Genomic DNA, 52,473 nt, shown 5'->3' with positions numbered 1-52,473 from the left:
AAACCGAAGGTCCAGTCCGAATTCAGAGACGAGCGCGCCTGCCGCTAGAAGCAACCGCCGCCCCCGTCGATGTCCCGGCTTATACAAACCGACCCTCATATCGTCAATAACAAAATTCTATGACAATGAAGAAAGATGATAAGTGATTGATTTTTATAGTGTATTACGGGAACCCCACAAGAGACGCTCGTTTTGGCGGTGCGAGGCGCAAATTCAGGGGTTATCCCGCACTTGCTGCCCTCTCCTATCAGCCTGTCTTCTCAGGCAGTTGGTCGACGCCTCCCTGAAGTGCCGCGTGCAGCCTATACCTCCGATATCGGTTGCTCCAATGTTGACAGCTGGCAACACAGTCATCGTAACGCAGTAAGACCCCTGCCCTATCCACGTCCGACGAACGGCATCGCGGTCGCCATCACCGTCATGGTCAGCACATTGGCGTTAAGCGGCAAGCCAGCCATATAGACGACGGCGTCCGCGACCAGGGTAGCGTCAATCGTCGGTTCGGCGGCGATGTCGCCATTGGCCTGCAACACGCCCTTGGCGATCGTGGTGGTCATTTCTGTCGAAGCATTGCCGATGTCGATCTGACCGCAGGCGATGTCGAATGCCCGGCCATCGAGCGCTGTCGATTTGGTCAGCCCTGAAATGGCATGTTTGGTGGCGGTATACGGCGCGGAATGCGGCCTCGGCGTGGTCGCGGAGATCGACCCGTTGTTGATGATCCGCCCTCCCCTCGGGGTCTGGGCCTTCATCAGCCGAAAAGCCTGCTGGGTGCAGAGAAAGGCGCCGGTCAGGTTTGCTGCGACCACGGCGCTCCAGGTTTCAAAACTCAGTTCTTCCATCGGCACAGCCGGGGCGCCGATACCGGCATTGTTGACGAGGAGATCGACGCGGCCATGTCTGGCTTCGATCGCCGTAAACAAACTGGCGACCGAACTGGGATCGCCGACATCGGCGATGACAGTCGTGACATCCTGTCCGGTCGCTGCGGTGAGTTCAGCGGCCGCCCTCTCCAGCACATCTCCCCGGCGACCAGATATCACCACGCTCCAGCCGGCTGCCGCCAATCCGCGGGCGATCGCCTTGCCGACGCCAGTGCCGCCGCCGGTGACCAGCGCCACTCCCTGTTGTTTGCTCTCTCTCTCGGTCATGGCGCGCGCCCTTCCCTTTCCTCATCAAGATAAATGCGAATGATGTCGTCGAAATTGGTCTCAGCCCGGAAGCCTAATTTCAAGGCGCGCTCCGTCGAGAAGCCTGTCGGCCATCCCGCCACGATCCGCGCGATGGTCGGATCCGGCTGTCGGTGGATCAGCCTGACAGCTTTGTCTCCCGCGATGCGGCGCAGAGCCTCAATTTCTTCCGCTACTGTGGCCGACAGACCCGGCATGGTGAGGTTTCGTCTCGCGCCCACCATCTCCAGATCCAGGCGAGCCGCATGGATGAAGAAACCGACCGCGGAGTGTGGGCTCGCGAACCAATGGCGGACATCATCTTCAACCGGCAGGACAGCCTCCTCCCCGTTGAGAGGTTCACGGAGAATTCCCGAAAAGAAGCCGGACGCCGCCTTGTTCGGCAGGCCAGGTCGAATGCAGATCGTTGGCAGACGCAAGCCGACGCCATCGAAAATGCCGCGACGGGAATAGTCAGACAGCAGCAGTTCCGCGATCGCCTTTTGCGTTCCGTAGCTCGTCAGCGGGCTCGTCAGGAAGTCATCGCCGATCGCATCAGGAAAGGGCGCGCCGAACACCGCTGTCGATGAGGCGAAGATGAGGCGTGGCCGATAGGGTTCCCCCTGCCCTTCCCGCCTGATCGCCTCGAACAGATTTCGGGTTCCATCCAGATTGACCGCATAGCCCTTTTCGAAATCCGCCTCGGCTTCACCGGACACCACTGCGGCAAGGTGAAAGATCACATCAGGGCGCGAGAGGACGAGCTGTTCGGACACGCCCGTTTCGGCGAGATTGGCCGTGACCATGGTCGACGACACAGCCGGCAGCGCCGTCGGCGCAATCACATCCACCAAAGTGAAATGAGAAATCTCGCCTCCCAGGATCTCGGGATCAGCGACGAGCCTTTCAAGAAGTTTGCGGCCGATCATGCCGGCGGCGCCGATAATCATCACATGCATGCTATTCCTCCCGGGGATGGCGCCTCCACACGCCAAACCCTTTCTCGGAGCTAACACGGCTGTACGAGCAAGGCAAATCTGATGCGCGCGACATTTTCACCCCGCCCGACAGTCCATTGCTTCGGTTCAAACCGTCAACTCAGTTGCCAGCTGTCAACTCCCTTGAAGCATCAATCCTGCGGCGCTTGAACCCGCGCCACCGCACGCCCCACCATACCGGAGCGAACTCGGCTGACCGATCAAGGCATGCTCGCATCTACAGATGTCGTCATACTGTCCGCTTGCCGCATTCTTGAAGGCGTCAAATAAGTTGCCAGCTGTCAACGCTCTTGAGGCGGCGACACCAAAGGGCGACTGAACCTTCGGGCGCCCGCCACGCAGCCAATCACCGCCACGGTGACCGCGAGCATAGCTGGACTAACGGCTTCGCCAAGCAGCAGACCTGCAAGCGCCAATCCAAAGAAGGGCTGCAACAATTGCAACTGCCCGACCGAAGCGACGCCGCCCAAAGCAAGCCCGCGATACCAGAAAATGAAGCCGATCAGCATGCTGAACAGCGACACATAGGCGAGGCCAAACAAGGCCTGACCGCTGACCGATGTCTTCTCACTCGGAAACAACAGGAACGCCGCCGCAAACATGATTGGCAGAGAAAGAACCAGCGCCCAGGAAATCACCTGCCAACCACCAAGCCGGCGCGACAATTGCGCCCCCTCGGCATAACCCAGTCCGCAGACCAAGATCGCGCCGACCATCAGCGCATCGCCGCTGGCAAGCCGCGCATCGCTCTGAATCAACGCGAAGCCGGCGACGCAAGAACTGCCGAGCAGCGAGAATATCCAGAAAGCGGGGCGGGGCCGATCGCCGCCGCGCAACACGCCGAAGACCGCCGTCGCCAGAGGCAATAGCCCGATATAGACGATCGAGTGGGCCGAGGTGATGCTGCGCAGCGCAAGCGCCGTCAACAGCGGAAAGCCGACGATCACCCCACCGGAGATGACGGCCAGCGACATCAGATCGCCCCGTGCTGGACGCTTCTCACGAAAGATGAGCAGCAAACCCAGAGCGAGCACGCCCGCAATCGCCGCTCGCGCCGCCGTGAGAAACAGCGGGTCGAAATCCGCGACCGCCAAGCGGGTGGCGGGCAGCGACCCGCTGAAGATGATCACCCCGATCAGACCGTTCACAAGTCCCGATGTTTCACGCGTCATAAGCCTCTCCTGTTTTCGCGACTTATGGCTGGACCTCGATGGCGAAGCCAGAAACAGTCTGATACAGTTCTGCCAAACTGTGATGGCGCAAGGATCAGTACAGATGGATGAGGCTTCCCCCAAAGCGATACCGCGCGCGGCAATGGCCGCCGACCTTATTCGCCAGCGCATCGCCAATCGCAGCCTCGCAGCCGGCGCAAAGCTGCCGTCGATCCGCAAACTCGCGGGCATGCTCGGCTTTTCGACATCCACGATCGTCGAGGCCTATGACCGGCTTTTGGCGGAGGGCGCGATCACCTCGCGCCCCGGCGCGGGCTTCTTCGTCGCTCGTCACGTGGCGCCGTTTGAACTGGCCGCGGCTGAGCCGCGACTGGACCGCGCCATAGACCCATTCTGGGTGTCGCGGCAATCTCTCGAAAGCGGCGACGACGAACCGAAGCCCGGCTGCGGCTGGCTTCCATCCACCTGGTTGCCGGAAGAGGGGATGCGCAAGGCCTTGCGGCAGGCGTCGCGTGCGCCGGCTGCCGGCTTCATGGCTTACAGCTCGCCGCTCGGATTGCCGGCGCTCAGGACGCTGTTGTCGCGCCGGATGGCGGAGAAGGGGGTGGAGGCTGGCCCCGACCAGATCATGCTGACGGAATCCGGCATCCAGGCGATCGATCTGCTTTGTCGCCTGCTGCTGTCTCCCGGCGATACGGTGATGGTGGACGATCCCTGCTACTTCAATTTTCAGGCTCTGTTGAGAGCGCATCGCGCCCGCATCGTCAGCGTGCCCTACACGCCGCATGGGCCGGATCTCGAGCTATTCGCCAAGATCACTACTGAGAACCGCCCGCGAATCTATCTCACCAATTCCGCGCTCCATAATCCCACCGGCGCAGTCCTCTCTTCGGTGACGGCGCACCGGGTGTTGAAACAGGCGGAACTGCATGACCTCGTCATCATTGAGGACGATATTTTCGCGGATTTCGAGGAACGGCCAGCTCCGAGGCTCGCGGCGTTCGACGGGCTGGAGCGGGTCATCCAGATCGGCAGTTTCTCGAAAACGCTCTCGGCCTCGGCGCGGTGCGGCTATATCGCCGCCAAGCGGGATTGGATCGACGCGCTGATCGATATCAAGATCGCCACCTCCTTCGGGGGAGGGCGCCTGTCGGCCGATCTCACTTATGCCGTCCTCAGCGACGGCGGCTACCGAAAACACCTCGAGACGTTGCGCGCGCGCCTATCGCAGGCGCGGCTGTCAACCACGAAGAGTCTGCGCAAGCTCGGGATCGAACCATGGATCGAACCGGACGCGGGCATGTTTTTATGGTGTCGACTGCCGGACGAGCTGGACGCGGCGGATGTGGCGCGCGCCGGGCTCACACACAATCTTGTTCTCGCCCCCGGCAACGCCTTCAGTCATGCGCAAACGGCAACGGGTTTCATGCGCTTCAACGTCGCGCAGATGAGCGATGATCTGGTGTTCGAGCGGCTCAAGCAGGCGATGTCACAGGCCGCGCGTCAGGGCGCAGGCGGCTGAGCTGGAGCGATGAAGGCGTAATAAGCCCAGACGACCACGAAAAATGCCGCCACACCCGCGCCGATCAACGCCTTTTTCTGCCATTCCGGGCGAGGGCCCTTCGGCGCATCCGGTTTTTTCCGCGGTTGGAACTTGATCACATTGGTCACGGACAGCCTCGTCTCGTCTAACCGCCCGCGAAGGCAGCCTCACAGCCTATGGTTTGGCGCGTCGCGCCGCCAAACTCTCTTCCTGTGTTTCCTAAACAAGGCCTGCCCGGCATGCAAGCGGGGGCTCGTTCATATGACCGGGCCCCATGCTGAGAACGCTATTTCTTCAGCGAGGCGACATAGGCTCTCCAGCCGCCGAGATCGGTGACTTCCCGCGCCCCTTGAACAGCGAAGGGTTCGCAGAGAAAACCCGAAACCTGGCTGCCGTCATCCAACGTGACCTTACCGATGCCGAGCGGGGAGGGGATATTCGCCACGAAGCGACCAAAGGCGTCATAGGGGATCGACCAGACCTCGACATCGAGCCCGGCGCCGGAAAAGCCGGGCTCACGGATGAGACCGGGCTTCGGTGGCGTGGTGTTGGGCAGGACATAGAGGCGATAATCGCCTGCGGTCTTGCAGGCCTTGATCAGCCGCCCCCCAGGACCGGTCAATTCATGATTGAGCGGCATGCCCGTGAGATGCGCGCCGACCACGACGATCTGGGCCCAGGTCGAGGGCGAGGACGGGACCTTGCTCGCCTCGGGCAGCGCTGCCTGACGGTCCTTGCCCATGCCGGCTCCGAGCGCGCGATGCATGGCGTCGGCGAAGGGCGCGAGCGCGTCGTCGGAGAAGCCGGGACCGAACAAAGTGACGCCCGCCGGCAGGTGACCCTTCGTGTCGAAGCCGGCCGGAACGGCGATCGCGGCATAGCCGAACAGATTGGCGAAATTGGTGTAGCGGCCGAAATGGCTGTTCTTGACGATCGGATCGGCCTGCAAGTCTTCCACTGTGTAGGTGGTCGGCGAGGTTGGCAGCATGAGAATGTCGAGCTTCTCCCATTCCGCCTTGGTTTTCTGGCCGAGGGCGCCGAGCTTGTAGAGGCCTTCGAAAGCGTCGACCGCGCTATAGGCTTTCGCGCCTTCGATGATCTTGCGAACGGTCGGATCGACATCATCGGCGTTTGAGCCGAGGAAATCCTTGACCGCCGCCAGCCGCTCAGCCACCCAGGGACCGTTGTAAAGCAGTTCCGCCGCCTGCCGGAACGGCGCGTAGTCGAAGGGCACGATCGTCGCGCCGAGGCTTTTCGCCCTCTCGATAGCGGTGTCGTACAAGGCTTCAACCTCGGAATTGCCGAAGAATTCGCGTTCAGCGCCGTCGAGAACGCCGATCCGAAGCCCGGAAGAGGGCAGGGCGGTCGGTTCAGCCTTTCGCGAGAACGGATCCTGCGCGTCATATCCGTCCATGACCTTGCGAACGGACGTCGCGTCGCCGACGGTCGCAGCAAAGACGGTGACGACATCGACGCTGCGGCAGGCCGGCACCACGCCGACATTCGGCACGAGGCCGGGCGTTGGCTTGACCCCCACCAGATTGTTGAAGGCGGCGGGAACGCGGCCCGAACCCGCCGTGTCGGTGCCGAGCGAAAAGCTCGCCAATCCCGAGGCGACGGCAACGGCCGAGCCCGAGGACGAGCCGCCGGAAACGTAAGCGCTGTCGAACACCGATCGTGGCGCGCCATAGGGCGAGCGCGTGCCGTTGAGGCCCGTGGCGAACTGGTCGAGATTGGTTTTGCCGATCACCAGAGCGCCAGCTGCCTTAAGACGCGCCACGACGGTGGCGTCCTCTTCAGGCTGGTAAGCAAAAGCGGGGCAGGCGGCCGTGGTCGGAAAACCTGAAACGTCGATATTGTCCTTCACCGCAAACGGAATGCCCCAGAGCGGCAGGCTGTTCGGCTCCGGCGCCCGCGCCAGAAGCGCTTTTGCCGCGGCGCGCAGGTCCTCCGGCGAAACTGGGGTGATGAAAACAGCGGGATCTTCGGACGCTTGCATGCGCGAAATCACCTCTTCGACCAGGTCGAGAAGCGGCAGGCCGTTTGCATAAACAGCTTTGAGCGATGCGATGTCGAGAATTTGTGGGAGCATCATTTGTCCTCCAGAACCACCAGCACATCGCCGGCCTTGACGTTTCGCCCAGGCCCGGCCCGCAATTCGCGCACGACGCCGGCGGCATGAGCAGTGATGTTGATTTCCATTTTCATCGATTCGATGATGGCGAGGGTATCGCCTGGCGCCACGCGCTGTCCCTCGTCGACCAGCACTTTCCAGACATTGCCGGGCACGGCGCTTTCAACGCCGAAACATCCCTCGGGAATATCGCCAGCCAGTCCGCCTGCGGCCCCTTCGTCGGAGACGAAGCTGTCCAGTCCCTCGTCCTTCCAACGCTGACGTTCGGCTTCGAAGGCGGATTGCTGCCGGGCCTTGAAGGCGCCGATGCTGGCGGAATTCTCCGTGAGCATTTTCTCGTAGGCGGCGTAGGAGAATTCGCCCTCTTCGATCCGGATCGGATAGCCGCCATGCGGGAAGGCGGCGCGCGCTTCCGTCAGTTCGTCATGACTTACCGGGAAGAAGCGGATTTGATCGAAGAAATCGAGCAGCCAGGGCTTGTCTTTGTGGAAGACAGGCGTCTGTCGCCAGGTGTTCCAGACCTGAATCGTCCGACCGAACAGTTGATAGCCGCCCGGTCCCTCCATGCCATAGATGCACATATAGGCGCCGCCGATGCCCACGGCATTCTCCGGCGTCCAGGTGCGAGCCGGATTGTATTTGGTGGTAACCAGCCGGTGCCTGGGATCGACGGGTGTTGCGACCGGGGCGCCGAGATAGACATCGCCGAGACCGAGCACCAGATAAGAGGCGTCGAAAATCGTGTCCTTCACCGCCTGCTCGTCCGCCAAGCCATTGATTCGCCTGATGAACTCGATGTTCGATGGGCACCAGGGCGCGTTCGGCCGCACGAGTTCCTGATATTTCCGCATGGCCAGTTCGGCATCCGGATCGTTCCAGGACAAAGGCAGATACACCGTGCGGCTCGGAACCTTGACCTCGGTCACTGGCGGCAGGCTTTGTTCGATCTCCGCCAATAGTCCCAAGAGACGCGACCGCGACAGAGTCAGACTGTCGTAGTGGATCTGCAGCGACCGAATTCCCGGCGTCAGATCGATCAGTCCGGGCAGTTTCGCCGCCTTTACCGCCTCCATCAACAGATGGACACGTAATCGCAAGGCGATATCAAGCTGCATGGGGCCGTATTCGACCAGCAGATTGTCGTCGCCTTGGCGGCGATAGACGACTGGAACGGGGCCAGTATCGTGTGTGGCGAGGATTGGGGAGCCGGCGAGGGCGCGCCAAGCGGCGCCCCCCTCTGGTCTGCCGACCATATCCCCCTCAAGGGGGGAGATTGGATGGCGGCGCCGGCTTCCCCCACTCTCAACCGCAGTATTCTCAAGGCCAGTTGCCGGGCGATGGTCGCGCTTTTCTGCAATCTCCCCCCTTGAGGGGGAGATATCCGGCAGGACAGAGGGGGGGATCGCAGATGCTGATCCCTCGTCCCCCTCCCGCGCCACCGGATGAAAGCGGATCGTATCGCCGGGTTTGAACTGGCCCATCTTCCATTGCTCGTCGCGCGCGATCACCGCCGAGCAGACGAAGCCGCCGAGGCTTGGACCATCGGGACCGAGAATGATCGGCATGTCGCCGGTGAAGTCGATCGCGCCGATCGCATAAGCGTTGTCGTGCAGGTTGGAGGGATGCAGCCCCGCTTCGCCGCCATCGGCGCGCGCCCATTTCGGCGCAGGGCCGATCAGGCGGACGCCGGTGCGGGCGGAATTGAAATGCACCTCGTAATCCGTCGAAAACAACGTCTCGATGTCCTCATCGAGAAAGAAATCCGGCGCGCCATGCGGTCCATAGAGCACGCCTACGCTCCAGTTGCGGGCGAGATCCGCAGGCTCGGCCGCGGGCCTGGCGCCGGATTGGGTAGCCCGCGCCAGCCGCAGCACATGGCCGGCGCGAAGCGTGCCGGTGGCGTTGCCGCCGAATTGACCCAACCCGAAGGTCGCACGGGATCCGAGAACGACAGGCGCATCAAAACCGCCGGCGACCGCCAGATAGGCGCGTTGTCCCGCTCCCTTGATCGCGCCGACAGCCAGCGTCTGGCCCGCGCGCGCCATGATCGCGCTGTTGTGTGCAACAGGCTCTCCGTCGAGAGTCATCGGCATGTCCGCGCCGGCAAGGGCGAAGACGACATCGGCGCAGAATTTCAGCACAGGACCCGACACCGTCAGTTCCAGCGCCGCCGTCTCATCACCATTGCCGACGAGGCGGTTCGCGTGGCGGAAAGAGCGTTCATCCATCGGCCCGCTCGGGGGAACGCCGACATGCCAGAGACCGAGACGACCGGGAAGCTCCTGCAGGCTGGATTGTGCGCCCGGCGCCACCACTTCGATGACATCGGGCGTGAACTCAAAATCCTTAAGCGCGGTGGTCGCGACGTCGCCAGACTTAAACAGATCCGAGGCAGTGATCGCCTTGAGATACTCAAGATTGGTCTCGATGCCGGAGATGGCCGACTGCGAAAGCGCTTCTTCGAGGGCGCGGATCGCCAACTCCCGCGTTTCCGCGGATACGATCACCTTGGCGAGCATGGGATCGTAGAAAGGCGTCACCTCGGTGCCGGTTTCCACCCATCCATCGACCCTGACGCCTTCGGGAAACACCACCTCCGTCAGTAATCCGGCGCTCGGACGAAAGCCCGCATGCGGCATTTCCGCATAGACCCGCGCCTCGATCGCGGCGCCTTTCGGCGTAAGCGTCTCTTTACCCGTCAGCACATCTTCTCCGGCGGCCTGGCGGATCATCCATTCGACCAGATCGATGCCGAACACGGCTTCGGTGACAGGATGTTCGACCTGCAGCCGAGTATTCACTTCGAGAAAATAGAACTCTTCGCGGGCGGGATCGTAAATGAACTCGACAGTTCCCGCCGAGGTGTATTTGGCCGATTTGCCGAGCGCGACCGCCGCGGCATGCAGGCGCTCACGCACGGCAGCGCTCAGCCCAGGCGCGGGCGTCTCCTCGATCACCTTCTGATTCCGGCGCTGCAGCGAGCAATCTCGTTCGCCGAGCGCGATGACGCGTCCCGCGCCATCGCCGAAGATCTGCACCTCGACATGCCGGGCTTTGGAGACAAAACGTTCGAGATAGACGCGGGCGTCGCCGAAACTCGCTTTCGCGGTGCGTTGCACGCTGTCGAAAGAGGCTTTCAGGCTTTCCGCGTCATGGCAGAGCTGCATGCCGATGCCGCCGCCGCCGGCGGTGGATTTCAGCATCACCGGATAGCCGATCTTGAGAGCAGCTGTCAGCGCATCCTCGCCGGTTTCGATGAGCCCGGTGCCCGGCAGCAGCGGCACGCCGCTGTCCCGCGCCAGTTCGCGGGCTGTATGCTTCAGTCCAAAGGCGGCGATATTGTCCGGCGTCGGACCGATAAAGGCGATGCTTTCCGCCTTCAAACGTTCGGCAAAGCCGATATTCTCGGACAAGAAGCCGTAGCCCGGATGCACGGCCTCCGCGCCGGTCTGCTTGCAGGCCGCAACGACTGCATCGACATTCAGATAGCTCTCGGAGGCGGGAGCAGGGCCCAACCGCACGGCTTCATCCGCCATCAGCACCGCTTTCGAGAAGCGGTCCGCGTCGGAATAGACGGCGACGGAGGCGATGCCCAGGCGCTTCAGCGTCCGGATGATGCGGACGGCGATTTCGCCGCGATTGGCGATCAGGACTTTCTTGAACATCAGCCGGCCTCGCCATCCCAGACCAGCACGCGGATCGGCGTGGGATCAAACCCGTTGCAGGGATTGTTGATCTGCGGGCAATTGGAGATCACCAGCAGCACATCCATCTCGGCCTGCATCTCGACATAATCGCCGGGCGAGGAAATGCCGTCGACGATGGTCATCTCGCCGCTTGGGGAAATCGGCACATTCATGAAGAAATTGATGTTGGGCGGCACATCGCGCTTGCCCATGCCGTATTTCGCCACTTCGAGCACGAAATTGTCGCGGCAAGCATGCAGATATTTGGCGCCGTGACCGAAACGCACCGTGTTGCTCTCGCAGGAGCAGGCACCGGCCGAGGTGTCGTGACGCCCGCAGCTGTCTGCCGTCATGGTCAGCATCACCTTACCTTCGTTTGAGATGATCTTGGTGCCGGTGGTCACATAGGCCGCACCCTGTTCCCGCATCGTATCCTGGTTCGAATAGCGCTCGGAATAGTCTTCCGCATTGTAAAACAGCGTGTCGATCGCTTGCTGGCCGAAGCTGTCTTCAATACGCAGAACCTGACCCTTGCGAACAATGGTGGAAAACGGCGCTTCAGCGGGGATGTAATGATCCTGCACGGCGGTTTCGGGCATGCGGTCAGGGGAGGTGACGATAAACTTGCTCATATCAGGACCTCCTCAGATCACAGCCAATGCGTTGTTTTCGAAGCCGCGCACGGCTTCTGCGGTGGCGGTGCGGCAGAGATCGTCCGCAGCCGGTTCGGATGCCGCTATGCGCGTGATCGTCACCGGATTGGGCGCATAGACAGGGCTCGGATCGAGCGGATGCGGGCAATTGGAAAAGCCGACCAGCATGTCCATTTCGGCGCGAAGATCGATATAATCGCCGTCTTCCACCAGTTCCGGCTTCCAGACGAAGCGACCATCGTCATCGACTCGAACCGGCGCAAACAGCGCGAGTGCTGCGGGAATGTCGCGGCGGTCGAGACCGAGCTTCGTGGTCAGCTTGACGAGATTGTCACGCGTGTTGCGGATATCGGCGCCGTTTGCGCCGGCATATTTCCGCGCATTGGACGACGCGGTCGATCCGCCCATCAGGCAATCATGCGCTGCGCAGGAATCCTCGGTGATCGAAAACATCACCGTGCCCATATCCGAGAGAATGACGCGGCCTTTGCCGAGCCCCGTGGTCCATTGAACCTTCACGGTATCCGGCAGGTTCAGCCTCTCGCTCGGCTCGTCGGCCTTCCAGGCGACAAGCGTCACGGTCGAAAAGCCGTGATCGAGGCTCACGCGCAGGATCTCGTTTTTGCGGACCCGGGTCGCCCAATACCAGCCACCGGGAACGGTTTCCCGGTGCAGAACCTGATCGGCGGCAAGCTCAGGGGCCGGTTTGGCGCTCTTTCCGGGCAGGGCCTTGGGAGCAAATTCAAGCCCCTTGCGCTGATGCTCTTCATAGCGGGCGCGATTGGCGGCGATTTCTTCGGGCGAACGTCGGATATGCACCGTTCTTCTCCTTCAAATGTATCCGGGTCGTCCCGGCTAGAGACCTTTGGGCGCCGGGCCGTCCCGGTCTGGTCGGATGAGAGAGGCCTGGCCGGCGCGGCGCGGCGGCCAGATGGGAATGTCGCGGGTGATCGTCGCGCCGTAGCGCAGTTTTTCCTCCGGACGGTCGCGCGAACGCTCAAACGCGACGACGCGACTGGCGAGCGTGAAGGCTTCGCGCATGTCATGCGTGACCATGACCACCGTCATCGGGTTCTCGTGCCAGAGACGCTTCATCAGTACATGGATATCGGCGCGAATGCCGGGATCGAGCGCCCCGAATGGTTCGTCGAGGAGAAGCACTTTCGGCTTCATCAGCAGCGCCTGCGCCAGCGCCAATCGCTGCTGCATGCCGCCAGACAGCTGCGCCGGATATTTGTCCTCCGAGCGAGACAGTCCAACTTGCGCCAGCATTTCCCGCGCATCTTCAAGCGCCGCCTTGCGTTCGGCGCCAAACAGACGGGCAAGACGAGGGGAGCGGGTCAATTCCCGGCCAAGCAGCACATTGCCGAGCACGGTCAGATGCGGAAACACCGAATAACGCTGAAACACCACGCCGCGATCGGGTCCGGGTTCAGGCGGCAGGGGCGCGCCATCGATCAGGATTTGACCGCGCGTCGGCCGCTCCTGACCGAGCAGCATGCGCAGAAAGGTAGTCTTGCCGCAGCCGGAGGGACCGACGAGAGCCACGAAAGCGCGGTCTTCGATATCGATCGACACGCTTTCGAGCACGATCTGGTCGCCATATTCCTTCCAGACATTGTCGATTTTCAGCGCGCTCATGCCTGCTTCTCCAGTTCTGACCAGGGAAAGAGGCGGATGCGCAGCCGATCCAGCAGCCAGTCGGCGGCGACTGCGAGCAGCGTGATCCAGACGACATAGGGAAAGATCACGTCCATCGCGAGGTAGCGACGAACGAGGAAGATCCGGTAGCCGAGACCGGAATCGGCGGAAATCGCTTCGGCAGCGATCAGAAACAGCCAGGCCGGGCCGAGTTGCAGCCGAAGCGTGGTGATCAGGCGCGGCAAGATCTGCGGCAGCACCACACGCAGCCCGATCTGCCAGGACGAGCCGCCCAGCGTTTCAGCCTTGATGATCTGCTCGCGCGGCAGGTTGACAGCTGTCAAAGCGAGGTCGCGGATCATGATCGGCGCAACGCCGATGACGATCAGCGCGATCTTCGACGTCTCGCCAAGGCCCGCGATGATGAACAAAATCGGCAGCAAAGCCAAGGGCGGAGCCATCGACACCGTGGCCACGAAAGGCGACAGTGCCGAACGCATATAGGGCAGCATGCCGATCAACATGCCCAGGATAAGAGCGATCAGCGTGGCGATCCCGAGGCCCGAAACCAGTCGGATCAGGCTTGCCATTGTGTCGACCCAAAGCAGATAATCCCCGGTGCGGACATCCGCCGTAAACGCGAAACGATCGATCGCGGTGGCGAAACCTGTAAGTCCTGGCAGCAGCTTGTCATTGGGGTTTTCGGCGAGACGGGCCGCCGAACCGATCGCATAGGCGATGAGGACCAGCACGAAAGGCGCAAGCATCAGGGCCAGTCGCGCGCCTTTGCTGGGATGAGTGTTGATCCACCGCATCATGGGCTCCGATCGAACAGGGAAATACGGCGGGCTCGACGGCCCGCCGATGACGGGTGATCAGAGAGTTCCCTTTTCCGCCGCATCCATGAAGGTGTTGGTGAAGCGGAACTTGATGTTGCCCTTGTCGCCGAGCACGGAGCCGTCGGGCATTTCAATGCCGATGACGTCGGCGGACGGCGCGCCGCTGCCGAGCAGACCCTTTTCGAACAGGAAGTTCCGCACCAGATTCATCGTCTTCGGCAGATCGGGCGAAGCGGTGAACGCCACGGCGTCTGCGGGCTTGTCGAACAGTTTGGTCGCCGCCATCTGCGCCTCGAAGCCCTTGAGATCCGTGCCCGACGCCTTACCCATTTCCTCGCGCGCGGCTTTGCCTTCGGCGCTATCGGCAGTCATGACCGTCATCGTGTCATACCAGATGCCGACCAACGCCTTGCCGAAATCGGGATTGTCCTTCAGCACATCGGAATTGGCGACCATGAGATCCATGATCTCGCCGGGGATTTTGGAGCTGTCGAACACCGATTTGGCGGTCGGATCTTCGAGAATTGAAGCGACCAGTGGGTTCCAGGTCACGACAGCGGTCACATCCGCCGTCTTATAGGCCGCAACCATGTCGGCGTCCGACGTGTTGACGACCTTCACATCGCGTTCGGAGGAGCCGATGCTTTCGAGACCGCGCGCCAGAAGATAATGCGACACCGAGAATTCCACCAGATTGACATTCTGGCCCTTGATGTCCTCGAGCTTGTCCTTCCCCTTCAGAATGATCGCGTCATTGCCGTTGGAAAAGTCGCCGACGATCACGGCGGTCGTGTCGACGCCGCCGGCGGCGGGGATCGACAGGCCGTCCATATTGGTCAGCGTCACCGCATCAAAAGCGCCGGCGGTGTATTGATTCATTGATTCGACATAGTCGTTGAACTGGGTGACTTCGATCTTGATGCCGTATTTGTCCGCCCATTTCTGGACGATTCCATGATCCTTGGCGTAGCCCCAGGGCATCCAGCCGACATAGATCGACCAGGCGACCTTGAAGTCCTTCTTCGGCTCGGCCATCGCGCCGCTCAAACCGCCCCAGGTGATGAGAGCAGTCGCTGCGGCGGTTGCGAGTATTTTGCTGATTGTCTTCACGTGCATTCCCCTTCTTGTCTTGAAAGGGATCGGCATAGACCAACGCCGCCAATCCCTTGGCTAACGAGGTCTCCCGGGCTTTTGTCCCGCCGTGCACCCGGCGGGATGTCTCCCCCGCCGGTGGCTGCTCTCGGACCAGTCGCGCATTCTGCGCCGGAACCCTAGCGGCCAACTCATGTCTAACGATGCAAGCAGCGGGCCAGTTCAAAAGGCCCGCCAAAAGTCTGTCTTTATCGCCGCGCTTGGTCTTGTCCCGCGCCCACTTGCCTATGTCTTAGGCATTGAAGGCGCAAATGGCAGGCGTTTGCCTTGCTCAGCCCTGCGCCGTCTTCGCCTCACGCCCGAAGGTGGCGGCGGCTTCATCGGCATAACCCGGCATCTGGATCTCCCCGCGCGCAAGCCGCTCCTTGAGATAGGCGAAGGCCTTGATGGTCTGGGCATAGAGATGTTCGCCCGCCAGCAAAGCCGGACGCGGCGTCTCGCCCGCACGCACGAAACGGGGCAGGGGCTTCACCTCGGCGTGATAATCCAGGTTGAAAAACAGCGGAAACGAATAGCGCTCTTCTTTGACCTTGCGGACGCGATGCGAGGTGGCGACGAATTCGCCATTGGTCATCAGTTCCAGCATGTCGCCGATATTGACGGTATAGGCTCCGTCCAGAGGAGGCGAATCGATCCATTGGCCGGCTCCGTTCATCACCTCCAGGCCCGGCGCGGTCGATCGCAGCAAGGTGAAGCATTCGAAATCGGTATGGGCGCCGAAGCCCATGCGATCTTCGGCCTCCTCATTGAACGGATAGTGGATGAGACGCAGCTGGCTCGGCGGCTTGACGAGAAACCCGTCGAACACATCAGCCGGTTCGCCAAGCGCCATGGCGAAGCCGCGCATCAGCACCCGCCCAAAGGCGAATGTCGCATCGTAATAGTCCTTCACCGCCTCTGAAAAACCGGGGAAATCGGGCCATTGATTGGGTCCGAGCATGGGGTTCCCGGCGAGATAGTCCGGATCATCGGGCAGGTCGATGGAGAGATCGAAGGCTTCCTTCTTGTCTTTCGGGCCGGAGCCGAATCCCTCCTCGCCTTCCGGCACATAGCCACGATGATTGCGCGACTTGCCGATATAGGAGGCCATCTTGGTCTCCATCGGCTGCGCGAAAAAGCCTTTGGCGGCGGCGAGAACCCCGTCATAGAGATGCTGGGGAACATTGTGGCCGGTGACATAGAGAAAGCCCACATCGCGAGCCGCCGCGCCGAGCTCTTCGGCCACCTTGGCCTGACGCGCGGGATCGTCGCTAAAGAGACCGGATACGTCGACAACGGGAACGGCGTCGAATTCTGTCGGACTGCGCATGCGTGTTTCCTTTCTAGACGGAAGTTCCGGCGTTTGCCGATGAAAAGAGGGCGAAATCTGCGGGCGAAGCTTCTTCGGCGACGATCCGCCAACGAGACTCCGAGGCTGCCGCTCCGAATGCGAGCCTGTCCCGGACACGCTGCGGCGCAAGGTCTTGCCCTTCGCGGAAAGGCAGGCTGGATGCGGTGATGATCCAGGCCTCGCCCCGGATCTCGCCGATCGAGATGTCGCAATCGAGCAGCGGCCGGATGCTTTCAGCGCTCGCCGTCGTCAAAAGTTCTGCGAGCGTGTTATCCGAAGGAAGAGCCGAAGACCGATCGATCGCCACAGCGAACACATCGCCTGTTCGCACGAGAAAGCCGGCGCGTCCTCGCTCATCTTCGAATCTGACCGCGGCGGCAGGCGCCGGATCTTTTCCGTCCCGCGCCCAATATTCGACATAGGGGGCGTCGCGGCCGATCTCGATGGCGTGATCGCCATGGCCATGCAGCGCGCCGACATCGGGAGGAGGGGAGGCGGATTGAAAATCGAAGATGCGACGCCAGTGGTGATGCGTCCCGTCGAAATCGAACTGACCGGCAAAGCCTTCCTGACAGGCAAGCCAGGCCAGATGCTCCGACGTGCAGGCGTCCAGGCTATCCACACCGTCGAAATCCGGCCGTCCCGCCGGCTGCCGGAGATCGACGAAGAAAGACGGCCCCTGCACCCATGTGACAGCGGTGCGATCGTCCCGGCTGCCATCCGGCCAGGCGATCCAGCGCCGCCGCCACACGCCCGCCCATTCATCGATCGCCGCCATTGTCCGCTCCGAATTTGACCATCGTCATGATGGCCAGAGCGTGACCTTCCGCCTAGGCGGAATTCACTGATGGGGGCATAGACGCAGCCTATGCCACGGCAGGGGTCAGCGCACTCTGGATCAGACCGAGCAGGGCTTGCGCATCGGCGCTGACCTTGCCGCGGCGCACCGCCACATGAACGTCGTAGGACAACAGGCAATCACGCGGCAAAAGCGGCCAGAGCTTGCCTTCGACCTCCGATCGCTCGGCCACAGCAGTAGGCAAAAAACCGACCCCGATGCCGAGCTCCAGCAAACGTCGGGTCTCATATAGTGTCTCGGCGATCGCCAACACCGGCGATCCCAATCCATGCGCGCGCCGATAGGCCAGCAATTCCTCCGGCTCGTCGTCGCCGGTCAGCACAAAACCCTCGCCTGCATAGTCGTATGGTTCTCGGGGCGGCGTTCCGAACAGTGGATGGCCCGACCCGCAATAGAGTTGCTGGATTTCGCGCGTCAGCGGCGTATAGGCAAGGCTTGGAGAAGCCGCGCCGTCGCAGGTGACGCCGATATCCGCCTCGCCCTTTTCGAGCGCCGCCACGACAGCCCGCCAAGGCGCCACTTCGAGCCGGACCGCAGCGCCGGGACGGTTACGATGAAAGGCGGCGGTGGCCTGGTCGAGTTCGGGCGACACCAGATCCGAGATCATCAGCAACCGTACAGGAGGGCGATCGCGTCCCGCCGCCAGCGCAACATCATGCGGCATTCGCCGCACCTGGGAGAGCATGGTTTCACAGAGTTGATACAGCGCCCGTCCGGCCTCCGTCGGCTGAACGCCTTGGGCGCTGCGTTCGCACAAAGCCGTTCCGAACTGCTCTTCCAAACGCTTCAGCGAGGCGCTGACGCTGGGCTGCTGGCGGTTCAACGATCTCGCCGCCGCCGAAACGCCGCCGGTCCTGATGATCTCGTGAAACACGAAGAACAGGTTCCAATCTACAATCCGCGGGAAACGCGCGTCGTCCATCCGGTTCACCTGTCGATGCTTGTTCCTGTCCATCTCGACGCAGAGACGCAAACCGCGCGCCAGATCGCCAAGCCTTACATAACTCTCCGCTTCAGCCCTGAATTTTCCGCAAAGCCGCCGCGATTCGCGGACAATTCCGGCTCAACACCGCCACCTTCCCCGTCTCTTCTCAGGAAAAACAACGAAGGGACAACAGCCATGCACATCGCACTCGTCAACGCTCCGCATCCATCGATCGGCAGCCGAATTCCGGATGATCATCTGCCGCCGCTCGGCCTGCTCTCCATCGGCGGACCGCTGATCGATGCCGGCCATGATGTCAGACTGGTGGATGGCGATCTCAAAAACCTGACGGTCGACGCTCTCGTCGCCGAAACGCTCCGGCATGAGCCGGACGCGGTCCTGTTCGGTCATTCCGGCTCCACCTCCGGACATCCAGTCATCCGGCTCGCCGCGCAGCGGATCGTGGCGCTGAGACCCGAGATCACCATCGTCTATGGCGGCGTCTTCCCGACCTATCACTGGCGGGAAATCCTCACCGAAGAGCCCTATGTCTCGGCCATCGTGCGCGGCGAGGGCGAGGAGACGGCGCCGAAGCTGATCGCAGCGTTGGCCGAGGGCGCCGATCTCTCTGCGATTCCCGGCATCGCCTTTCGCGCAGGCGATCGTATCGTCTCCACGCGTCCCTCGGCGGCCATCGCCGATCTCGACGCCCACCGAATCGGCTGGGAATTGATCGACCATGCCGATTACAGCTATTGGGGCGGCAAACGCGCCGTGGTGGTGCAGTTTTCCCGCGGTTGCCCGCATTTGTGCAATTATTGCGGCCAGCGTGGCTTTTGGACCCGCTGGCGGCATCGCGACCCCGTCCTCTTCGCCAAGGAGATCGCCCGCCTGCATCGCGAGGAGGGCGTCGAAGTGTTCAACTTCGCCGACGAAAACCCGACCTCGTCGCGCAAGGCCTGGCAGTCCTTTCTTGAGGCGCTGATCGCGGAGAATGTGAAGGTGCTGCTGGTCGGATCCACCCGCGCCGACGATATCGTCCGCGACGCCGATATCCTGCATCTCTACAAGAAGGCCGGGGTCATCCGCTGGCTGCTCGGCATGGAGAACATCGACGAATCGACGCTTGATCTCATCAAGAAGGGTGGCTCCACGGCGAAGGACCGAAGGGCGATCGAACTGCTCCGGGCGCATGGGATCATTTCCATGGCCACCTGGGTTGCAGGCTTCAAGCAGGAACGCAACGCCGATCTCTGGCGGCTGTTCCGGGTGCTCTTGGCTTACGATCCGGACCAGATCCAGGCGCTCTATGTGACGCCGCATCGCTGGACGCCCTATTTCCGCATCGCCGCCGACCGCAAGGTGATCCAGCTCGATCAGCGCCGCTGGGACTACAAGCATCAGGTGCTGGAAGCCGGCCTTCCCTCCTGGCGGCTGACACTGTGGATGAAGACGATCGAAGTGATGATGCAGGCGCGGCCCAAGGCGCTCGCGCGCATCCTGTTTCACCCGGATAAAGATGTCCGCCATGCCATGCGCTGGTACACCAGGATGGGCCGGCGCGTGTGGTTCTTCGAATGGAAGAATTATCTGTTCCGCGACAAGCGCATCAAGGATGGTCCGCGGCTCGACGCCTTCTGGGGCGAGCCGCAGGATGCGGAAGAGGAATCCATGCTCCCGCCGCCGCGACCGGAGCGCGCCGCCCGGGAGCGACGCGCCGCAGCGGGTTGATTATTCTTCCTCGGCGACCGGCGCCTGGTCGCGCTGGCTGATGATCTCGCGCTTGCCGACATGGTTGGCGGCGCCCACCAGACCTTCCTTCTCCATCCGCTCCACCAGCGAGGCGGCGCGGTTATAGCCGATGCCGAGACGGCGCTGGATATAGGAGGTCGAGCATTTCTTGTCGCGCAACACCACCTTGACGGCCTTGTCGTAGAGATCGCCGTCATCGCCGCCCATATCGGTCTTGTCGAACACGGCCTGGTCCTGCTCGGCCTCGCCGTCATCCTCTTCGTCCGTCGTGACGGTGTCGAGATAATCGGGCTTGCCCTGGCATTTCAGGTGCGACACGACCTTCTCGACTTCCTCGTCGGAGACGAAGGGACCGTGCACGCGAACGATGCGGCCGCCGCCGGCCATATGCAGCATGTCGCCCTGACCGAGCAACTGTTCAGCGCCCTGTTCGCCGAGAATGGTGCGGCTGTCGATCTTCGACGTCACCTGGAAGGAGATGCGGGTCGGAAAGTTGGCCTTGATCGTGCCGGTGATCACGTCGACCGAGGGTCGCTGCGTCGCCATGATCAGATGGATGCCGGCGGCGCGAGCCATCTGGGCGAGGCGCTGGATCGCGCCTTCAATCTCCTTGCCGGCGACCATCATCAGGTCGGCCATTTCATCGACGATCACCACGATATAGGGCATGGGCGACAGGTCCATGTCGCGCGTCTCGTGGATCGCCTCGCCAGTGCCTTTCTCGAAGCCTGTTTGCACCGTGTGCGACACGGTCTCGCCGGTGGCGCGAGCCTGGGCGGCGCGGGCGTTGTAGCCGTCGATATTGCGCACGCCGAGGCGCGACATCTTCCTGTAACGCTCCTCCATCTCGCGCACCGCCCATTTCAGCGCCAGAACGGCCTTCTTGGGATCGGTCACGACAGGGGTGAGGAGATGCGGGATGCCGTCATAAACCGACAATTCCAGCATCTTGGGATCGACCATGATCAGGCGGCATTCTTCCGGCTTGAGCCGATAGATGAGCGACAGGATCATCGTGTTGATGGCGACCGATTTGCCAGAACCGGTGGTGCCGGCGACCAAAAGATGCGGCATCTTGGCGAGTTCGGCGATGACTGGCTCGCCGCCTATGGTCTTGCCGAGGCAAAGCGGCAGCTTAAAGCCGGTCTTGGAGAAATCCTGGCTATCGATCAGCTCGGAGAAATAGACCGTTTCACGCGTAGCGTTCGGCAGTTCGATGCCGATGACATTGCGGCCGGGCACCACGGCGACGCGGGCCGAGAGCGCCGACATCGAGCGGGCGATATCATCAGCCAAACCGATGACGCGCGAGGATTTGACCCCAGGAGCGGGTTCGAATTCATAGAGCGTGACCACAGGGCCGGGGCGGACATGGATGATCTCGCCGCGAATGCCGAAATCTTCCAGCACGCTTTCCAGAAGCCCGGCATTGCGCTCGAGCTGCTCCTGCGACATCACGAAACCCTGCTGTTCCGGCGGATCCTGCAGCAATTCGCGCGGCGGGAACTCGTAGGACCCATCGGCGGCGCGGCTGAAGCCGATCGCCTCGATCGAGAAGGGCATGGCGACCGGAATGCCGCCGGAAGGACGCACCGGACTCAGCGCCTTTTGCGGCATAGCCGGGCGCTGCGGGGCTGGCGGCTCGATCATATCCTCGACGATCACGGGAGCGGGGACGATGGCGACAGGAGCCGGAGAAATTGCCTGCGCAGCTACGATCGGCGCTTGGACAGGGCTAGGCGCAACAGCAGACGCAGCCGAACGCGCACCGCGCGCCCAGGGGAAGGCCATCTTGGGAACAGCCTCAGCGGCCGGAGCCTCGACCGGCTTCAGAGCAAGGCCGGAAGCGGCGAGCGGATCGACGGCGGCCTGCAGCGCAGACAAAGCGACGCTCGCCGGCGCGCCATTTGCCGGCCGCATCGACAGAGCCGGCTGCATCGGTGCAACCCGCACTTCCGGCGCGGTAGCCTGCTGGGCGGCTGGCTCGATCCTGAGCGGCTGGCGCTGAACTGGCGCGTGAACAGGTTTGGCGATCGGCCGGAGTTCGGCATAAATCACCGGCGGCGGCGCGAGCGTGTCCTCTTCCTGCTCCAACGCTTCCCAGAATGCGAAATCGGAAAGATGCGACATCGCCGTCAGCGGGCCGGATGCGAAGACTGGGGACGGCGCCGACTGAGCGGGCTCGACAGGCGTAATCTTGAGCGGCGTCGCGGTCGGGCGGATCTCGATCTTGGGCTCGGCGCCATAAGTCGGCGCATCCATACGCCCGGTCAGCAGCATGGCGGTCTGGAATTCAGCGTCTCCGCTCTGTTCGGCGGAGGTCAGTTTGATGGTGGGCGCCACGGGAGCGCGCAGGACCGGCGCCGGTTTTGGAGCGGGAGCGGGTGTGGGAACGACAGGAGCATCAATCGCTTGCGCCGCAGCCTGGGCTTGCCGCTCAGCCGCAGCAGCGCGGGCGGCGCGGATCTGCGGCGCGAGCAGGGGCGGGCGCGACGGCTGCGCGGCAGGCGCAGGCGTCTTGGCCACGACAGGAGGCGCCGGCTGAATCTCAGTCTGAACCGGTTCAGGCAGCACGCGCGGTGCGGCGGGCGCAACTACGCCGCCGGCGGAAGATTCGATCGCCTTGGCGGCTTCGGCGTCGAGCGAACCGGCATCGGCGGTCAGGAACACGCGCTCGGGCGTGCGGGTGAAGCGGACATTGGGGGCCAGGAAGAAATGATTCTCCCAGTCGGTCGCCCCCTCGCTCTGCCGCATCTTGCTGGCCATTTCGCGAAGTTTCTCAAGACTGCCGGCGCCGGAGGTGGAAGATTGCAGGCCGTCCGGCGCGGCTCCCTGCTCAAGATCAGCGATTTGGGCAGGGGTAAGATTGGTTCTCGGCAGACGCATGAACTTCGATCACTCATTGAAGGAATTTGAACACCATCATTGATAAGAAATGAAGGTTAAAATTCCATTTCGGAGGCCGGCCCCAAACGTCCCGGCACGGGACGCCAGGAAATCTGGGACCCCTTGGAAATCCCGGTGGCGGAGGATCACCCAAGAAACGAAAATCACTTTAAATACATGAATTCGTTTAATTATTTCTTGGAACAGCAAATATGCGTCAGATGAAAAAGAATCCTGGAGGCGTTCACCGCAGGTTTTGCCCCAGCGCCCTGTCTCGGAGTGTAATGGTTAACGCACAAACGTGGAAAGGGCGGTCTTTTCAAGGGCGATCAGCCGTGCAATCGGTCCATGTTGCTCGGCGACCCTGGTTTTCAGCACAGCGAGGGGTTGCGGCTCGTCCTTCACGAATTCAATGAACATCATATTGAGGTTGTTGAACAGGACTTCGCCAACCGCCCGGGCCGAAACGGATGGGCGGACGAGACGGCGCGCCTGCAGCGTCTCGATCAACCGCACCATCTGTGCAGAAAGGCGCTGATCGAGTTCGGTATAGGCTTTGGACAGCGGCGTATCGGGCTGCTGGATGGAGATCGCCATCGCCGCGCGCCACATTTCCTTGGAGAGATAGTAGAGCGAATGGTCGTAATACTGGTCGACCAGGCGATGCACCGCCTCTTCCACATCGAGAGGAGGATCGGCGACGATGGCCTCTCCGGCGTCCAGCACCTCCGTCACCTCCATATTGACGGTGGCCATGAGGATATCGCCTTTGTTTTCGTAATAATTATAGAGCGTGCCGACAGAGACGTCGGCCAGCTCGGCGATATGCTCCATACGGGCGTGGTCAAACCCCTGTTCACGAAACAGCTGCGTCGCCGCTTCGAGGATCCGCCGCTCTTTGTCGGCTTTCTTCCTCGCCCTCAGACTGGTCATCCTTCCTCCCCGCGCCGTTTTCTGAACCGGTTCATTTTCTATGTTGACTTAAAAAATGAATTCGTTCAATTTTTTTCTCAAGGCGCCGGAACGAGCGCCAAACTGATCGAAATCATTCGCTCAACCAGAGGGAAAATCATGAGAAGAACATTCACGGGCGCCCGCGCCCGCCGCCTTTTGTTGTCTACCACAGTCGTCGCTCTCGGCCTGTCCACGTCGGCCCGGGCGCAGGAAGAACTCAATGCGCTGGTCTGGTGCGACCATACCGATCCGGCGCTGATCGAGCCGTTCGAAAAGGCCAATGACGTCAAGGTCAATCTCAAGGAATATGAAGGCACCGGCGCGGGCCTTTCTATCGTCGAACAATCACAGCCCGGCGATTGGGACGTGTTCGTGGTCGACGGCGTCGATGTTCCGCGCGTGGCGGGGCAGGGCCTGCTCGCCGAATTGCCGCAGGACAAGCTGCCGCTCGGCGACATCTTCCCCGAAGTCCGCATGGACGAGAACAATGGCAAGGACGGCAAGATCTACGCCGTCACCGAAAAATTCGGCTACAACACCATTTCCTACGACAAGACCAAGGTCGACCCGGCCGACATGGAGGATCTCTCCAAACTCTGGTCGGAGAAATACAAGGGCCGCATCGCGGTCTATGATTACTACCTGCCCCTGATCGGCATCACCGCCATCGAAATGGGCAAGAAGACCGCCGGCCTCACCGAAGCCGATCTGCCAGCGATCAAGGATCGGCTGATCGCGCTCAAGAAAAACGCCCGCCAGGTCTCCGACGTCGTCTCCTCGCAGACCGCGCTGGTGTCGGGCGAAGTCGACATCATCCTCGGCGGCGGCGAATGGGTGACGGCTGGCCTGACGGCGGAAAAGCCCAATCTCGACTGGACCGTTCCCAAGCAGGGCGCAGTGCGCTGGTCGCAGTCAATCGGCGTCTTCAAGGATTCGACCAAGCAGGATCTGGCGCTGAAATTCGTGCAGTATATCCTGAGCCCAGAGGGTCAGGCGCGGCTCGCCACCTCGTCCTGCTATTGGGCGATGCCGGCCAACCAGAAGGCCGGCGCGATTCTCAACGACCAGCAGAAATCCGCGCTGCGCTGGGACAAGCAGGCCGGCTATCTCAAGAACAGCCAGCTCTATCCGGTCGTCGACGCCGATCTCGACGGCAAGATGCAGGATATCTGGACGGAAATGCTGCAGAACTGACGTTTCGGCGTTTTCCTTCATCGTTCGCGCCGGTTCCGGCGCGGACGATCGATCCCTGTGCGAACGCCTCCCAAAGAGTGACATCCCATGTCATCCACCGCATTCGAGCGCGCCGAACGCCGACGAGGCTGGGCCTTCACCCTGCCCGCGCTCGGCTTCACCGCGCTGTTCTTCGTGATCCCCTTCCTGTTCATGGCGGTGATCAGTCTCTGGACCCGACAGGGCCGGGAGATCGGCCCGCCCTGGACAGGCGTCAATTACATGGCCTTCCTCACCAAGGAGCCGATGTACAAGGCGCTGTTCGTGTCGCTGGAAATTACGGCGACAGTGACGATCATCTCGATCCTCATTGCCTATCCGCTCGCCTTCATCATCGCCGAAATCGTGCCGGCGCGCTTTCGCCGCCTCGCGCTCATTCTCGCGGTGCTGCCCTTCTGGACCTCCTATGTGGTCCGCTCCTATTCCTGGCTTCTGGTTCTCTCCAAGGTCGGCGTGGTCAATGAGACGCTGATGACGCTCGGCCTGGTGTCCGAACCGCTGCAACTCTCGGCCAACAGGGCCGGCACGGTGATCGGCTTCGTGCATTTCTTCGTGATGCTGCTGACGCTGACGATCTACGCAAATCTCATCCAGCTTTCGCCGAACTACCGCCGCGCCGCAGCCGATCTCGGCGCCAACGCGTTCCAGACCTTCTGGCATGTGATCCTGCCGCTGACGCTGCCGGGCGTCATGGTCGGCGCCTTCCTGACTTTCGTGCTCTGCATCGGCGATTACATCACGCCGCAGATCCTTGGCGGCAACAATGAGTTGACGCTGCCGCAGATCATCATGATGCAGCTCGGACGCCGGGCGGATTTCCCGCTCGCGGCCGCGCTCTCGATCGTGCTGATGGCTGTCGTGGTCGTCGCCTATCTCGCCGCCGCCCGCTGGCTGAAGATGGAGAGAAACTGATGCGCCGCCTCACGCTTCTGATCTCCGCGCTTTATATGGCCTCCGTCTACATCTTCATCTTCCTGCCCGTGGCGGTGCTGGTGATCTTCTCCTTCCAGGATGGCTCCCTGCCGGTGCCGCCGCTGCACGGTCTGACGCTGCGCTGGTATGGAGAGGCGCTGAGCGATCGCGGCCTGATGGATGCACTGTTCAATTCGCTGATCGTCGCGGTCGTCTCCTCGCTCATCTCCTGTTTTCTCGGCTTTCTCGCCGCTTACGGCCTCGCCCGGCATACGCTGCCCGGATCAGCGCTGATGCGCGGCCTGCTTGCCGCGCCGATGTCGGTGTCGACGCTGATCATTGGTCTCGGGCTCTTGGCGCTGTTCAACCGCTTGGGCGTGCCGCTGTCGCTGTTCACCATCGGCGTCGGCCATGTCGTCATCAACATGCCGCTCTGTTTTGCGATCATCTACGCCTCGATGGGTGGCCATCAGGTCAATATCGAACGCGCCGCCCGCGATCTCGGCGCCAGGGAATGGCAGGTGGTGGCGCTGGTGACGGCGCCGATGCTCGCGCCGTCTATTCTCGCGAGCTTCTTCCTGTCGGTCACCTTCAGCTGGGATGAATTCATCATCGCCTTCCTGCTCTCGCGTTTCGACGTCACGCTTCCCGTCGAAATCTGGAGCATGCTGCGCTCCGGCCTCAATCCCAAGACCAACGCCATCGGCAGCCTCGTCTTCCTCGTGTCGATCGCGCTGTTGTTCCTCGCCGAATTCACGGTGTTCAGAAAAGCAAGGACCCGCCCATGACCGCCGATCTGTCGATCCGCAACGCCACCCGCGTCTTCGGCCAGTTCACTGCGCTGGACCATGTGTCGCTGGAAATCGAGGCGGGCGAATTCATTGTTCTGCTCGGCCCCTCCGGCTGCGGCAAGACCACGCTTCTCTCCATTCTCGGCGGTTTTCTCGAACCGAGCGAAGGCGAAATCCATATCGGCGGCTGCAACATGACGCATGTGTCGCCCGCCAAGCGGCCAACCACCACCGTCTTCCAGGACTACGCGCTTTTTCCGCATATGTCGCTCGTCGCCAATGTCGGTTTCGGACTGCGCATGCGGGGACAAGACCGGATGAGCCGCGATGCCAAGGCGCTTGAATTCCTCGATCTCGTCGGCTTGAAATCCTCCGCCGGCAAGAAGCCGCACGAACTGTCCGGCGGCCAGCGCCAGCGCGTGGCGCTCGCCCGCGCGCTCGCCGTCGATCCCGATGTGATGCTGCTCGACGAGCCGCTCGGCGCGCTCGACCTCAAGCTTCGCCGGCAGATGCAGGACGAATTGAAGGCGATCCAGAAACGCGTCGGCACGACTTTCGTGCATGTGACCCATGACCAGGAAGAAGCCATGGCGATAGCGGACCGGATCGTGGTGATGAACAAGGGCCGGATCGAGGATTTCGGCGCGCCCTCGCGCATCTATCGCAAGCCCCGGTCGCTTTTCGCCGCCGGTTTCATGGGCGAGGCCAATATTCTCAATGGACGCATTTCGGGTCTCGATGGCGTGGAGATGGTCGTCGAAACTGCACTGGGACACCATGTTCTGCCGCGCGACGCTTTCACATCAGGCGCGCCCGAAGCGGGGCAATCGGTATCGCTTGTCATCCGGCCCGAACATTTCCGTGGAGAAGGGCAGGGCCCGCTCGTTGAGTTCGGCGAGGCGTTGGTCGAAGATGCGGCCTTCTTTGGAACGCATCAGCGCTGCCATTTGCGCTCTATGCGTTCCGCCGATACGGTGATCACCGCGCATCTGCCGCAATCGGCGGAGCCAAAACGCGGCGATCGACTGACGCTTTCGGCGCATGCCGACACCATCGCCGTTCTTCCCGCCGCATGAGGTCCATATGAAAAGAGTGAAGCCCGAAGACTGGTACGCCACCCGCAGGCTCGCCGACGGCGTCACGGCGATTTCCGAACCGTTCATCCAGGAATTCTACCGCTGCAACATCTGGCATGTGCGCGGACGAGATCGCGACATGCTGGTCGATAGCGGCATGGGCGTGGTGTCGCTGAGGGAATGGGTGCCGCTGGTGAGTGAACGCGACCTGATCGCAGTGGCCAGCCATACCCATTTCGATCACATCGGCTGCCATCACGAATTCGAATGCAAGGCTGTTCACGCCGCAGAGGCTGATCTGCTCGCGCATCCGACGCGGGAAAACACGCTTGCCGATCCCTATGTGACCGACGAGATATTCGACGCTTTGCCCCCCGAGCCCTATTGCTCGAAATGCTACGGGGTCAAAGCCGCGCCAGCGACGCGCATTCTCGAAGACGGCGACGTCATCGATCTCGGCGATCGCCATTTCGAGGTGATTCATACGCCCGGCCATTCCCCGGGCGGGATCGCGCTTTATGAGAAAGCCACGGAAATGCTGCTCTCGGGCGACATTGTCTATGACGGCCCGTTGATCGAGGACACCTATCACGCCAATCCCGACCACTATGTCGCCTCGATGAAACGGCTCCATGATCTGCCGGTGCGGCTGGTGCATGGCGGACATTTTCCGAGTTTCGACGGCGCGCGGCTCAAGCACCTCATCCGCGAATGGCTTGATGGAAAGGGCCTGAAGCCCTGATCCCACGACGCCGCCGCAGCGTAAAAGCAACAATGCGCAGCCGCGCGGCGGAGAAGAACGTCCATGAACAGGAAAATCGCCGTGATCGGCGCCGGCCTTGCCGGCCTCACCCTTGCCCGCCAACTTCAGGGGCTTGCCGATGTCACGGTCTTTGAAAAGAGCAGGGGGCTCGGCGGTCGCATGGCGGAACGGCGCCGGGGCGATTTCCGCTTCGATCATGGAGCGCAGTATTTCACGGCGCGCGATCCGGCTTTTCAGGATCTAGTCGCAACGCTTGCTGTCACGGGAGGAGTGGCGATCTGGCGGGACGACATTGATGACCGCAGACCCGGAGCGCCCCAGACGACAGAGGCGCGTTTCGTCGGCGCGCCAGGTATGAATGGTTTTGCACGCGCCCTGAGCCAGGATCTTGATATCCGGCTCGACATGGATATCGCGCGTCTCGAACGGGACGATGGCGGCTGGCGGCTGATTGACAACAAGAATGGAACGCCCGGCCGGTTCGACTGGGTAATCTCAACAGCGCCCGCACCACAAACGGCGCGGCTCATGCCGAGCCAATTCGGGCATGACGATGCGCTTTCAAAGGTCCGCATGAGTGGTTGCTTCACCCTGATGATCGGCCTTGAGCACGCTCCCGATTTCAGCGCCTCAGCGATCCGCGCTCATCATCCGGTGGTCGGATGGATCGCGCTCAACAGCGCAAAGCCCGGCCGCGAAGGACCGCCCTGCCTCGTCATTCACAGCCGCAATGATTGGGCCGACGCCCATATCGAGGAAGACCGCGACTGGATCGCGCGAGAACTCATCGCGGGCGTCGCGGACCTGACTGGCCATGATTTTTCCGACGCCCCGCATCGCGATCTGCATCGCTGGCGCTACGCCAATGTCGAAACGCCGCTGGGCGCGCCGTTTCTGATGGATGCTGAACTGGGGCTTGCCGCCGCTGGCGACTGGTGCCTGGGCGGAAGGGTGGAATGCGCCTTCCAGAGCGCGCAGCAACTATCCTGGGCGATTGCCGAAAAGCTGAAGGAGACCTGACCATGTATGGCGAAAAACGGCTCACACAGGCGCTCACCTATAGCGGCGGCATTCCGTTTGCCGGCCTGGCTTTTATGGCCGGTCTCGGAATCGAAAAAGACTGGGCGATCAACGCCTTTCTCGCCTATGGCGCTGTCATCGCAGGCTTCATGGGGGGAACCGTGTGGTCGCAGGCGCAAGCCGGAGGCGCCGACACCCGAACGCTGCTCGTTATGAGCAATATCGCCACGCTCACTGCCTGGGCGGCGCTGATTACGCCAGGCCTTCTCGGCTTCGGGCTGGCGTTGCAGGCTGCAGCCTTCCTGACCATGCTCGGTCTCGATTGGAGGATCCACCGGGCTCAGGCGCAACCCGATTGGTATTTTGCGCTCCGGTGCAACATCAGCGCCATCGTGCTCGCCTTTTATGCCCTGCTCGCGCTGACGGCGTAAACAGAACCGGCCGCCCAAAGGCGGCCGGCTTGAGACTTCGGTCTTGGCGCTCAGCGCGCCTTGCGCTGCCGGTCGGCGGGCTCGATCAGCTTGTTGAAGTAAAGCGCGATCAGCGTACAGAGCGCGCCCGACAGCAGATAATAGCCGACGAATTCCAATCCATAATTGGCGGCGAGGCTGAGCGCGACGAGCGGCGCAAAGCCGGCGCCCACCAGCCAGGCGAGATCCGAGGTGAAGGCAGCGCCCGTGTAGCGATAGCCGCGCGTGAAGCGCGACGAGACAGATCCCGTCGACTGGCCGAAGGACAGGCCGAGCACGCCGAAACCGATGATGACGAAGGCGTCATGGCCAGCCGAACCGCTGCCCAGCAGCTTCGGTCCGAGGAACGAGAAGGCTGCGATGATCACGGCGGCAATGCCCAACTGGCTGCGGCGGCCGATCTGGTCGGCCAGCAAGCCCGAAGCCACCACCATCAGCACGCCGACAAAGGCGCCAATGACCTGGACCCAGAGGAAGTCGGAAATCGCCTGATCGCCATAGAGGTTCATCCAGCTGAGCGGAAAGATCGTCACCAGATGGAACATGGCGAAGCTCGCGAGCGGCACGAAGGCGCCGATCAGGATGTCGCGGCCATGCAGGCGAAGCACATCCTTGATAGGCGCGGCGCTCAACTCGTTTTCTTCGAGCAGGTCACCGAATTCCGGCGTCATCACGATGCGCAGGCGGACAAACAACGCCACGACATTGATGGCGAAGGCCACGAAGAACGGATAGCGCCATCCCCAGCTGAGGAAGTCCGCGTCGCCGAGATTGGCGACGAAATAGCCGAACAACGCGCTCGCCAGCGCAAAGCCGATCGGCGCGCCGAGCTGCGGGATCATGGCGTACCAGCCGCGCTTGTTCTCAGGCGCATTGAGCGCGAGCAGCGAGGCAAGGCCATCCCAAGCGCCGCCGAGCGCGAAACCCTGGCCCAGACGAAACAGCGCCAGAAGATAGATTGATGCAACGCCGATCGATTCATAGCCGGGAAGAAAGGCGATTGCGGCGGTAGAGCCGCCGAGAATGAATAGCGCGATGGTCAGCTTGGTGCCGCGCCCATAGCGGCGATCGATCGCCTGGAAGATCACAGACCCCACTGGACGGGCAATGAAGGCCAGCGAAAAGATCGCAAAGGAGTAGAGCGTTCCGGTCAGCCGGTCGGGCGCGAACGGAAAGAACACCTGCGGGAAGACCAGCACAGAAGCCAGGCCATAGACAAAGAAATCAAAAAACTCGGACATACGCCCAAGCACGACGCCGAGCGCAATGCTGCCGGGCGACACCGGCTTGTCGTCATGGATGAGTCGGGCGTCGCGTTCGAGCGCCGATGACGAGGGGCCGTCATATTGCGATGCTGTGTTCATTCTTCTCTCCTCCTACGCTCCTGTGACAAAGCGTCCCGAGATGATCATGATCAAGTTCACCGCGATATCAAGGCCCGAAAGTCCAAAAAGTTCACTTAGAATTGCATTAGAGGGCAAAAAGATGCACAGTCTACGGGTTGGCTATCCCACGGGAATAACGATGGTTTTCCCGTGCTTCTTGACGATTGTCATCAGGGTTTCAAAAATACAGCTTTCGCCCTTCGATTAAGGCCAGCTCGCGCAATGTTAGAATTTTGCAGTTTGCGGCAGCGCGATATTTCTTCCGCAATGCGACAAGACACCGCATTTTGTTAACGCCTGGTGTGGTTTAGGCGCGGCTTGATATAAATCAAAGAGGTTCGAGTGACGTGCAAAAACTGCTGAAGTTTTCCTGTCATCTCCTTGGTCTGGCAATGCTTCTCGCTTTGGCAGGATGCGACATGGTCGTCATGTCTCCCTCGGGCGACATTGCCATGCAGCAGCGGGATCTGATCCTGGTGTCGACCGGGTTGATGCTTCTGATCATCATTCCGGTGATCATTCTGACGCTCTATTTCGCCTGGCATTATCGCCGGAGCAACGACAAGGCCGTCTACGCCCCGGAATGGCACCATTCTATGCGGCTCGAAGTCGTGATCTGGGCCGCGCCGCTGATGATCATCATCGCGCTCGGCGCCATCACCTGGATTTCGACCCACAAGCTCGACCCCTATCGTCCGCTGGACCGGATCGACGCCAACCGCCCCGTGCCGGCAGACATCAAGCCGCTCGAGGTGCAGGTTGTCGCGCTCGACTGGAAATGGCTGTTCTTCTATCCGGAGCAGGGCGTCGCCACTGTGAACGAGCTGGCAGCGCCGATCGATCGGCCAATCAGCTTTACCATCACCGGCACATCGGTGATGAACTCGTTCTACATCCCCGCGCTCGCAGGCCAGATCTATGCGATGCCGGGCATGCAGACCAAGCTGCACGCCGTCATCAACAAGGAAGGCGTGTTCGAAGGCTTCTCCGCCAATTACTCCGGCTCGGGCTTTTCGCATATGCGCTTCAAGTTCCACGCGCTCGGCCATGACGGCTTCGACCAATGGGTCGCCACCGTCAAGTCACGCGGAACCATGTTGAACATGGATTCCTACTTCAAGCTCGAAAAGCCCAGCGAAAAAGTTCCCGCGACCTACTATAGCGGCTATCAACCTGATCTCTTCCACCGAATCGTCAATCTCTGCACCGCGCCCGGCTCGGTCTGCGTCGACGAAGTCATGCATATCGACCGCATGGGCGGCGGCGGCAAGGAGCCGGAAGTCTCGCGCGATCAGCTGCGTTACGACAACCGCTATACGGACTATTACGAAAAGTTCCATTTCACCCAGGGACCCCACAAGGACGCCGAGGCGCTGAACGGACTGAGCCCGACCTTCCCCGCCACCGGCAAACCGGCCAAGTCGCATGAGGCTCCGGAGGGAACGGAAACCGGCGCGCCCGAGCAGGCGCCCGCCGAAGCAGCGCCCAGCCAGGGCGCGCATGACGGGGCCCAGCCGCAAAGCAACGATCCTGCGCCCGCGCAGATCAATCCTTGAACTGGCGTCTCAGCGCCCCATTCGATGAACGGACGAGACATCCATGTTTTCCGATCCTGAATTCCTGAAACTCATTTTCGGCCGGCTGACGCTGGACGCGATCCCGTATCACGAGCCGATCCTTGTCATGACCTTCGCCGGCGTCGCCGTCGGCGGTCTGGGCATGCTCGCTCTCCTGACCTACTTCAAGCTCTGGGGCGTGCTGTGGCGCAACTGGCTGACCTCTGTCGATCACAAGAAGATCGGCATCATGTATGTTATCCTGGCGCTCGTCATGCTGCTGCGCGGCTTTGCCGACGCTCTGATGATGCGCGGCCAGCAGGCCATCGCCTTCAACGGCAATGAAGGCTTCCTGCCGCCGCATCACTATGACCAGGTCTTCACCGCCCATGGCGTGATCATGATCTTCTTCATGGCCATGCCCTTTGTGACGGGTCTGATGAACCTCGTCGTGCCCTTGCAGATCGGCGCGCGCGACGTCTCCTTCCCCTTCCTCAACAACTTCTCCTTCTGGATGACGGCCGCAGGCGCCGCAATCATCATGATCTCGCTGTTCGTGGGAGAGTTTGCGCGCACCGGCTGGCTAGCCTATCCGCCACTGTCGGGAGCCGATTACAGCCCCGGCGTGGGTGTTGACTATTATATCTGGGGCCTGCAGGTGGCGGGCGTGGGCACGACGCTGTCCGGCATCAACCTGATCGCCACCATCGTCAAGATGCGCGCGCCTGGCATGACCATGATGAAGATGCCTGTCTTCACCTGGACCTCGCTCTGCACCAACATCCTGATCGTCGCGACCTTCCCGATCCTGACGGCCACCCTCGCGCTCCTGTCGCTCGACCGTTACGTTGGCACGAATTTCTTCACCAACGACCTCGGCGGCAACCCGATGATGTATGTCAACCTCATCTGGATCTGGGGTCACCCGGAAGTCTACATCCTGATCCTGCCGGCCTTCGGCATCTTCTCGGAAGTCGTCTCGACCTTCTCGGGCAAGCGCCTGTTCGGCTACGCCTCGATGGTCTACGCCACCGTCGTCATCACCATCCTCAGCTATCTCGTCTGGCTGCATCACTTCTTCACCATGGGCGCCGGCGCGAGCGTGAACTCGTTCTTCGGCATCACCACGATGATCATTTCGATCCCGACGGGCGCGAAGATATTCAACTGGCTGTTCACCATGTATCGCGGCCGGATTCGCTTCGAAGTGCCGATGTATTGGACGCTCGGCTTCATGGTGACCTTCGTCATTGGCGGCATGACCGGCGTTCTGCTCGCCGTTCCTCCGGCCGATTTCGTGCTGCACAACTCGCTGTTCCTGATCGCCCACTTCCATAACGTGATCATCGGCGGCGTCGTATTCGGCCTGCTCGCCGGCGTGAACTTCTGGTTCCCCAAGGCTTTCGGCTTCAAGCTCGATCCGTTCTGGGGCAAACTGTCTTTCTGGTTCTGGCTCATCGGCTTCTACTTCGCCTTCATGCCGCTCTATGTGCTCGGCCTGATGGGCGTCACCCGCCGCCTCAGCCAGTTCGAGGATCCGTCACTGCAGATCTGGTTTGTCATCGCCGCCTTTGGCGCGGTGCTGATCGCCGCCGGCATCGGCTGTTTCGTGATCCAGATCGTCGTCTCCTTCTTCAAGCGCGAAGAACTGCGCGACGTGACGGGCGATCCCTGGAATGGCCGCACGCTGGAATGGTCGACCTCGTCGCCGCCGCCGGACTACAACTTCGCCTTCACGCCGGTCGTGCATGACAGCGACGCCTGGTATGACATGAAGAGCCGCGGCTACAGCCGTCCGCTGGAAGGCTTCAAGCCGATCCATATGCCGAAGAACACCGGCACGGGCGTCATTCTCGGCGGTTTGAGCGTCGTCCTCGCCTTCGCCCTGATCTGGTACATCTGGTGGCTCGCGGCCGTGTCTTTCGTCGCCATCCTCGCGGTGTCGATCGGCCACACCTTCAACTACAAGCGCGATTACTACATCCCCGCCGATGAAGTGATCGACACCGAAGCCAAGCGCACCGCGCTGCTGGCCGCCAAGGGGTAATCATGAGCGCGCACACTCAAGCCTCCACCGATAAGCCGCAGTTCTACCTGACGGAAGAGCATCATCCGGAGAACAGCACCAATCTGGGCTTCTGGCTCTACCTGATGAGCGACTGCCTCATCTTCGCGATCCTCTTCGCGACCTATGCCGTGCTCGGCCGCAATTACGCGGCCGGCCCTTCGCCGGCGGATCTCTTCGACCTGCCGCTGGTGGCGATCAACACCGCCATGCTGCTGTTCTCCTCCATCACCTATGGCTTCGCCATGCTCCGGATGGAAAAGGGCGACAAGAGCGGCACGCTGCTCTGGCTCGGCATAACCGGCCTGTTCGGCGCGGCCTTCCTCGGTCTTGAGCTCTATGAGTTCAACCATCTGATCCACGAAGGCGCCGGCCCGCAGCGCAGCGCCTTCCTGTCGGCCTTCTTCACTCTGGTCGGCACCCACGGCCTTCACGTGACATTCGGCATCATCTGGCTGATCACGCTGATGGTGCAAGTGTCGATGCATGGCCTGATCCATGAGAACAAGCGTCGCCTGATGTGCCTGTCGATGTTCTGGCACTTCCTCGACGTCGTCTGGATCGGCGTCTTCTCCCTCGTTTACCTGATCGGAGTTATCGGATGAGCGCGCATTCTCACGGACCTGAGGACGCCATGGAAGCCCATCACGCCCATAGCCATGGGCACGAGGCCTCGCATGGCACGTTCAAGAGTTACATGACGGGCTTCGTCCTGTCGGTCATCCTGACGGCGATCCCCTTCTACGTGGTCATGGCCGATGTCTTCGGCGACAACAAGCTCGCCGCCGGCCTCGTGATCATGGGCTTCGCCGTCGTGCAGATCGTTGTCCACATGATCTACTTCCTGCACATGAACCTGAAGTCGGAAGGCGGCTGGACCTTTATGGCGCTTGTTTTCACCCTGCTTCTGGTGGTGATCGCGCTGACCGGCTCGCTCTGGGTCATGCATCACCTCAACACCAACATGATGCCGATGTCGCCGGACATGATGCGCAACGTGCCGTAACCGGACCGCGACATCAGGCGTACAAGCCTCTTCAAAGCCGCGGCTCACCCATGACGCCGCGGCTTTTAGTTTGGAGAATCAACATGACCAAGCGCATCCTGCTTCTCGGCCTGCTGGCTCTGGCCTTCCTGACCTTTGTCGGCCTCGGCGTCTGGCAGATCGAGCGGCTGCAATGGAAACAGGATCTCATCGCCCGGGTTGACGCCCGCATCCATGCAGAGCCCGCCGCTCCGCCGTCCTCAGCCACGGCGGACGATGAATATCGCCGGATTGTTCTGAGGGGAACCTATATCACCGGCGGCGATACGTTGACCCAGGCCGTGACGACACGCGGCCCCGGCTTCTGGGTGCTGACCCCCTTCAAGACAGAGGACGGCCGCAGTTTCCTCGTCAACCGCGGCTTCATTCCGCAGGATATGAAGGACCCATCGGCCTATGCCGCTCCCGCAAGCCGTGTCGCGATCACCGGCCTGCTGCGGCTGAGCGAGCCCAAAGGCGGCTTCCTGCGCGAAAACGATCCGGCAGCAGGTCGCTGGTTTTCTCGCGACATCCCGGAAATCGCCAAAGCCAGGGGCTTGGCTTCAGTCGCTCCCTACTTCATTGACGTCGAAGCCTTGGGATCAGCCAACGCCTATCCCGTCGGCGGACTGACCGTGGTCGCCTTCACCAATCACCATCTGCAATACGCACTGACATGGTTCGCTATGGCGGCCTTGACCATCATCGGCGGCATAATCGTGATGCGACGCGGCGAGCGGGTGGATAGAGACGCCTGACTTGATCGATCCATGCAGGTCGGCGCGGCGCTGGCCTTACGCCGCCGTGGCGGAGGACAAACGGTGATACCCACGCTGGAAATATACCAGCGCGTTCTCAGCCTCTCCCAGCCGGATCGCCTTGACCGTGCAGAACAACACGCGATGCGTGCCGATGTCCTTCATTTCCGTGATCTCGCAATCAAACGACGCCATCGCCCCATCGAGCATCGGAGCGCCGGTAATCCCCTGGCTCCAGTCAGCGGCGGCGAAGCGCTCCTCCACCGGCGTCTTGCCGCCGAAAAGCGTTGACAGACGGTCTTGATCGCCGTTCAGCACATTGACGCAAAGCCGCCCATTGCCGGTCACCGCATCAAACACCGAGGCAGACCGGTTGAGGCAGACCAGCAGAGTGGGCGGCGTGTCGGTGACGCTGCAGACGGCGGTCGCGGCAAAACCCGCTTTGCCCGCCGGCCCATCCGTGGTGATGATGTTGACGGCGGCGCCCAACCTGCTCATCGCGTCGCGAAAGATCTGCGGGGGGACGTCCACGACGGGTTCGATCGGCTGGGTTAGCGAGGCTAAAGTGTTCATGGCGGCATCCTTTCCTTGAGGCCCCGCATCAGGCGGCGGACCGGGACAGACGAGAAATGAAGTCGGTTCGAAGATGGTGTTCAAGACTGGCGGCGACCGCAGCAGCGAGATCCTCACGCCAGGGCCGGGCGACGCATTGCACCGAGATCGGCAATCCCTCCGCGGTTTCCGCGACTGGCACGGCGACCACCGGAAGGCCGAGATAGGAAAAGGGTCGCGTAAATCGGGTCATAGCGGCGACCACGCGATTCATTTCAGGGCTGTCGCCGACATCGACGTCCGCCGACAAGGGCGGAGCAAATGGCATGACCGGAGCGATCAGCACATCCGCTCGTTCAAAGGCCGTCTCAAGGAATGAGGCCAGCATCACGCTGCGGATCTGCAGTGCGCGAAGATAGATCGGCGCGGGAATGGCCAGCGACTGGCTGAGCCGCATCCGCACCTGCGGACCGTATTCGTCGGGACGATCGCGCATCCAGTCGAAATGCTGCGCGCCAGCTTCCGCCATGGCCACGACATTGGCGAGTTCCGCAACGTCTTTGAGATCGGCGGCCGACGCGGCGGAAACGGAGGCGCCCGCGGCGGCGAGCGTCGAGATCGCCATCTCCATGCCCTTCGCGACAGGAGAAGTCAGGTCTTCTCCGAAAAGGCCTCCGAGCACGCCGATCCGGATTTCGGAGGGCGAAAGGGTGAAATCCTCGAGCGGCTTGGCCTCAATACAGGTCGGATCACGTCCATCGGGCCCAGCGACCACCTTGAGCATCGTCCAGGCGTCTTCGACGGAGCGGGCGAGGGGACCGACGCAGTCCTGCGAAAAAGACAGCGGCATGACCCCATGTCGGCTGATGCGCCCTTGGGTCGGTTTGATCCCAACCACGCCGCAGCAAGCGGCGGGAAGCCGTATCGACCCGCCGGTGTCGGAGCCGAGCGCTGCGAGCACAACGCCGCCGCCGACCGCTGCGCCCGAACCAGAAGACGAGCCGCCTGTCACTCGCGCGCCATCGATCGGATTGGTCGCACGGCCGTGATGCGCATTGTGCCCGGTTGGCCCCATGGCGAATTCGCTCATGTTCAACCGGCCGATGGAGACCGCTCCCGCCTCGGCGAGACGCCGCATGACCGTCGATGTCTGCGTCGCGCGATAGCTGCCGCGAATGAGCGATCCACAACCGGAGACGAATCCTTGGCGATCGAACATGTCCTTGTGGGCGAGGGGAACCCCGTGCAACGGTCCGACCGGAAGCTCCTCCGCAAGAGCGCGATCCGCCATCTTGGCGGCGAGGATGGCCGCGTCTTCTTCGATTTCGATGAAGGCGTTGAGGCGTTCCTGGCTCGATCGCGCGCGCGCAAGCGCAGCCCTGGTCAAATCCTCGGAGGACGTTTGTCGGCTTCGGATCAATCGGGCCGCTTCCGCGAGCGTTGCGGGCGCATCCAGGCTCATGGCTGCGCCTCACTTCGCATCAATGCCTCGAATGCCGATGGCTCGACCCCGAACAGCGCGCTGCACTCGACAGAAAATCTGGGCGCGATGGCGCGGGCGTCCCGCTCCATCTGCCCCCGCATCGCCACGCGTTCCGCATCGTTGGGCATGCGGCCCCAGAATGTCTCGGCCAGAAAGGAGACGACGAGATCCTGATCCATCAGCTGAAATCCTGCGGCTGGCGATTGCGCACCAACTGGCTCAGCGACACCGCGATCACCAGCGCGCCGCCATAGAACAGGTTCTGCACATAGGCCTTGGCGCCCAGCATGGTGAGGCCTGTGATGCCGGTCACCAGGAAATAGACGGCGATGACGGCGCCAAAGGCGTTGAACCGGCCGGGCGACAGGGTCGTCGCGCCGAGAAACGCCGCAGCAAAGGCCGGCAGCAGCAAATTGAGCCCGGAAAGAGGATCGGCTGAGCCCGTCATGCCCGCATAGAGCATTCCCGCAAAAGCCGAAATCAGCCCGGACAGGATAAAGGAAGTAGCCCGCACCCGATCGACTGCGATGCCATTGAGGCGAGACACTTCACGGCCGCGGCCCACGAACAGCAATTTACGGCCGGGTATGGTGAATTCCAGCGCGTACCAGATCACGCCCGCAAGCAGCAAGGCGTAATAAAAGGCCAAGGGCACGCCGAACAGCCTGTTGATGATCACCCATTCGATCAACCCCATCGACACGCCCGATATGGTCTGGGAATCGCTGATCCAGAGGACCGCGCCATTGACGAAGGTTCCGACGCCGAGCGTGACGATGAGCGAGTGAATGCGGAAATACAGCACGAACACGGCATTGACCGCCCCGACGACCATGCCGGACAACAAGGCCACGGCCAGAACCGGGACGATCGGCCAGCCAAGCTTGACGTTGAGCACGGCGATCAGCATGGCGCTCATGGTCAGGGAAGAGGCGCCGGAAAGATCAAAATCTCCCGATGTCAGTGGAATGATGATCGCAAGCGTCAGCACGACCAGAACCGCCTGGGAACCGAACATGGTGGAAAAATTCCGCCAACTCAGAAAGGATTCCGGCATCAACGCTCCGAACAGAATCACCAGCGCCAGCCATGCGGCCACCAGCGCGAAGCGTTCCACCTCCTTCTTCCATCGGATCGTCGAACTGTGTTTGGCGGTCGCGTCCGGAGTGGCGGGCATGTCGAGCGTCGTCATTCAGCAGCCTCCTGTTGATCCGAGTAAAAGCAGGCTTCGGTGATCGCCTCGCGGCTGATCTCATCGCCTTTGAGTTCCGCGACCGGTCGTCCGCGCGAAAAGACGATGATCCGGTCGCAAATCTGTTCGAGTTGTTCATTGTCGGTCGAGGCGCAGAGAATGGCTGTTCCATCACGCGCGGCGCGATCGAGCGCCTTGAAGATCTGCTGGCGCGCGCCGAAATCCACCCCTTGGGTCGGCTCGTCAAGCATCAGCAGTTTCGGCTTGATGCGCAGCCATTTGGCGAGCAAGACTTTCTGCTGATTTCCGCCCGACAGCGCGGCCAGGTTCAGAGAGGGATTGGCGGGCCGGACGTCATAAGCCTCCGACATCAGCGCGGCCTCGCGCGCCATCGCGCGGCGATCAAGGCTGAAAAAGCCGCCAAGTTCGGCCAGAATCGGCAAAGTGATATTGTCGGCGACAGACAGCGAACCGACGCCCGCCGCGCCGAGGCGGTCGCCCGGCAGAAAAGCCACCCCGAGCGCCTGAGCTGCAAGCGGCGTCAGGGACGCCAGGTCGATCGTGCGGTCGCCGATGGTCATGCGACCCGCGCCGCGCCGGGCGCCGTAGAGAAGATAGGGAAGCGCGGCGAAACCGGATCCGATCAGACCCGTGACCCCCAGCGTTTCGCCCTGCCTGATGTCGAAGTCGAAACTCGACCCGAGGCCATCCGGCGCGCCGCGCACGGATACCGCGACCGGGACGCCCTGGTCGGCCATTCGATTTTTCTGGAATGCATCGATACGTGCGCCGACGATCGTATCAAGGATCGCCTGACGGGCCGAAGCCTTGGTGTCGAGAATATCGACCAGCTGCCCGTCGCGCAGCACGGCGACGCGGTCGGTGATATCGCGCACCTCATCAATGTCATGGGTGACGATCACCACAGAGGCGCCGGTCTTGACAATCGACCGGATCAGCCCGAAGAGCCGCTTGACATCCTCAGCCGGCAGAAACGGAGTGGGCTCATCAAGCACCAGAATGCCCTCGCCGCCATAACCCGCATCAGAGGCCCTGAGATCTTCGAAGGCGCGAACGATGGCGACGAAGGCGCGCTCGACAGGAGAAAGCTCAGCCACCGTCCGCAAGGGATCGATGTCGAGGCCGAATTCGGCGAACAGACCAGCGACGCTCGCCGCCTCGCGCCGCCAATTGACGAACCACGGCGTACGCCGGCCAAGAGACGTCACTCTCATGTTCTCGATCACCGTCAATGACGGAACGAGACCGAGATGCTGATGCACGAAGGCGACGCCGCGCCGCTTGATTTCCGTCGGATCGAGCGGCAGAGCCATGGTCTGTCCCCACAGCACGACCTCGCTGCCCGGCTCTGGTTGATGAAAGCCGGCCAGCACCTTGATGAGGGTGGATTTGCCGGAGCCGTTCTGACCCAATAGCCCGAACACCTCGCCCCGCCGGATCGACAGGCTGACGCCCTTGAGCGCGTAGTGCTCGCCGAATTTCATGCGGATATTGTTCATGCGAAGGACGGCGTTCTCGGTCATCACAAGCTCCCGCTAGTTAAATGCCGCCTTACTTCAGCTTCCAGAGCTTGCGGAAACCATCGAGATGGGCGTCGCCATAACCATCGTTGAAATTGGCGGGCACGCCGGCGGTCTGAATGTTGCTCTCGTCAAACACCAACAGCGGCACGTTGAGCTTGGCCACTTCCGGCTGACCGCACATCATGCGCATGATGTTGTCGATCGCAGCATAACCGGCCCAGCCAAGGCTCTCGCCGACATCCATCTGCACCTGTCCTTCACGCACCATGTCGAGCACGAAGGGCGTGCCGTTGAAACTCGCCAGTTTGACCGCGCCTTCGGAGCCGGTGATGCGCAGGGCGGGTACGACGAATTGCGACATCGAGTCATAGATCGGCAGGATGTAGTTGATGCCCGGATCGGCCAACAGCGCCGATTGCACGCCAGACTGGATCTTGGTAGCCCATTCGGACACCGGCACGTCGAGATGTTGCTGTTTGCATTCGGGGCACAACGCCTTCAGTTCGTCCTGGATAGACTTGACGAAGGGGATGGAGGGAAGCACGTCCGACGAGCCGATGATCAGCACGTTCGGCTTGCCCTCGGTCTTCACATAGGCCCAGGCAGCGAGCAGTTTTCCGGCGCCGGTGAAATCCACCTTGCCGGAATAATCGACGCTCGGCGCGGACGTCTGGGTCACATCGTAAAAATGCGTGGTGGTGATCTTGAGGCCCGCGCCGCGCGCCTCGGCCAGTTGCGGGCCGAGCCATTCTGGATTGAGACCGCCGGCGATATCGAGCACGTCATATTTCTGGCTGATCGCCTGCGACACGCCCTGGATCCACTGGTCGCTCTTGAGCTGGTTGTCCCAGGTCGTATAGGTGAAGCCGACCTCCTCAGCCGCCGACGCCATCGCCTTCTGCAATTCGACATTGAAGGGAATGGTCATCGAAATCGGGATCGACAGAACCTTCTTGCCGGCCATGCAGGCTTTGGCGTCGAACGCCTCGCCGGGCGGCGTGAACACCGGCATTTTCTGATATTCCGCGATGATCGCCTTGGCGTCCGCCATCGGATCGGCCGACGCGGCGAGCGGCGCCGCACCCAAGAAAGCTATGGAGATCAACGAGGTGGTGAAAAGCAGGCGCATGGTCGACATTTCCCTCTGTGGTTCCGGTGTTCCGGCGTTTTCTGGTCAGGCTTTTTCATCGCCTTTCGTCTTTAATGTACGTACATAGTCGAGCGATCGTCAACCGTGTTTTGCCGATATTTTTGCAGCGCACAATTTTGCGGCGTCTGCTGACTTTCTCGACATCGGCGGGATTATTTCTTGATCACTCGCAAGCGTAAAGACCCCGCACAACGACAAAACGGCGCCCTTATTCAGGACGCCGAACTCGATCTTTTGTACGTACTTTTAAAAACGCTTAAACAGAGACACGGCAGCGCCAGGCCGCCACCATGCCAAGGAAGCCAAAACCGGAAAATGCAAGAAAGCTTGCGCCGTAGTGCCCGGTGAGGGCGTAGAGCGCCGCAAAACTGGACGGGCCGACAATGACGCCGATGAAAGTGTAGACCAGGACTCCGCCCGTGATCGCCCCAACGCGGCCTTCGGGCGCGTTATGCGCCACCTCAGCCAGCAAAACCCCGTTCCAACCGATCGTGACGCCGCCCATGGCGATGAATAGCGCGGCCTGCAGGGCGTGCGGCATGGCCGCGAGCCAGAACAGCGCGGCGTAACCCATTCCGCCCAGCAATCCGAGCAGCGAAAGAGTCACGAAGCCGCCGCCCAGCCGATCCGCGGCCACTCCCCAGAAAATTCGCCCCGTGGCGCCGGCGAATTGCATGCCAGCCGCCACAGCGCCTGCAGCGAGCAGGGACCAGCCGGCGTCGTGGGTCAGCGTCACGACAGCAAAGGCCGACACCGACAATTGCATCGCCGAATAGGCGAAACCGAGAATGCTGAGCGCGCGCAAGCGCTTGTTTTTCCAGATCAGCGCCTGTTCCTCGACCAGCGCCTTGCCGAGCGAGCCCGCCTCCGCGCGACGCGGCGCTTCCGCTGCATGCGTCAGCCACAGCAAGCCCATCGTCGCGATGGAGGCAAGGACGCCTGCGAGCAGCGCCAACCTCCAATCCATGTATCTGGACAGGAATGGAAAAGCGAAACTGGCGACGATTCCGCCAAGCGGAACACCGGATTGCTTGATGGAGAAGATGAGATTGCGCTTGCTGGGGGGAGTCACCCGGCTCAACATTTCCGATGCGGCCGGATTGTTGAGCCCATAGCCCAGACCGATGAACAGAGACGCGACTATGATCGCTGGAATCCATGCTGCGGCGACGCCCGCAAATCCGAGTGCGAAACAGGCGAGCGCGGCTTGCTCCACTCTCACCGGCCCATAGCGCTGCACCAGAGTCCCGGCAATGGCCGAGGAAAACATGCCTGAAGCATAGATCAGGCTGATCTGGTAGCCGATCCAATAGGCGCCGACGTCGAGATCGGCGGCAACCGCTGGCGCGATCGCGGTCAACGCCAATACGCTCGCGGTGGCGACGATCTGGATCAGCGTGGCGGTGGAGAGGGTTTGAAGAAGAGACGAAGCCCGCCGTTCGGGGACCTCGCTCTCCGCTGCGATATCGGACATTCTGGAAATTCGCCCTGTAGGATATTTGCTTATGTACGTACTAAACGATGAAGCGCCCGACATCAAGGCGCTCACGCCAGTTTCACGAACTCACATGAATTTGTTTGCATTCCCAAGAAAAAGAAGGTTCAAAGGCCGCGCACGAGGCATGATCGTTCTATGAACTCGATACCAACGCTCACCAAACCAGAAGAACAGAACCCGCCAACGGGAAAAGGCTGGAAGCCCGAACTCGACACGGCGCCGCTTTATCTTCAGGTCGCGCGCCATATCGAGAACAAGGTCAACAATGGCGATTATCCCGTCGGTTCGTTGCTGCCCACGGAAAACGAGTTGGCGGAGGCGCTCGGCGTCAGTCGCCAGACCGTTCGGCAAGCCATCGGCACCCTGCGCAACAAGGGTCGTCTGTCCGCTCGAAAAGGCGTTGGCACACGCGTCGAGGCCGGCTTCAACCCCGAGCGAACCCGGTTTATCGCCCATTCGCGCGCTGAATTGTTCGAGATCGCCGCTGAAACCGAATTCGTAATCACCTTCAAGGAAGAGATCTCGGCACAGGGTCGACTGGCCGTGGATCTGGGTTGCAGGCCTGGGCGCAAGTTCTTCCATATGGGCGGAATCCGTTATCCCACCAATCGCAGCCGTCCGTTTTCGTGGAATGAGGTCTATGTCGACGCCCGGCTATCGGCGGCGGTGAAGGACATAGACGTCGCGCGCAGCGCCATATTCCACTATATCGAGCAATATACCGGCGAAAAGATCCAGGAAATCGAGCAGGACATCAAGCCGATGGCGCTGACCGAGGACATCGCCACCCGCCTTGGCGTCAAGACGGGGGATCTGGCCTTGGTCGTCACCCGCCGCTATTACGGTTCTGGTCGCCGCTTGCTGGAATACGCCTTCCAGGTCCTCCCTGCGGAACGCTTCACCTATACCACGACGCTCCGCGCCGAAAACTGACCCTTCCCCACACGCTTCGCTTTCCAGACGCGCCTCACGCGCGACCGTCGCCTATTGTTCATTCAACCTGATGCGATCATCGGCGCCGGGGTCCGCATGGATTTCAGGCGACTGCACATGATTTAGGCGCGCACAAAGAAGCGTCATTTTTAGGCTGGACAGCTCCAAAAAATTTTGCATTAGTTCGTACATACAGTCTCGCGCTTCCGACAATACTGACGAAAAGGGGAACCTAAAATGGATATTGGCGTCTTCATTCCCATCGGCAACAATGGCTGGCTCATCTCCACCGCCGCGCCGCAATACAAGCCGAGCTTCGAGCTCAACAAACAGATCGTCCAGAAGGCCGAGAGCTATGGCCTGGATTTCGCGCTTTCCATGATCAAGCTTCGCGGCTTCGGCGGCGAAACCGAATTCTGGGACTACAATCTCGAATCCTTCACGCTGATGGCGTCGCTCGCCGCCGTGACCGAGCGCATCAAGCTGTTCGCTTCCACCGCCGTGCTGACGCTGCCGCCGGCGATCGTGGCGCGGATGGCGACCACGATCGATTCCGTCGCGCCCGGTCGCTTCGGCGTCAACATCGTCTCCGGCTGGCAAATGGCGGAATACGACCAGATGGGCATCTGGCCCGGGGACGACTATTTCGGCTACCGCTACGATTATTCGACCGAATATGTGCATATCATGAATGAGCTCTGGTCTACGGGCGAATGCACCTTCGACGGCAAGCACTTCACCATGAAGGATTGCAAGATGCGGCCGATGCCCGAGCACAAGATCGAAATCGTCGCGGCAGGCCAGAGCCCGCGCGGCATGGAGTTCGCCGCTCAATATGCCGACTACAATTTCGTGCTGGGCTCGGGCATCAACACGCCCACCGCCTATGCGCCCAACAATGAGCGGCTGATCGCCGCCGCCGCCAAGACCGGCCGCGACGTCGGCTCCTATGTGTTGTTCATGGTGATCGCCGACGAGACGGATGAGCTGGCCAAGGCGAAATGGGAAAGCTACCGCGCCGGCGCTGATGTCGGCGCGCTCGCCTGGATGGCGGATCAGGGCTCGAAAGACGCCAATGCCGACGCCTCCTCGACCGCAAAATCGATCAACCTCCCGGAAGGCGCCGTCAATTTCAACATGGGCACGTTGGTGGGCTCCTATGCGAGCGTCGCGCGCATGCTCGACGAAGCCGCGACCGTTGCCGGCACCAAGGGCATCATGCTGACTTTCGACGACTTCCTGATCGGTCTCGACCAGTTCGGGCAGCGTATTCAGCCGCTGATGGAAAGCCGCAGCGCCCTTAAAATCGCCGCGGAATAGGCCGGTGTCGCGGATGCGGGTGTCGGACACGGGACAGGCGCAGGGCCCCCTTGATGGGCGGGATCCGACGCGGGCGGACCTTCCCTTTCGTCGACCGCCGCATCCGCTTCATGTCATGGGCCTGCCGACAATAGCGGCGCCCTTGACGCGACCGATGCGCGACATGGGGATCGCAGATCTCCTGTCCGCCTTCGCCTCCGCGTCCTACACGCCCCTGGATTATGTCGCCGAACTCGTCGCGGCGATCGAGGCGTTGCCAGCAGGAACCCAGTCGGTGCTGCGGCTCACACCGGATGCGCAAGCCGCGGCAGATGACAGCAGCCGTCGCTGGGCGGCGGGACGACCGCGACCGCTGGAAGGCGTCCCTTTCGGCGTCAAGGACATTATCGACGTCGCCGGCGCAGGCGTGACCTGTGGCTCATTATTCACCGGTGACCGCATTGCTGCAGCGGACGCGCATGTCGTGAGCCGATTGCGAGCGGCGGGCGCCATTCCCATGGCCATCACCGCCACCACTGAATTTGCCGCCGGCTCGCCGCATAATCCACGCTTTGGCGCGGTGCATAATCCTTGGGACGAAACGCGCTGGACGGGCGGATCCTCGACTGGGTCCGGGGCGGCGCTCGCCGCGCGCCTGATGCCTTTCGCGCTCGGCACCGACACCGGCGGCTCGATCCGCGTTCCGTCCTGCTGGTGTGGAACCACCGGTCTCAAGCCGAGCAGGGAGCTTGTCTCGCGCCGGGGCGTCGCGCCTCTGTCCTGGACACTCGATCATGTCGGGCCAATGGCTCGAAGCGCGGCCGATATTGCCCGCGTCCTGCCCTTCATGACGGCGGAGCCAGATCCCTCGGTCATTGCCGGATGCGCGACGCTCTCGGCGCAGCCGCCCGGCCGGCCGTTGAGGATCGGCGTGCCGCAGACCTGGTTCACCGAGCGCGTCGATCGCTCGGTGCTGGAGAATTGGGGCATAGCGCTGAAAGTGTTCGACGCGCTCGGACATCGGCTGATTGACATGCCGCCGATCGACATCGCCCCCTGGCACGAAGCCGGCTGGATCATCCTGCAGAGCGAATTGGCGGCGCTCCAGCATGATCGTCTCGACCGCGCCGAGCTTTTCGATCCTGGACTTCTCGTCAGGCTCCGCAACGGCCTTGGTTATTCGGCCGTCGACTACATCTCCGCGCTGCAGGCAAGGATCGACGCCCAGGCCGCGTTGGGCGCCGCGATGGCGGAGGTCGATGTGATGATCACCCCCGGGATCGGCGGGGAAGCAGGCAGGCTCGATACGATGACGGTCGACATCAACGGCGAGGCGGTCGCCTTTCAGCATATCATTTCGCGCAACACCATGATCTTCGACGTCACAGGCTTTCCGGCGCTCATGGCGCCATCGGGTTTCGGCGCCGCAGGATTGCCGACCGGCATACAGATTATCAGCCGGCCAGGCGAAGATGTTCTGTGTCTGGAGGCGGCCATCGCCTTTCAGAATGCGACCGATCACCATAACGCCATGCCTCCGGGGGCCGGACTGTGACGTCAAACGCTGTTCCGCTTCACGGATTGACCGCAACGGAGGCTGCGTCGCGTCTGCGGGCAGGGGATTTAACCTCCCGTGACCTCATCGCAGCCTGTCTCAAACGGATCGCTGCGCGGGATGGCGCGGTCAAGGCTTGGCTGGCGATCCATCCCCGCGCCCTTGAGATGGCGGAAGACGCAGACGCCGTTCCCCTGAGCAAGCGCGGTCGGCTTCATGGCCTCCCGGTCGGCGTGAAGGACGTGTTCGACACCAGGGATCTGCCGACCACACATAACTCGCCGCTCTTTTCGAATTTCCAGCCTGCGGCTGATGCCGCTCCGGTCGATCTCCTGCGCGCAGAAGGCGCGATCATTCTCGGAAAGACCGACACGACGGAATTCGCCGCAGCCGGACGTGACGCCGCGACGGGAAATCCCGTCGATTTGACGAGAACGTCGGGCGGCTCATCCGCCGGGTCCGCCGCCGGCGTGGCGGATGGACATGTTCCGCTGGCGCTCGCCACGCAGACTGGCGGCTCGACCATCCGGCCGGCCTCCTTCTGCGGCGTCTACGCGTTCAAGCCGTCTTTCGGACTGGTCAGCCGGGAAGGGGTGAAGACTTACGCCAACAGCCTCGACACTATCGGTTGGCACGCCCGCTCCGTCGAAGATCTTTCGCTCCTCGCCGGCGTTTTCGGTCTGACCGAGGCAATCCGCCCATCCAAGGGCTCCCAAGACCTATCAATCGCGATCGCCCGAGGCCCGCATGCCGAAAAGCTCGATGGCGACGCCCAAGCCGCGCTCGCAGCTGCCGGGGACCGGTTGCGCGAGGCGGGATGGGACATACGCCATCTCGAACTTCCGCCGTCCTTCGCCGAACTCGATCATCACCATCGCACGATCCTGCATCGCGAGGGCGCCGCCGCCTTCCGCAATCTTGCCCGCCGTTTCGGCGCCGATCTGCATGATGATTTTCATCACCGGGTGGAAAACCGCGACCGGCGCTCGCTCGCCGATCTCCGCGCCGCCTATGACGCCGCAGCAGAAGCGCGGGTCGATTTCGATCTGCTGGCATCCGATTTCGACGTGGTGATCGCGCCCAGCGCTCCAGGTTTCGCGCCGGTTGGACGACGGCCGGGCGATCCCGTGTTCAACGCCATCTGGACGCTGCTCGGCGTTCCCGCATTGCATGCGCCGCTTTCCGGTTTCGCTCTGCCGATCGGCGTCACCCTGTTGGGTCCGCGTTTTTCAGACCCTTCGCTCCTTGCCGTCGCGGCCCGCATCGCGCCGGTCCTTAATGCCCATAAGCCCCTGGAGTTCGCATGGCAGATCCCGCACTGAAACTGGCGCTCACGGAAAAACGGTTCATTCTCGCCCCAGGCGTCTATGAACTGATCTCAGCGCTCATCGCCGATACGATGGGATTTCCAGCCCTCTACGTCACCGGTTACGGGACCGTCGCCTCCTATCTCGGCATTCCCGACGCCGGAATTGCAACTTATCGCGATATGATCGAGCGCATCGCCCAGATCGTCGCGCGCACGAAGACGCCGGTGATCGCCGACGCAGACACCGGCTATGGCGGCCTCCTGAATGTGCGCCATACTGTGCGGGGCTACGAACAGGCCGGCGTCAGCGCCATCCAGCTGGAAGATCAGGAATTTCCGAAGAAATGCGGCCATACGCCCAATCGCCGCGTCGTGCCGATGGAAGACATGGTGCGAAAGATCCAGGTCGCCGTCGACAGTCGTACAAGCGATGATTTTCTGATCATCGCCCGGACGGACGCGCGCACCGGCCTCGGTCTTGCGGAGGCGATCCGCCGCGGCCAGGCCTATGCGAAGGCCGGCGCCGACATCATTTTCGTGGAATCGCCAGAGAGCGAAGAGGAAGTCCGCGAGATCGCCGCCGCCATCGACAGACCTCTGCTCGCCAATATGGTCAATGGCGGGCGCACCCCGCTGATGCCGGTCGAAACGCTCAAATCGCTCGGTTATGGCGTAGCGATCTACCCGGCGCTTGGCTTTCTCGCGCATGGACAAGCCGTTCGCGCCGCCTATCGGGATCTTCTCGACAATGGCGTCACCACCGATGCGGTGGATCTCTATCCCTTCAAGGACTTCAATACGCTTTTGGGCTTCGAAGACGTCTGGAGCTTCGAAAAGACCTATGCGGAAACCTAAGGAACGCCGACATGGATGCCGATCTCAAGGAAAATTACGCTCGCGCCTATGACAACCGCATCGGCTTCGGCAAGAAGCCGGCGCTGGTTCTGGTCGATTTCGTTCAGGCCTATTTCGAACCGTCCAGCCCACTTTACGCAGGGGTGGACGCGGCGCTTCAAAGCGCGCTGCGCATCCGCGCCGCCGCGCGTGTGAAAGGCGTCCCCGTCATCATCACGGGCGTCGTGCTGCATCCCACGGGTCTGGATGGCGGCCGCTTTTTCCAGAAGGCAAAGCCGCTCGCCTCGTTCACGGCCGGCAATCCGCTCGGCGCATGGCCCGCCGGACTTGTGCCTGAAGCCGATGAATTCGTGATCTCCAAGCAATATCCCAGCGCCTTCTTCGGCACGTCGCTTGCGCCGCTCTTGACCTCGATGGGCGTGGACAATGTCGTCCTCACCGGCCTCACCACCAGCGGCTGTGTGCGGGCGAGCTGTGTCGACGCCATGTCGCATGGCTTCATCACCACTGTCGTCGCCGACGCCTGCGGCGACCGGCATCCCGCCCCGCATGAGGCCAATCTGTTCGACATGAACGCCAAATATGCCGATGTGGTCTCGGAAGCGGAAGTCCTCGACTTCATCGCCACGCTTTAAACCTCAGGCGGCGGCGGGCTCTGGCGCCGAACGACGGCGCGCCGCCGCATAGCGCTCGGCGATCACCGCGCACGCCATCAGCTGGATCTGATGAAACAACATGATCGGCAGCACGATAGAGCCGATCATCGGCCCGGCGAACAGGGCGTTGGCCATGGGCACGCCGCTCGCCAGGCTCTTCTTGGAGCCGCAGAAGACGATGACGATCTCGTCCTCGCGATTGAAACCCAGCGCCTTCGATCCCCAATAGGTCAGCGTCAGCACCAAAGCGAGCAGCAGCATATCGATCACCGCGACAACAGCGAGATCGCGCAGCGAAAAATCGCTCCAGACGCCCTCGATCACCGCATGGCTGAAGGCCAGATAGACAACCATCAGGATCGAACCGCGATCGACGGGCAGAAGGAGGTTCTTCTTCGACCGCACCCAGTCGCCGACCCAGGGCTGCACAATCTGACCGACCACGAAAGGAGCCAGCAATTGCAACAGGATCTTTTCGAGACCGCCCAACGAAAATCCGCTGCCGCCATTGCCGAGCGAGAACAGGAAATAGACCAGAAGCGGCGTCAGGAACATGCCGATGATGTTTGAGGCCGAAGCCGAGCACACCGCCGCCGGCACATTGCCGCCCGCCATGGAGGTGAAGGCGATCGACGACTGCACCGTGGACGGCAGGACGCAGAGATAAAGCAAGCCGAGATAGAGCGGCTGCGGCAACAGGCTTTCCGGCAGAAAGCCGAGCCCCAGCCCGAGAAGCGGGAAGACGATGAAGGTCACCGACAAGATCACCAGATGAAGCCGCCAATGCAGCATGCCCTTGATCACCGTCTCGCGCGACAGGCGCGCGCCATGCAGGAAGAACAACAGCGCAATGGCGATGTCGGTGGCGACCCCAAACCAATCCGCGAAAGCGCCGCTCGCCGGCAGCAACGAGGCAACAATGACGGTGGCGATGAGCATCAGCGTGAAGCTGTTGGGAATATAGCGGCGCATGACGAAATCCTTGTGATCGCGCCAATTGTCTTTCATCACATTTCGCAATACAAGAAATAACACTCATTGTAGATTCCGATAACCATGCTCGACCTCTCGCAACTCCGGTCTTTCGTCGCCGTCGAAGAGACGGGCAGCTTCACGCTCGCCGCCGAGCGGCTGGGTCTCGGCCAATCCACCGTCAGCCAACATATCCAGAAGCTCGAAACGACAGTCGGGCGAAAGCTGCTGTCGCGCGACACGCATCGGGTGGCGCTGTCAATCGACGGCGAGGCCATGATCGGCTATGCCCGCGACATGCTGGCCATCGCCGACCGGGCCGAACGCCATTTCCGCGCTGGCGATCTTCGCGGCCGCATCCGCTTCGGCGTCTCCGAAGATCTGGTCAACAGCCAGTTACCGCTCATCCTTGAAGGTTTCGCCCGTTCGCATCCATCCGTGGATCTCGAACTAACGGTCGCGCTCTCGGGTCCACTGTTCCAGATGCAGGAAAATGGCGAAATTGATCTGGTGCTCGCCAAGCGGCGATTGGGAGAAACACGCGGCGCACTGCTGCATCGCGAACCGCTGGTCTGGCTGGCCCGCGATCCAGACCATGCCCTCATGCAAGTCCCTTTGCCGCTGATCGCCTTTCCATCGCCGAGCGTCACCCGATCGATCGCGCTCGAAGCCCTGACCGCCGCAGGCGTCGCTTGGCGGATCAGCTGCACCTGCGGCAGTCTGAGCGGG

At 61.8% G+C, this 52,473-nt stretch carries 45 protein-coding genes, 2 pseudogenes and 1 riboswitch (1 of these 48 cut by a window edge); of the genes and pseudogenes, 21 read left to right on the top strand and 26 right to left on the bottom strand.

The features are described from left to right. Window positions 1-377: 377 nt before the first annotated feature. The 3 genes from M2360_RS14630 to M2360_RS14620 all read right to left on the bottom strand — a co-directional run bounded on the left by M2360_RS14630 (window position 378) and on the right by M2360_RS14620 (window position 3,339). Window positions 378-1,151: an SDR family oxidoreductase gene (locus M2360_RS14630; RefSeq protein ID WP_280775947.1), complete on the bottom strand. Its 774-nt coding sequence runs from the start codon at window positions 1,149-1,151 to the stop codon at window positions 378-380. Beyond that, window positions 1,148-2,128, bottom strand: a complete 981-nt coding sequence (gene denD, locus M2360_RS14625; protein WP_280775946.1) for a D-erythronate dehydrogenase — start codon at window positions 2,126-2,128, stop codon at window positions 1,148-1,150. Before denD ends, M2360_RS14630 begins: the two co-directional genes overlap by 4 nt. Before the next feature lie 320 nt (window positions 2,129-2,448). Further along, window positions 2,449-3,339, bottom strand: coding sequence for a DMT family transporter (locus tag M2360_RS14620; RefSeq protein ID WP_280775944.1), 891 nt, complete (start codon window positions 3,337-3,339; stop codon window positions 2,449-2,451). Between the two features lie 103 nt (window positions 3,340-3,442). On the opposite strand from M2360_RS14620, the gene M2360_RS14615 reads away from it, so the two are divergent. Continuing rightward, complete coding sequence (locus tag M2360_RS14615; RefSeq protein WP_280775943.1) at window positions 3,443-4,861, top strand: PLP-dependent aminotransferase family protein; 1,419 nt, start codon at window positions 3,443-3,445, stop codon at window positions 4,859-4,861. Here the strand turns inward: M2360_RS14615 and M2360_RS14610 are convergent. From M2360_RS14610 to M2360_RS14560, 12 genes and pseudogenes are all read right to left on the bottom strand, one after another. Further along, a complete protein-coding gene (locus M2360_RS14610; RefSeq protein ID WP_280775942.1) occupies window positions 4,843-5,010 on the bottom strand; it encodes a hypothetical protein in 168 nt (55 codons plus the stop codon). The two genes, M2360_RS14615 and M2360_RS14610, sit on opposite strands and share 19 nt — an antisense overlap. A gap of 158 nt (window positions 5,011-5,168) precedes the next feature. Next, window positions 5,169-6,974 carry an allophanate hydrolase gene (gene atzF, locus M2360_RS14605; RefSeq protein ID WP_280775962.1) on the bottom strand — a complete coding sequence of 602 codons (1,806 nt, stop codon included), beginning with the start codon at window positions 6,972-6,974 and terminating at the stop codon, window positions 5,169-5,171. Further along, window positions 6,974-8,224 (bottom strand): annotated as a pseudogene (locus M2360_RS26790) (carboxyltransferase domain-containing protein); the annotation flags it as partial. The pseudogene M2360_RS26790 and the gene atzF, both read right to left, overlap by 1 nt. A 222-nt stretch (window positions 8,225-8,446) precedes the next feature. Then, a pseudogene (locus tag M2360_RS26785) lies at window positions 8,447-10,681 on the bottom strand (5-oxoprolinase/urea amidolyase family protein); the annotation flags it as partial. After that, complete coding sequence (locus M2360_RS14595; RefSeq protein ID WP_280775940.1) at window positions 10,681-11,334, bottom strand: urea amidolyase associated protein UAAP2; 654 nt, start codon at window positions 11,332-11,334, stop codon at window positions 10,681-10,683. The gene M2360_RS14595 and the pseudogene M2360_RS26785, both read right to left, overlap by 1 nt. Window positions 11,335-11,346: 12 nt before the next feature. Further along, entirely contained in the window at window positions 11,347-12,174 is an 828-nt protein-coding gene (locus M2360_RS14590; RefSeq protein ID WP_280775939.1) for an urea amidolyase associated protein UAAP1, read from the bottom strand. Between the two features lie 36 nt (window positions 12,175-12,210). After that, a complete protein-coding gene (locus M2360_RS14585) occupies window positions 12,211-12,996 on the bottom strand; it encodes an ABC transporter ATP-binding protein (protein ID WP_280775938.1) in 786 nt (261 codons plus the stop codon). Continuing rightward, window positions 12,993-13,811, bottom strand: coding sequence for an ABC transporter permease subunit (locus M2360_RS14580; RefSeq protein WP_280775936.1), 819 nt, complete (start codon window positions 13,809-13,811; stop codon window positions 12,993-12,995). The genes M2360_RS14585 and M2360_RS14580 overlap by 4 nt, the downstream gene beginning before the upstream one ends. Before the next feature lie 60 nt (window positions 13,812-13,871). Next, window positions 13,872-14,945 (bottom strand): putative urea ABC transporter substrate-binding protein, encoded by a 1,074-nt coding sequence (locus M2360_RS14575; protein ID WP_280775935.1) that lies wholly within the window; start codon window positions 14,943-14,945, stop codon window positions 13,872-13,874. Window positions 14,946-15,013: 68 nt separating this feature from the next. Further along, window positions 15,014-15,121: riboswitch (guanidine-I (ykkC/yxkD leader) on the bottom strand. Between the two features lie 137 nt (window positions 15,122-15,258). Beyond that, window positions 15,259-16,296, bottom strand: a complete 1,038-nt coding sequence (locus M2360_RS14570; RefSeq protein ID WP_280775933.1) for a 2-oxoglutarate and iron-dependent oxygenase domain-containing protein — start codon at window positions 16,294-16,296, stop codon at window positions 15,259-15,261. A gap of 13 nt (window positions 16,297-16,309) precedes the next feature. Beyond that, complete coding sequence (locus M2360_RS14565) at window positions 16,310-17,095, bottom strand: hypothetical protein (protein ID WP_280775932.1); 786 nt, start codon at window positions 17,093-17,095, stop codon at window positions 16,310-16,312. Between the two features lie 88 nt (window positions 17,096-17,183). Further along, complete coding sequence (locus M2360_RS14560) at window positions 17,184-18,098, bottom strand: LysR family transcriptional regulator (protein ID WP_280775931.1); 915 nt, start codon at window positions 18,096-18,098, stop codon at window positions 17,184-17,186. A gap of 198 nt (window positions 18,099-18,296) precedes the next feature. Here M2360_RS14560 and bchE point away from each other — a divergent pair, with 198 nt between their 5' ends. Further along, window positions 18,297-19,832, top strand: a complete 1,536-nt coding sequence (bchE, locus tag M2360_RS14555) for a magnesium-protoporphyrin IX monomethyl ester anaerobic oxidative cyclase (protein WP_280775930.1) — start codon at window positions 18,297-18,299, stop codon at window positions 19,830-19,832. Here bchE and M2360_RS14550 read toward each other — a convergent pair whose 3' ends face one another. Continuing rightward, a complete protein-coding gene (locus M2360_RS14550; protein WP_280775929.1) occupies window positions 19,833-22,739 on the bottom strand; it encodes a DNA translocase FtsK in 2,907 nt (968 codons plus the stop codon). 288 nt (window positions 22,740-23,027) lie between these two features. Further along, window positions 23,028-23,672: a TetR/AcrR family transcriptional regulator gene (locus M2360_RS14545; RefSeq protein WP_280775928.1), complete on the bottom strand. Its 645-nt coding sequence runs from the start codon at window positions 23,670-23,672 to the stop codon at window positions 23,028-23,030. 138 nt (window positions 23,673-23,810) lie between these two features. On the opposite strand from M2360_RS14545, the gene M2360_RS14540 reads away from it, so the two are divergent. From M2360_RS14540 to M2360_RS14510, 7 genes are all read left to right on the top strand, one after another. Further along, complete coding sequence (locus tag M2360_RS14540; RefSeq protein WP_280775927.1) at window positions 23,811-24,887, top strand: extracellular solute-binding protein; 1,077 nt, start codon at window positions 23,811-23,813, stop codon at window positions 24,885-24,887. Between the two features lie 87 nt (window positions 24,888-24,974). After that, window positions 24,975-25,838, top strand: a complete 864-nt coding sequence (locus tag M2360_RS14535) for an ABC transporter permease (RefSeq protein ID WP_280775926.1) — start codon at window positions 24,975-24,977, stop codon at window positions 25,836-25,838. Next, complete coding sequence (locus M2360_RS14530) at window positions 25,838-26,626, top strand: ABC transporter permease (protein ID WP_280775925.1); 789 nt, start codon at window positions 25,838-25,840, stop codon at window positions 26,624-26,626. The genes M2360_RS14535 and M2360_RS14530 overlap by 1 nt, the downstream gene beginning before the upstream one ends. Beyond that, the gene (locus tag M2360_RS14525) at window positions 26,623-27,705 is read left to right on the top strand and encodes an ABC transporter ATP-binding protein (RefSeq protein ID WP_280775924.1); all 1,083 of its coding nucleotides are present in this window, start codon (window positions 26,623-26,625) and stop codon (window positions 27,703-27,705) included. Before M2360_RS14530 ends, M2360_RS14525 begins: the two co-directional genes overlap by 4 nt. A 7-nt stretch (window positions 27,706-27,712) precedes the next feature. Beyond that, entirely contained in the window at window positions 27,713-28,447 is a 735-nt protein-coding gene (locus tag M2360_RS14520) for an MBL fold metallo-hydrolase (RefSeq protein ID WP_280775923.1), read from the top strand. A gap of 63 nt (window positions 28,448-28,510) precedes the next feature. Then, window positions 28,511-29,488, top strand: coding sequence for an FAD-dependent oxidoreductase (locus M2360_RS14515; protein WP_280775921.1), 978 nt, complete (start codon window positions 28,511-28,513; stop codon window positions 29,486-29,488). A 2-nt stretch (window positions 29,489-29,490) separates the two neighbouring features. Continuing rightward, a complete protein-coding gene (locus tag M2360_RS14510; RefSeq protein WP_280775920.1) occupies window positions 29,491-29,919 on the top strand; it encodes a DUF3429 domain-containing protein in 429 nt (142 codons plus the stop codon). A gap of 50 nt (window positions 29,920-29,969) precedes the next feature. Here M2360_RS14510 and M2360_RS14505 read toward each other — a convergent pair whose 3' ends face one another. Next, a complete protein-coding gene (locus M2360_RS14505; protein ID WP_280775918.1) occupies window positions 29,970-31,322 on the bottom strand; it encodes an MFS transporter in 1,353 nt (450 codons plus the stop codon). 368 nt (window positions 31,323-31,690) lie between these two features. On the opposite strand from M2360_RS14505, the gene cyoA reads away from it, so the two are divergent. The 5 genes from cyoA (at window position 31,691) to M2360_RS14480 (ending at window position 36,746) form a co-directional block, all read left to right on the top strand. After that, window positions 31,691-32,899: a ubiquinol oxidase subunit II gene (gene cyoA, locus M2360_RS14500; protein ID WP_280775917.1), complete on the top strand. Its 1,209-nt coding sequence runs from the start codon at window positions 31,691-31,693 to the stop codon at window positions 32,897-32,899. 43 nt (window positions 32,900-32,942) lie between these two features. After that, on the top strand, window positions 32,943-34,946 hold the full coding sequence (cyoB, locus tag M2360_RS14495; RefSeq protein ID WP_280775915.1) for a cytochrome o ubiquinol oxidase subunit I: 2,004 nt from the start codon (window positions 32,943-32,945) through the stop codon (window positions 34,944-34,946). Between the two features lie 2 nt (window positions 34,947-34,948). Then, the gene (cyoC, locus tag M2360_RS14490; RefSeq protein ID WP_280775914.1) at window positions 34,949-35,569 is read left to right on the top strand and encodes a cytochrome o ubiquinol oxidase subunit III; all 621 of its coding nucleotides are present in this window, start codon (window positions 34,949-34,951) and stop codon (window positions 35,567-35,569) included. Beyond that, the gene (gene cyoD / locus M2360_RS14485) at window positions 35,566-35,970 is read left to right on the top strand and encodes a cytochrome o ubiquinol oxidase subunit IV (RefSeq protein WP_280775913.1); all 405 of its coding nucleotides are present in this window, start codon (window positions 35,566-35,568) and stop codon (window positions 35,968-35,970) included. The genes cyoC and cyoD overlap by 4 nt, the downstream gene beginning before the upstream one ends. A gap of 83 nt (window positions 35,971-36,053) precedes the next feature. Then, on the top strand, window positions 36,054-36,746 hold the full coding sequence (locus M2360_RS14480; protein ID WP_280775912.1) for an SURF1 family protein: 693 nt from the start codon (window positions 36,054-36,056) through the stop codon (window positions 36,744-36,746). Window positions 36,747-36,782: 36 nt separating this feature from the next. On the opposite strand, the gene M2360_RS14475 is transcribed toward M2360_RS14480, so the two are convergent. The 7 genes from M2360_RS14475 to M2360_RS14445 all read right to left on the bottom strand — a co-directional run bounded on the left by M2360_RS14475 (window position 36,783) and on the right by M2360_RS14445 (window position 44,141). Continuing rightward, complete coding sequence (locus M2360_RS14475) at window positions 36,783-37,319, bottom strand: flavin reductase (RefSeq protein WP_280775910.1); 537 nt, start codon at window positions 37,317-37,319, stop codon at window positions 36,783-36,785. Window positions 37,320-37,347: 28 nt separating this feature from the next. Next, entirely contained in the window at window positions 37,348-38,760 is a 1,413-nt protein-coding gene (locus tag M2360_RS14470; RefSeq protein ID WP_280775909.1) for an amidase, read from the bottom strand. Next, window positions 38,757-38,960: a hypothetical protein gene (locus M2360_RS14465; RefSeq protein ID WP_280775908.1), complete on the bottom strand. Its 204-nt coding sequence runs from the start codon at window positions 38,958-38,960 to the stop codon at window positions 38,757-38,759. The genes M2360_RS14470 and M2360_RS14465 overlap by 4 nt, the downstream gene beginning before the upstream one ends. After that, window positions 38,960-39,973 (bottom strand): ABC transporter permease, encoded by a 1,014-nt coding sequence (locus M2360_RS14460; RefSeq protein ID WP_280775907.1) that lies wholly within the window; start codon window positions 39,971-39,973, stop codon window positions 38,960-38,962. The genes M2360_RS14465 and M2360_RS14460 overlap by 1 nt, the downstream gene beginning before the upstream one ends. Beyond that, window positions 39,970-41,517 (bottom strand): sugar ABC transporter ATP-binding protein, encoded by a 1,548-nt coding sequence (locus M2360_RS14455; RefSeq protein ID WP_280775906.1) that lies wholly within the window; start codon window positions 41,515-41,517, stop codon window positions 39,970-39,972. The genes M2360_RS14460 and M2360_RS14455 overlap by 4 nt, the downstream gene beginning before the upstream one ends. 28 nt (window positions 41,518-41,545) lie before the next feature. After that, window positions 41,546-42,646, bottom strand: a complete 1,101-nt coding sequence (locus M2360_RS14450) for a sugar ABC transporter substrate-binding protein (RefSeq protein ID WP_280775905.1) — start codon at window positions 42,644-42,646, stop codon at window positions 41,546-41,548. Between the two features lie 277 nt (window positions 42,647-42,923). Further along, the gene (locus M2360_RS14445) at window positions 42,924-44,141 is read right to left on the bottom strand and encodes an MFS transporter (RefSeq protein WP_280775904.1); all 1,218 of its coding nucleotides are present in this window, start codon (window positions 44,139-44,141) and stop codon (window positions 42,924-42,926) included. Between the two features lie 159 nt (window positions 44,142-44,300). Between M2360_RS14445 and M2360_RS14440 the strand changes: the two genes are divergently transcribed. The 6 genes from M2360_RS14440 to M2360_RS14415 all read left to right on the top strand — a co-directional run bounded on the left by M2360_RS14440 (window position 44,301) and on the right by M2360_RS14415 (window position 50,751). After that, window positions 44,301-45,098 carry a GntR family transcriptional regulator gene (locus M2360_RS14440; RefSeq protein ID WP_280775902.1) on the top strand — a complete coding sequence of 266 codons (798 nt, stop codon included), beginning with the start codon at window positions 44,301-44,303 and terminating at the stop codon, window positions 45,096-45,098. A gap of 237 nt (window positions 45,099-45,335) precedes the next feature. Beyond that, a complete protein-coding gene (gene rutA, locus M2360_RS14435; protein WP_280775900.1) occupies window positions 45,336-46,418 on the top strand; it encodes a pyrimidine utilization protein A in 1,083 nt (360 codons plus the stop codon). 163 nt (window positions 46,419-46,581) lie between these two features. Then, complete coding sequence (locus M2360_RS14430; RefSeq protein ID WP_280775898.1) at window positions 46,582-47,952, top strand: amidase; 1,371 nt, start codon at window positions 46,582-46,584, stop codon at window positions 47,950-47,952. Beyond that, window positions 47,949-49,274: an amidase gene (locus tag M2360_RS14425; protein WP_280775896.1), complete on the top strand. Its 1,326-nt coding sequence runs from the start codon at window positions 47,949-47,951 to the stop codon at window positions 49,272-49,274. The genes M2360_RS14430 and M2360_RS14425 overlap by 4 nt, the downstream gene beginning before the upstream one ends. Then, window positions 49,256-50,116, top strand: a complete 861-nt coding sequence (locus M2360_RS14420; protein WP_280775895.1) for an isocitrate lyase/PEP mutase family protein — start codon at window positions 49,256-49,258, stop codon at window positions 50,114-50,116. The genes M2360_RS14425 and M2360_RS14420 overlap by 19 nt, the downstream gene beginning before the upstream one ends. 11 nt (window positions 50,117-50,127) lie before the next feature. Next, window positions 50,128-50,751 (top strand): isochorismatase family protein, encoded by a 624-nt coding sequence (locus tag M2360_RS14415; RefSeq protein ID WP_280775894.1) that lies wholly within the window; start codon window positions 50,128-50,130, stop codon window positions 50,749-50,751. Between the two features lie 3 nt (window positions 50,752-50,754). Here M2360_RS14415 and M2360_RS14410 read toward each other — a convergent pair whose 3' ends face one another. Then, entirely contained in the window at window positions 50,755-51,780 is a 1,026-nt protein-coding gene (locus M2360_RS14410; protein WP_280775893.1) for a bile acid:sodium symporter family protein, read from the bottom strand. A gap of 48 nt (window positions 51,781-51,828) precedes the next feature. On the opposite strand from M2360_RS14410, the gene M2360_RS14405 reads away from it, so the two are divergent. Then, window positions 51,829-52,473, top strand: the 5' portion of a protein-coding gene (locus M2360_RS14405) for a LysR substrate-binding domain-containing protein (RefSeq protein ID WP_280775892.1). Its footprint extends 213 nt past the window's final position; the window shows 645 of its 858 coding nt (coding positions 1-645); its start codon is at window positions 51,829-51,831; its stop codon lies beyond the right edge, outside the window.

It is taken from the genome of Rhizobium sp. SG_E_25_P2 (assembly GCF_029892285.1).
In the GTDB taxonomy this organism is placed as follows: Bacteria; Pseudomonadota; Alphaproteobacteria; order Rhizobiales; family Rhizobiaceae; genus Rhizobium_E.
The sequence above is the reverse complement of the archived record's forward strand: the minus strand, read 5'-3'. Positions and strand labels throughout refer to the sequence as shown.

Coding starts and splice junctions, on each gene's coding strand:
- M2360_RS14510 (WP_280775920.1), top strand. CDS start 29,491: ATGTATGGCGAAAAACGGCTCACACAGGCGCTCACCTATAGCGGCGGC.
- M2360_RS14630 (WP_280775947.1), bottom strand. CDS start 1,151: ATGACCGAGAGAGAGAGCAAACAACAGGGAGTGGCGCTGGTCACCGGC.
- M2360_RS14530 (WP_280775925.1), top strand. CDS start 25,838: ATGCGCCGCCTCACGCTTCTGATCTCCGCGCTTTATATGGCCTCCGTC.
- M2360_RS14515 (WP_280775921.1), top strand. CDS start 28,511: ATGAACAGGAAAATCGCCGTGATCGGCGCCGGCCTTGCCGGCCTCACC.
- M2360_RS14440 (WP_280775902.1), top strand. CDS start 44,301: ATGAACTCGATACCAACGCTCACCAAACCAGAAGAACAGAACCCGCCA.
- denD (WP_280775946.1), bottom strand. CDS start 2,128: ATGCATGTGATGATTATCGGCGCCGCCGGCATGATCGGCCGCAAACTT.
- bchE (WP_280775930.1), top strand. CDS start 18,297: ATGCACATCGCACTCGTCAACGCTCCGCATCCATCGATCGGCAGCCGA.
- M2360_RS14535 (WP_280775926.1), top strand. CDS start 24,975: ATGTCATCCACCGCATTCGAGCGCGCCGAACGCCGACGAGGCTGGGCC.
- M2360_RS14450 (WP_280775905.1), bottom strand. CDS start 42,646: ATGCGCCTGCTTTTCACCACCTCGTTGATCTCCATAGCTTTCTTGGGT.
- M2360_RS14410 (WP_280775893.1), bottom strand. CDS start 51,780: ATGAAAGACAATTGGCGCGATCACAAGGATTTCGTCATGCGCCGCTAT.
- M2360_RS14455 (WP_280775906.1), bottom strand. CDS start 41,517: ATGACCGAGAACGCCGTCCTTCGCATGAACAATATCCGCATGAAATTC.
- M2360_RS14520 (WP_280775923.1), top strand. CDS start 27,713: ATGAAAAGAGTGAAGCCCGAAGACTGGTACGCCACCCGCAGGCTCGCC.
- M2360_RS14415 (WP_280775894.1), top strand. CDS start 50,128: ATGGATGCCGATCTCAAGGAAAATTACGCTCGCGCCTATGACAACCGC.
- M2360_RS14460 (WP_280775907.1), bottom strand. CDS start 39,973: ATGACGACGCTCGACATGCCCGCCACTCCGGACGCGACCGCCAAACAC.
- M2360_RS14430 (WP_280775898.1), top strand. CDS start 46,582: ATGGGGATCGCAGATCTCCTGTCCGCCTTCGCCTCCGCGTCCTACACG.
- M2360_RS14475 (WP_280775910.1), bottom strand. CDS start 37,319: ATGAACACTTTAGCCTCGCTAACCCAGCCGATCGAACCCGTCGTGGAC.
- M2360_RS14620 (WP_280775944.1), bottom strand. CDS start 3,339: ATGACGCGTGAAACATCGGGACTTGTGAACGGTCTGATCGGGGTGATC.
- cyoB (WP_280775915.1), top strand. CDS start 32,943: ATGTTTTCCGATCCTGAATTCCTGAAACTCATTTTCGGCCGGCTGACG.
- M2360_RS14505 (WP_280775918.1), bottom strand. CDS start 31,322: ATGAACACAGCATCGCAATATGACGGCCCCTCGTCATCGGCGCTCGAA.
- atzF (WP_280775962.1), bottom strand. CDS start 6,974: ATGCTCCCACAAATTCTCGACATCGCATCGCTCAAAGCTGTTTATGCA.
- M2360_RS14465 (WP_280775908.1), bottom strand. CDS start 38,960: ATGGATCAGGATCTCGTCGTCTCCTTTCTGGCCGAGACATTCTGGGGC.
- M2360_RS14420 (WP_280775895.1), top strand. CDS start 49,256: ATGGCAGATCCCGCACTGAAACTGGCGCTCACGGAAAAACGGTTCATT.
- M2360_RS14480 (WP_280775912.1), top strand. CDS start 36,054: ATGACCAAGCGCATCCTGCTTCTCGGCCTGCTGGCTCTGGCCTTCCTG.
- M2360_RS14445 (WP_280775904.1), bottom strand. CDS start 44,141: ATGTCCGATATCGCAGCGGAGAGCGAGGTCCCCGAACGGCGGGCTTCG.
- M2360_RS14595 (WP_280775940.1), bottom strand. CDS start 11,334: ATGAGCAAGTTTATCGTCACCTCCCCTGACCGCATGCCCGAAACCGCC.
- M2360_RS14585 (WP_280775938.1), bottom strand. CDS start 12,996: ATGAGCGCGCTGAAAATCGACAATGTCTGGAAGGAATATGGCGACCAG.
- cyoD (WP_280775913.1), top strand. CDS start 35,566: ATGAGCGCGCATTCTCACGGACCTGAGGACGCCATGGAAGCCCATCAC.
- M2360_RS14540 (WP_280775927.1), top strand. CDS start 23,811: ATGAGAAGAACATTCACGGGCGCCCGCGCCCGCCGCCTTTTGTTGTCT.
- M2360_RS14525 (WP_280775924.1), top strand. CDS start 26,623: ATGACCGCCGATCTGTCGATCCGCAACGCCACCCGCGTCTTCGGCCAG.
- cyoC (WP_280775914.1), top strand. CDS start 34,949: ATGAGCGCGCACACTCAAGCCTCCACCGATAAGCCGCAGTTCTACCTG.
- M2360_RS14570 (WP_280775933.1), bottom strand. CDS start 16,296: ATGCGCAGTCCGACAGAATTCGACGCCGTTCCCGTTGTCGACGTATCC.
- rutA (WP_280775900.1), top strand. CDS start 45,336: ATGGATATTGGCGTCTTCATTCCCATCGGCAACAATGGCTGGCTCATC.
- M2360_RS14615 (WP_280775943.1), top strand. CDS start 3,443: ATGGATGAGGCTTCCCCCAAAGCGATACCGCGCGCGGCAATGGCCGCC.
- M2360_RS14560 (WP_280775931.1), bottom strand. CDS start 18,098: ATGGACGACGCGCGTTTCCCGCGGATTGTAGATTGGAACCTGTTCTTC.
- M2360_RS14550 (WP_280775929.1), bottom strand. CDS start 22,739: ATGCGTCTGCCGAGAACCAATCTTACCCCTGCCCAAATCGCTGATCTT.
- M2360_RS14565 (WP_280775932.1), bottom strand. CDS start 17,095: ATGGCGGCGATCGATGAATGGGCGGGCGTGTGGCGGCGGCGCTGGATC.
- M2360_RS14470 (WP_280775909.1), bottom strand. CDS start 38,760: ATGAGCCTGGATGCGCCCGCAACGCTCGCGGAAGCGGCCCGATTGATC.
- M2360_RS14580 (WP_280775936.1), bottom strand. CDS start 13,811: ATGCGGTGGATCAACACTCATCCCAGCAAAGGCGCGCGACTGGCCCTG.
- M2360_RS14545 (WP_280775928.1), bottom strand. CDS start 23,672: ATGACCAGTCTGAGGGCGAGGAAGAAAGCCGACAAAGAGCGGCGGATC.